Annotated in this window: 42 protein-coding genes, 1 tRNA gene and 1 riboswitch; of the genes, 6 read left to right on the top strand and 37 right to left on the bottom strand. The window is 31.1% G+C overall.

From position 1 onward, the window contains the following. The first annotated feature begins 156 nt into the window (after nt 1-156). The gene (locus K8M07_RS11505; RefSeq protein ID WP_317845499.1) at nt 157-642 is read left to right on the top strand and encodes a transposase; all 486 of its coding nucleotides are present in this window, start codon (nt 157-159) and stop codon (nt 640-642) included. 177 nt (nt 643-819) lie between these two features. Here the strand turns inward: K8M07_RS11505 and K8M07_RS11500 are convergent, their stop codons facing one another. The 6 genes from K8M07_RS11500 to K8M07_RS11475 all read right to left on the bottom strand — a co-directional run bounded on the left by K8M07_RS11500 (nt 820) and on the right by K8M07_RS11475 (nt 7159). Then, entirely contained in the window at nt 820-2487 is a 1668-nt protein-coding gene (locus K8M07_RS11500) for a putative ABC transporter permease subunit (RefSeq protein ID WP_223379036.1), read from the bottom strand. Continuing rightward, nucleotides 2480-3208: an ABC transporter ATP-binding protein gene (locus tag K8M07_RS11495; protein WP_223379034.1), complete on the bottom strand. Its 729-nt coding sequence runs from the start codon at nt 3206-3208 to the stop codon at nt 2480-2482. The genes K8M07_RS11500 and K8M07_RS11495 overlap by 8 nt, the downstream gene beginning before the upstream one ends. 156 nt (nt 3209-3364) lie before the next feature. Then, the gene (locus K8M07_RS11490) at nt 3365-4906 is read right to left on the bottom strand and encodes a Mur ligase family protein (RefSeq protein ID WP_223379032.1); all 1542 of its coding nucleotides are present in this window, start codon (nt 4904-4906) and stop codon (nt 3365-3367) included. Nucleotides 4907-4935: 29 nt separating this feature from the next. After that, complete coding sequence (locus tag K8M07_RS11485; RefSeq protein ID WP_223379030.1) at nt 4936-6126, bottom strand: carboxylate--amine ligase; 1191 nt, start codon at nt 6124-6126, stop codon at nt 4936-4938. Nucleotides 6127-6255: 129 nt separating this feature from the next. Then, nucleotides 6256-6759 carry a hypothetical protein gene (locus K8M07_RS11480; RefSeq protein WP_223379028.1) on the bottom strand — a complete coding sequence of 168 codons (504 nt, stop codon included), beginning with the start codon at nt 6757-6759 and terminating at the stop codon, nt 6256-6258. A 4-nt stretch (nt 6760-6763) separates the two neighbouring features. Further along, on the bottom strand, nt 6764-7159 hold the full coding sequence (locus tag K8M07_RS11475; RefSeq protein WP_223379026.1) for a hypothetical protein: 396 nt from the start codon (nt 7157-7159) through the stop codon (nt 6764-6766). Nucleotides 7160-7298: 139 nt separating this feature from the next. Then, a riboswitch (cobalamin riboswitch) is annotated at nt 7299-7479 on the bottom strand. 141 nt (nt 7480-7620) lie between these two features. Between K8M07_RS11475 and K8M07_RS11470 the strand changes: the two genes are divergently transcribed. Next, nucleotides 7621-7857 carry a hypothetical protein gene (locus tag K8M07_RS11470; RefSeq protein ID WP_223379024.1) on the top strand — a complete coding sequence of 79 codons (237 nt, stop codon included), beginning with the start codon at nt 7621-7623 and terminating at the stop codon, nt 7855-7857. A 111-nt stretch (nt 7858-7968) separates the two neighbouring features. Next, a complete protein-coding gene (locus K8M07_RS11465; protein WP_223379021.1) occupies nt 7969-8799 on the top strand; it encodes an RNA polymerase sigma factor RpoD/SigA in 831 nt (276 codons plus the stop codon). A 181-nt stretch (nt 8800-8980) separates the two neighbouring features. On the opposite strand, the gene K8M07_RS11460 is transcribed toward K8M07_RS11465, so the two are convergent. The 10 genes from K8M07_RS11460 to K8M07_RS11415 form a co-directional block, all read right to left on the bottom strand. Continuing rightward, nucleotides 8981-9784 (bottom strand): hypothetical protein, encoded by an 804-nt coding sequence (locus K8M07_RS11460; protein ID WP_223379020.1) that lies wholly within the window; start codon nt 9782-9784, stop codon nt 8981-8983. 11 nt (nt 9785-9795) lie between these two features. After that, nucleotides 9796-10494 (bottom strand): ABC transporter ATP-binding protein, encoded by a 699-nt coding sequence (locus K8M07_RS11455; protein WP_223379017.1) that lies wholly within the window; start codon nt 10492-10494, stop codon nt 9796-9798. Beyond that, nucleotides 10491-10856 (bottom strand): GntR family transcriptional regulator, encoded by a 366-nt coding sequence (locus K8M07_RS11450; RefSeq protein WP_223379015.1) that lies wholly within the window; start codon nt 10854-10856, stop codon nt 10491-10493. The genes K8M07_RS11455 and K8M07_RS11450 overlap by 4 nt, the downstream gene beginning before the upstream one ends. Nucleotides 10857-10979: 123 nt before the next feature. Next, on the bottom strand, nt 10980-11786 hold the full coding sequence (gene proC / locus K8M07_RS11445) for a pyrroline-5-carboxylate reductase (RefSeq protein WP_223379013.1): 807 nt from the start codon (nt 11784-11786) through the stop codon (nt 10980-10982). 35 nt (nt 11787-11821) lie between these two features. Continuing rightward, nucleotides 11822-12658 (bottom strand): aminotransferase class IV, encoded by an 837-nt coding sequence (locus K8M07_RS11440; RefSeq protein WP_223379011.1) that lies wholly within the window; start codon nt 12656-12658, stop codon nt 11822-11824. 34 nt (nt 12659-12692) lie between these two features. Next, nucleotides 12693-13598: a hypothetical protein gene (locus tag K8M07_RS11435; protein ID WP_223379009.1), complete on the bottom strand. Its 906-nt coding sequence runs from the start codon at nt 13596-13598 to the stop codon at nt 12693-12695. A 54-nt stretch (nt 13599-13652) separates the two neighbouring features. Continuing rightward, entirely contained in the window at nt 13653-15110 is a 1458-nt protein-coding gene (cls, locus tag K8M07_RS11430; protein WP_223379007.1) for a cardiolipin synthase, read from the bottom strand. 30 nt (nt 15111-15140) lie between these two features. Further along, on the bottom strand, nt 15141-16967 hold the full coding sequence (gene typA / locus K8M07_RS11425; RefSeq protein ID WP_223379005.1) for a translational GTPase TypA: 1827 nt from the start codon (nt 16965-16967) through the stop codon (nt 15141-15143). A gap of 120 nt (nt 16968-17087) precedes the next feature. After that, nucleotides 17088-19178 carry a YcdB/YcdC domain-containing protein gene (locus K8M07_RS12805; protein ID WP_223379003.1) on the bottom strand — a complete coding sequence of 697 codons (2091 nt, stop codon included), beginning with the start codon at nt 19176-19178 and terminating at the stop codon, nt 17088-17090. Nucleotides 19179-19191: 13 nt separating this feature from the next. Beyond that, nucleotides 19192-19581 (bottom strand): ATP-binding protein, encoded by a 390-nt coding sequence (locus K8M07_RS11415; protein WP_223379001.1) that lies wholly within the window; start codon nt 19579-19581, stop codon nt 19192-19194. Nucleotides 19582-19778: 197 nt separating this feature from the next. On the opposite strand from K8M07_RS11415, the gene rd reads away from it, so the two are divergent. Then, complete coding sequence (gene rd / locus K8M07_RS11410) at nt 19779-19940, top strand: rubredoxin (protein ID WP_223378999.1); 162 nt, start codon at nt 19779-19781, stop codon at nt 19938-19940. 22 nt (nt 19941-19962) lie between these two features. Here the strand turns inward: rd and yihA are convergent, their stop codons facing one another. The 12 genes from yihA to K8M07_RS11350 all read right to left on the bottom strand — a co-directional run bounded on the left by yihA (nt 19963) and on the right by K8M07_RS11350 (nt 32472). After that, nucleotides 19963-20568, bottom strand: coding sequence for a ribosome biogenesis GTP-binding protein YihA/YsxC (yihA, locus tag K8M07_RS11405; protein ID WP_223378997.1), 606 nt, complete (start codon nt 20566-20568; stop codon nt 19963-19965). Continuing rightward, nucleotides 20555-22915 (bottom strand): endopeptidase La, encoded by a 2361-nt coding sequence (gene lon, locus K8M07_RS11400; RefSeq protein WP_223378995.1) that lies wholly within the window; start codon nt 22913-22915, stop codon nt 20555-20557. Before lon ends, yihA begins: the two co-directional genes overlap by 14 nt. A 61-nt stretch (nt 22916-22976) precedes the next feature. Beyond that, nucleotides 22977-24257 (bottom strand): ATP-dependent Clp protease ATP-binding subunit ClpX, encoded by a 1281-nt coding sequence (gene clpX, locus K8M07_RS11395; RefSeq protein ID WP_223378993.1) that lies wholly within the window; start codon nt 24255-24257, stop codon nt 22977-22979. Nucleotides 24258-24276: 19 nt separating this feature from the next. After that, complete coding sequence (gene clpP / locus K8M07_RS11390) at nt 24277-24861, bottom strand: ATP-dependent Clp endopeptidase proteolytic subunit ClpP (RefSeq protein WP_223378991.1); 585 nt, start codon at nt 24859-24861, stop codon at nt 24277-24279. Nucleotides 24862-24879: 18 nt separating this feature from the next. After that, nucleotides 24880-26169, bottom strand: a complete 1290-nt coding sequence (gene tig / locus K8M07_RS11385) for a trigger factor (protein WP_223378989.1) — start codon at nt 26167-26169, stop codon at nt 24880-24882. Between the two features lie 160 nt (nt 26170-26329). After that, nucleotides 26330-26414 (bottom strand) — tRNA-Leu (locus K8M07_RS11380). Nucleotides 26415-26549: 135 nt separating this feature from the next. Then, nucleotides 26550-26798 (bottom strand): hypothetical protein, encoded by a 249-nt coding sequence (locus K8M07_RS11375; RefSeq protein WP_223378987.1) that lies wholly within the window; start codon nt 26796-26798, stop codon nt 26550-26552. Continuing rightward, nucleotides 26773-27744: an ABC transporter ATP-binding protein gene (locus K8M07_RS11370; protein ID WP_223378985.1), complete on the bottom strand. Its 972-nt coding sequence runs from the start codon at nt 27742-27744 to the stop codon at nt 26773-26775. The genes K8M07_RS11375 and K8M07_RS11370 overlap by 26 nt, the downstream gene beginning before the upstream one ends. Further along, complete coding sequence (locus K8M07_RS11365) at nt 27744-28721, bottom strand: ABC transporter ATP-binding protein (RefSeq protein WP_223378983.1); 978 nt, start codon at nt 28719-28721, stop codon at nt 27744-27746. The genes K8M07_RS11370 and K8M07_RS11365 overlap by 1 nt, the downstream gene beginning before the upstream one ends. Nucleotides 28722-28737: 16 nt before the next feature. Then, entirely contained in the window at nt 28738-29670 is a 933-nt protein-coding gene (gene opp4C, locus K8M07_RS11360; protein ID WP_223378981.1) for an oligopeptide ABC transporter permease, read from the bottom strand. A 15-nt stretch (nt 29671-29685) separates the two neighbouring features. Next, nucleotides 29686-30648, bottom strand: coding sequence for an ABC transporter permease (locus K8M07_RS11355; RefSeq protein ID WP_223378979.1), 963 nt, complete (start codon nt 30646-30648; stop codon nt 29686-29688). A 114-nt stretch (nt 30649-30762) separates the two neighbouring features. After that, nucleotides 30763-32472 (bottom strand): peptide-binding protein, encoded by a 1710-nt coding sequence (locus K8M07_RS11350; RefSeq protein ID WP_223378977.1) that lies wholly within the window; start codon nt 32470-32472, stop codon nt 30763-30765. 307 nt (nt 32473-32779) lie between these two features. Here K8M07_RS11350 and K8M07_RS11345 point away from each other — a divergent pair, with 307 nt between their 5' ends. Then, nucleotides 32780-32935 (top strand): hypothetical protein, encoded by a 156-nt coding sequence (locus tag K8M07_RS11345; RefSeq protein ID WP_223378975.1) that lies wholly within the window; start codon nt 32780-32782, stop codon nt 32933-32935. Between the two features lie 41 nt (nt 32936-32976). On the opposite strand, the gene K8M07_RS11340 is transcribed toward K8M07_RS11345, so the two are convergent. The 9 genes from K8M07_RS11340 to K8M07_RS11300 form a co-directional block, all read right to left on the bottom strand. Continuing rightward, the gene (locus K8M07_RS11340; RefSeq protein WP_223378973.1) at nt 32977-33807 is read right to left on the bottom strand and encodes a DegV family protein; all 831 of its coding nucleotides are present in this window, start codon (nt 33805-33807) and stop codon (nt 32977-32979) included. A 22-nt stretch (nt 33808-33829) separates the two neighbouring features. Further along, complete coding sequence (glmM, locus tag K8M07_RS11335; protein ID WP_223378972.1) at nt 33830-35173, bottom strand: phosphoglucosamine mutase; 1344 nt, start codon at nt 35171-35173, stop codon at nt 33830-33832. A 128-nt stretch (nt 35174-35301) separates the two neighbouring features. Next, complete coding sequence (locus K8M07_RS11330) at nt 35302-36636, bottom strand: CCA tRNA nucleotidyltransferase (RefSeq protein WP_223378970.1); 1335 nt, start codon at nt 36634-36636, stop codon at nt 35302-35304. A 123-nt stretch (nt 36637-36759) separates the two neighbouring features. After that, complete coding sequence (gene fabF / locus K8M07_RS11325) at nt 36760-37986, bottom strand: beta-ketoacyl-ACP synthase II (RefSeq protein WP_223379040.1); 1227 nt, start codon at nt 37984-37986, stop codon at nt 36760-36762. Nucleotides 37987-38024: 38 nt separating this feature from the next. Then, nucleotides 38025-38261 (bottom strand): acyl carrier protein, encoded by a 237-nt coding sequence (gene acpP / locus K8M07_RS11320; protein ID WP_223378968.1) that lies wholly within the window; start codon nt 38259-38261, stop codon nt 38025-38027. A gap of 15 nt (nt 38262-38276) precedes the next feature. Then, entirely contained in the window at nt 38277-39020 is a 744-nt protein-coding gene (fabG, locus tag K8M07_RS11315; protein ID WP_223378961.1) for a 3-oxoacyl-[acyl-carrier-protein] reductase, read from the bottom strand. After that, a complete protein-coding gene (gene fabD, locus K8M07_RS11310) occupies nt 39017-39976 on the bottom strand; it encodes an ACP S-malonyltransferase (protein WP_223378959.1) in 960 nt (319 codons plus the stop codon). Before fabD ends, fabG begins: the two co-directional genes overlap by 4 nt. Continuing rightward, nucleotides 39969-40928, bottom strand: coding sequence for an enoyl-[acyl-carrier-protein] reductase FabK (fabK, locus tag K8M07_RS11305; protein ID WP_223378957.1), 960 nt, complete (start codon nt 40926-40928; stop codon nt 39969-39971). Before fabK ends, fabD begins: the two co-directional genes overlap by 8 nt. Nucleotides 40929-40940: 12 nt before the next feature. Further along, on the bottom strand, nt 40941-41936 hold the full coding sequence (locus tag K8M07_RS11300; protein WP_263282541.1) for a beta-ketoacyl-ACP synthase III: 996 nt from the start codon (nt 41934-41936) through the stop codon (nt 40941-40943). 199 nt (nt 41937-42135) lie between these two features. On the opposite strand from K8M07_RS11300, the gene fabZ reads away from it, so the two are divergent. Then, a complete protein-coding gene (fabZ, locus tag K8M07_RS11295) occupies nt 42136-42567 on the top strand; it encodes a 3-hydroxyacyl-ACP dehydratase FabZ (protein WP_223378955.1) in 432 nt (143 codons plus the stop codon). Nucleotides 42568-42651 lie beyond the last annotated feature (84 nt).

Genomic DNA, 42651 nt, shown 5'->3' with positions numbered 1-42651 from the left:
GAACAAAAAGAAATTGACTTAAAAAGCATATACATAGATGGAACAAAAATAGAGGCAAATGCTAATAGGTATACATTTGTATGGAAAAAATTTATCCTTAAATATCAGGAAAAATTAATACAGAAAATACTAGAATATTTTAATATTAAGGAGGACATGTCTAGTAAAGAGTGCAAAAAACTTGTTCTGACTGAATTTAATAATTTAAGAAATGCCTGCAAATCAAAAAACATAATATTTGTTTACGGTAAAGGAAAAAGAAAGTCAGAAGAACAGAGAAAATATGAAATGTTGGAAGAATGGCTTAATAAGCTAAATACCTATAAGTGCATTAAGTCCAAAAATAAATCTGGGTTAAAACGTATATATGTTTCAGAAAGATTTGAAGGTTTAAGAAGAAAATCAGAAGAAAATATAACTACAGAAGAAGGAATTACAGAGAGACTTAATCGCTCAATTCAAGCAGAAGGAATTTTTTCATATATTAAGTCGGGAATGAGATATTTAAGATTCAGACATAGAAGTATGGATAAGATTATTGCAGAAATGAAGTTATTAGCCCTAGCGATAAATATAAGAAAATTAAGTAATAAAATAATAGAAAATAAATTAGGATTTATTAGATATAAGGAAGCGATTTAATTATAAAAAATTTTAGATAAAATTAACCTTAGAAAATCTCTAGGTTTATTTAGTATACCTAAAATTAGAGGTGAAAAAATCAAATTATAAATTATGGAATTCTATGTAATACAGTTGATAACAAGAACGTAAAAAAGAGGCGTTTCACAACTTCTTTAGAAGTTATGAAACAGCCCCTTACTCCAATATTAAAAATTGTCTTTCGATCATTCTTCTAAGCAGTATATAAAATCCAAATGACGAAATTATAAATATTCCTCCTATTATACAATATATGAATAACATATTCATCTTTCCTAACAGTTTATATACTAAAAACCCTACTCCTAACAAGTAAAGAGCTCCTACACTCATAGCTATTAATACATTTAAATTTTGTTTCATTGCCTTTTGAGGGTTGTCCCAATCTAGTAATGGCCTAAATATATCCACTAGCATGCCTAACTCTGCCATAGCTATACTTCCTAATAATCCTAATATGGATATCCAAAATATACTATCAATAGTTATCATGCCCATATAAGCAATGCTACCTAACAGTACTGAAATCCCTATTAGTTGTACAAATAGAGACGATAATACTCTACCAAATATTTGGTCCTTTGCTCTAATTGGAATAGTTCTTTGAATCCAAAAATTTCTTCCTTCCCTAGAAAATGTAGTACATCCTACACAATTCATTATTCCTAACAATATTATCATTCCACTACCTATAAGAGAAATTAGATTTGGATTCCCACTTATAATCATATTCAATTGCTTCATGAAATGATCTCCGCCCATATAGGTTGGCATAACAAATAAAATGGGAACTAGAACAACTACTCCAATAGAGTTTAATAGATAAACCGGTGTTCTTATAAGCACCTTTATTTCCTTTAATCCAATAGCTAAAAATACAGGGAGTTTTTTTCTAAAATCTGTAGACTTAACTTTACCACTACCATTGGATGTACCTACTTCCAGGTTGCCTATAAGTCCATCAAAAAATACCTTTTCGCTTAAATAAAGCATTATTAGAAATATTCCTATAGATACTCCTATAAACAATAATGAATGTAAGAATCCAGTCACATTAAAATAATTACTTAAGGACAATGCTCCCCACATACTAGGTGGGAAAATCATTCCTAACTTTCTTACAAATAGATTAGAATCAGTTATTAATTGTAAAAAGAGATCCTCTTCGCTCATTATGGAATTTTGGATTACTGATTGAATTTCAAATTGAACCGTTAAAGCAATAATTATCAAAAGAAAATATCCAACTATACGTAATAAATCCTTTTTTCCTTTAATATTGGTATACTTCATAAGTAACATCACTATTACTGAGGATAATGCCAATGGAATTACAGGAATAAATAGTATAGGAATAATGGAATATACCCAATAAAGTATACCTTCATTTCCTTTAACTCCGTATATAACTATAAACGGAAGTATTATTGGTAAAGAAGTCAAATATTCATTTACCATTAAAGAAATAAACTTTGCTCCAACAATTTCTCTAGACCTTATAGGTAAGGGTACTAATACATTTAAATCATTGGAAAAATAATATTTAGACATAACATATAAAATCCCAAAAAAGAAAACAATCAGTTGAGTAATTAGTACTCCGGTTAAAAGAAACATGGATTTTTGTCCAATATTAAAATAAGCTTCATACATTTCAGAAAGCCCATAAACTATCATATAATAAGATGGAAGAAGAGATAGTATTGCAATAATAAGAATAATAGTCTGCCATCTATCCTGTTTACTCCTAAATTTATATTGTATTGCTGATAACCCAAATGTTGTATTTAAATCTATTTTAACTAAAGATAATATTCTATTCATTTTCGGTCAACTCCAAAAATATATTCTCCAATGATTCTTTTTCTACTGCATGGCTTCGCAATTCTTCCATAGTTCCTAATGCAATTATCTTCCCTTTATTGATAATAGCTATTCTATCGCATAGCTTTTCAGCCACTTCCAACACATGAGTGGAAAAGAAAACAGTCTTTTCTTCATCACATCTTTGTCTCATAATCTCCTTTAATTGAAAAGATGATTTAGGATCCAATCCTACCATCGGTTCATCTAATATAAACAACTTTGGTTCGTGAATTAAAGCTGAAATAAGAGATAATTTTTGTTTCATTCCATGGGAATAGCTTCCTATAATATCTCCTACGACATTTTTGAGATTAAATATACCCAAATATTTCTCCATCCTTTCTTGTCTAACATCCTTAGGTATATCATACACATCTGCAATAAAGTTAAGATATTCTATCCCTTTTAATTTATCGTATATCTCTGGAGTATCTGGTACAAAGGATATTTGTTTCTTTGCTTGTACAGGATTCTGCCATATATCTATTCCATCAATGTATATATTTCCACTATCAGGTTTAAGCAATCCAACCATCATATTTATTGTAGTAGTTTTTCCAGCTCCATTAGGACCTAAAAATCCAAATATCTCTCCAGGGTTTATGTGCAAACTTATATCGTCTACTGCTTTAACCTTTCCTTTACTATAAGTTTTAGATATATTTTGCAATTTTAACATTAGTATCACTTCCCTTATATCTGTTATATATATAATATAATATAATACAATGATGACACAAGTTTTGCAATTAGTTTGTTTATTTTAGTAGCTTTCTCATAAAATAAAAAAGCTACTAAAATATTGGATCCAATGTTTTAGTAGCTTTATGTGACTTTATAATATTCCAGCTATTCTATTTTCCAATGTTCTAAATAAATCATTTTTATCCAAATTAGGCATTAATTCATATAGATTTTCTAATGCTATTTGTGCACCATAATCCATTCCTTGACATCCTGCTAGAAGTACAACATCATTTTGCGATACATCTGATAATGCATAAGAAATAGCATCTGACAACTCGTCATATAAATGAACTTTTATTCCTGCTTCATCCATTACTTCTATAAATGCATTCAATTCTTCATCGGTAACCATATCCTTATCTCTAACATGAGATCTACTTAAAGTTGCTGTTATCTCTTTCGTATTAAGTTTGGAAGCCCATTTCGCTATAGTTTTAGCATTTTCTCTGTTTGTCGTTACTCCACGGCTACCTCTTATGGCATATACGATGTGTAACCTATTAAAGTCCATCATGGTTAAAGTTTCCAAAGTCACATTTATATTCCCAGAGTTAGCAAAATGGTCATCTATTATTTTAAAACCGTCATCATATATTATCTGAAAACGACGTTCCACGCCTTTAAAAAAATTCATGGCTTCCTGAATTGTAGAAATTGGCACACCATTTAATAAACCAATAGATATAGCTACCATTGCATTGTAAACGGAATGGTATCCTGGCACAGATAGATCTATATTGAATTCCTGTGGCTTATATTCTACATCTCCAACTTTAATTGGCTTTCTAATTTCAACTTTAAACTTCGCTCGTCCTGTGGATAAATCAACATTCTTACAGCATAGATATCCACTTCTATCATGTACCCCATATGTTAAAACCCGAGCCTTGGTCTCTTCTATTAAGGATTTAGAATAAGGACAATCTAAGTTCAATATAGCCCAAGCCGTCGATTTAGCATTTTTTATTAAGCTTGCCTTAGCTTCAAAATATTTTTTAAAGGATCCATGTAAATCAATATGCTCTCTATCTATATTGTTAAATGTTACTATATCGAAATCAACATTTCCTACCCTATTGAGTTCTAAGGCAGAAGATGAAACCTCCATTATCGCATGTGATACCTTCTGATTTCTCATCTGTAAAAAATAGTGATGAAGGTCTAGAGATTCTGGAGTCGTTAATATAGAAGGCTCTATATAGTTTCCAAACTTAACCATAACAGTTCCTATTATCCCTGTTTCTAAATTATGTTTTTCTAAAATAGCATTAGTCATAAAGGAAGTTGAAGTCTTACCATTAGTTCCAGTAATTCCTATTACTTTCATCTTCTTAGAAGGATGATTATAGTACGCATCACTAATGGCAGCCAAAGCTTGACGAGTATCTTTTACACAAAACTGTGGAACATTATATCCCTGTTGAACATCTTCAACAATAACTGCTACTGCCCCATTTTCAATTGCCTGTGAAATAAATTTATGTCCATCAGTTTTATAACCTTTTATACAAACAAATAAGTCCCCAGGATTTACTCTTCCAGAATGATAAGCAATTCCCTTAATTTCAACATTATTTTCATGCCATGATTTAATTATATCTATAGAATCTAATAATTTATATAGTTTCATCATTAGTATCTCCTTTCATATACAAACAATTATCTATTAAGTTTAAACACTTTTCTAAATAAACGTTCTAATTTATTACCCAAAAATGCAAAAGCAGGTTTTGGATCTTTTGGATCCCAAATAGCATAAGCTTTAGGTCTATTATACGACTTCAAAACCTCTTTTAAGGTTAATTGTCCAGTTCTAATATAATCCTTTACTGCTAATAGATCCTCATATGCGTACCAAAACACTAAACCAGTATCATGAGTAACAGCATAAGACTCCATTGGTTCGCCAGTTAATTCACAATAAGCAATATATGGCATATTAACTCCTGCTTTATATAATAAACTATTAAGATTAGTAGTTCGCGCATTAATCTCTATTAAATAATATTCCCCAGTTTCTTCGTCCTTCTTGAATTCTATTTCAGCAAAGCCTTTATATCCAATATCTTCTAGGAATTTTGCTCCTATAGTATACAACTCTGGTACAAATTTCTGACCAGTATATACAGAAGCTCCAAAGTTAATAGGAAATTGACGATATTTTTGACATGTTAACCAATGTGTTACCTTAGCATCTTGATTAAGGTAAGCATCAAAGGTATACATATGATCATCAAACCCTGGAATAATTCTTTGAATTATTACTTCTAAATCTGCATCGGTAGCTTTTTTTATCGCTTGTTCTAGTTCCTCCATAGTATATACTTTAAATAACTTTTTTCTAAATTTAGATACAAAAGCTGGCGAATCAGCAGGTTTTACTAAACATGGGAATTTTATAATTTGTTCAACCTTTTCTTTAAAATTCTCTTCATCTATATGAACTGTTTCCGGTACTAATACTCCATGTTCTTTAGCTATTGAATGTAAAGATTCCTTGTCCATAACCCTAGTATATAATCCATGTTCAGTCTGCGTAACTAAATAGTAATTCTTTAAAATTGACAAATATTTATCTATGAATTCCACATATCCATCGGCGGATGGAAATAATACTGGTTTGTCATTCTGTTTTTTTGCATAATCAACCAAAAAATCCACCAACCCATCAGGATCTCTTTTACAATCAGGTCCTATTAAAGTCTCTGAACAATATTTAGAATGAAACCCATATGTACCTTTCCTAGCATAATCTACCGCAACAGTAGGTACTCCATGAATGGCCAAACATCGAATGATGCTAAGACCTATATAATAATTAGCTCCTAAAATAACCGCTTTAGTTTCCATTATTCCACCTCATATTTTATTTTATCCATCTATTAATGAATATAAACTGTAAAGTTGTCCTATTTTAATTATTTTAACACATATACTTGCATTTTTCTACACAACAAAAGCTGAAGCGATGCTTCAGCTTTATGCTCTATAATATCTTACTTTCAATCTTGAAAGTAAATTTTTTAATGGTTTAAAAAGAACTAAAATAATTATAAAATTTGAAGTTCCATGAAGTAAATCCAAAGGAATTCCTCTAATCCAATAAGCTAATCCATAAGCTGTTCCATAGAAAAAAGATTCCATTATAGCAAAGAAAAATCCAAAAGTATATCCAAATATGGCTCCAACAATTGCATAACCATATTCAGACTCTATCCTTTTCCTCATTAATTCTGTTATTATTACAAGCATAGGCCAAATTACATAATATACAAGAAACCAAGTAGAAAATCCATATATAAATATTTCAGTAGTTGTAAATACCATGGATACAAGAAAACCTTTTTTATAGCCAAAAGTAATTGTATATATAATAAATAATAAAGTTACAACCTCTACATTTGGTATAAAACTTAAAGTTAACTTCGCTGTTGTTATTGTAGCGCCTAAAATACCTATGAGAACAACATCTCTTGCTTTCATAGTCTTAATAATTCTTCAACTCAAATGTATATACGTCTTGATCGTTTAGAGGTATATCTCCGGGGCCTGTCATTGCATCTTCTTCGTTAACATAGGTATGGAAATATTCGCTATTCGGATCAGCTTGATAATCCATCATTCCTGTTATCATAACACCAAGATCATATTGTTCAAAAGTTATTCCTAACTGTTCTTGGTTTTCTTCCAACAGCTCAAGTAAGAATTCATGATCAGTATTATATGTGAAAGTTTCATCTACATTTTCTTTTTCATTGATTATATGGATAGTAATTTCCTTATCTCCTTCTACAATCTCTGGACTTAAAAAAGTTTTATATCCAGCAAACAATAACAAAGTTACCACTAAAACAGCTATAATTGTAATAGTTTTTTTATTCATATTATTCCTCCCCAACCTTAAATAAAAAACCCCTCAACTTCATGTTGAAAGGTTAAATACTTGTATTATATGCTTAGACTACTTACTTAATTGAACATAGCCTAGCCTTATATTACAACACCTCCATTCCTCGTGAAGTTACAGTTGTTCTAGTACAGGCAGGTCTTCCGGCTCGGTTTTTTAATATAATTTACCTTCCCAGTTTTCCAGTGGCACTACAAACTATATAAATACCTTACGGCGACGGGACCGCACAGGACTTTAACCTGTTTCCCTATTAATGCTAATACTTTTACGCAACCTATACTACATATTATTTAATTTTAATTCAATTTAATATTACTACATTTTATTCAACTTATCAATATAAATAGTTTCTGCTCAAAATTTAAGTTTTATAAATTTTGGCCTTTAGTACATACTATATACAAGAAAAATAATGTTAAAGGAGGATAAATTCAGTGAAAAATCAAAATTCCATGGAAAAACTATTAAATCAAACTAAAAAAATTGATGAAAACAATTGGAACAATGCACAATATTTAAATAGTATAAATATGCTCCTTACCTCTAATGATTTAGGTACAACTAAAGATGACGGATTAAGCAAAAAATTTGAAGAACTTAATAACAGGGTGGAAGATATTAACAAATTAACATCTGATTTATTAGAAGATTTATCAAGAAGGCATAATTAAAGTGATGGGAATCCATCACTTTAATTATGTAAAAGAAATTTATAATTAATAGTTTTACAAAAAGAAGGATTTTATGAATCTATATAGAATACAATATACTAGGTGATGATAATGAGTGCTAAACAATTAAAATTGAAAGATGATGGATATACGTCAAACGAAGAACTCATAACTCTTTATCAAAAAAATAGGGACTTACATATAAGAAATAAAATTATAATAAATAATATTGGGTTAATATATTCTGTTGCGAAAAAGAAAATAAGAGCTTATAGTTGTTTTACTATAGAAGATTTAGTACAAGAAGGAATCATTGGTATGATGAAGAGTATAGAAAAATTTGATTTAACAAAAAACACTAGCTTTTCAACCTATTCTTATTATTGGATCACACAACAGATGGATAGAGCATTGATGAACAACGGATATATAATACGGTTGCCTGCATACGTATATGAAAAAGTCAACACAATATCTCGCCTTGAAGATAATTACTTAACCCGAAATGAAGAAATTGATACTACGATGATATGTAATGAGGCAAATATTACAAGACAAGAATATATTTTAATAAATCTCTACAAAAAAAATTATTCAAGTTTAACTTCTTTAAACTCTCTTATGAATATAGACACTGACGAAAACTATGTTGAACTTCAGGACTATATTCCTTGTCCAAATTGTTGTATTGAAGATGTGATAATTTCCGAAGATTTAAAAGAGCAAATAATAAATATATTAAATACATTAACCCCAAAGGAAAAAGAAGTATTAAAACTTAGATTTGGGTTGAATGGAGGAGATCCTTTAACCTTAGAAACCATAGGCAATAAATATAATTTGACTAGAGAAAGAATAAGACAGATTGAAAACAAAGCATTAAAAAAGATAAAAAGATTAAACCTGAAAAATGGTCTTAAGGATTATCTTCTCGAATGTTAACACTTTCAAAAAATTTAATTCTTTCCTCGACTGGCGGATAATTATAATACTAAAATTTATATATATTACTTAGTCGAGAAATACCCATTGCCTAGAATTAAAGTTAATAACTGGATTGACTGAAAACAAGTAGAATGTATATAACCAAAATAATAGAAAATCCCCATCGTGGGGATTTTCATTATAAATCAATCTTCTTTTCTATTAAATAACCAGTACCTATGAATAAGATAACTGTTATTGCTATGCTATATATACTAGCCGCTATATTTGTACTCATCATGATTCCAGTATTAATTCCCATATTTAATTGATGTCTTAATGTATTCATGCTTTCTATATTAAATGTATTTAGATCTACATAATATGGTAATAGTTCACCAACATTATATTGTCCATAGGCTATTACTCCACTTAATATTAGAAATATTACAAACCATAGACCACCAATTCTTTTATTCCTAAAGGTAACTCTACTAAGTGCCATGGAAAAATATATGAGTACCAACATATTTACTCCATTAAATATTAAACCTAAAATAATAACGACTATTTCTTTCATTGATATTATGTGACTTACCATCGATAAAAGTTCTGATAAATTTACTTCAACTGGGTTCAAAATTAATGCCATGACAATGTTATACATTGCTATAGCAGTTCCTAATATTGCAAACCACAGTAAAGCTACTATTAATTTAGAACCAACTATTTGGTTTCCTGTCAAAGGTAATGTAAAAGTTAAGTAACCTCTATCGTCATATAGTTCCTTTCTAAAAGAACCTACTATATATAGGAATGTAGCTAATGCTGTACCGAATAAAACTAAAACTGATAATCCTATAAAAATAGTTCCTATGTGTGAACCTCTATTGGCTCTACTTATATAGGTATATATGCCTGTAATAAGTATTAGTACTAGTGCCAATATACCTAATATATATTTATAAGTTCCTTTTATTTCATATTTCATATATTTTATCATCATGTCGCCTCCTATTGACTAAATACTTCTTTATAGATATCATCTATTTGTTTACCTTTTTCTTCTCTTAATGATTCTGCATTTCCTGTTAAAACAATATTACCATCTTTTAAAAATACTACATCTTCTAACATATTTTCCATATCTCTTACTAAATGGGTGGTTATTAGCATAGAACTTTTATCATTGTAGTTGTTTATAATAGCATCTAAAATCTGATCTCTTGCTACTGGGTCTACTCCTGCTATTGGTTCATCTAATATATATAGTTTTGCATTTCTTGATAGTACCAAAGTTAAATTCAATTTTTCATGCATTCCCTTTGAAAGTGTTTCAATCTTCACGCTCTTTTCTAATTCCATAAAATTTAATATCTCTTCAAATTTATTCTCATCAAAGTCTGAATAGAAATCCTTAAATAGATTAAAAGCATCTTCTATAGTCATCCATTTATACAAAAAATTTCTATCAGGCAAGTATGAAACTATTGATTTGGTATATACTCCTACCTTTTGTTCATCTATAAACGCTTCTCCGCTTGTCTGCCTTAATAACCCAGTTAATATCTTTATTAAAGTGGTCTTACCACTACCATTTGGTCCTAATATTCCAACTACTTTTCCTTCTTCGATGTTTAAAGTTATATTATCTAAGGCTTTTTTATTGAAATATTTTTTAGTTAGATCCTTTATTTCAACAATATTTTTCATTCTTTATCCTCCTCAATTCTTTCCGATATAATTTTTTTTATTTCATCAATCTCAATCCCTAATTTTTTTATCTCCTTAAAAAATCCATCTATTAATTCATCTGCCATTTTCTTTTTTAAGTTTTTGATAGCATCTACATCTTGTGTTACAAATGTACCCATTCCTCTTTGTGTAAAAACCAATCCTTCTCGTTCCAATTCTTGATATCCTCTTTGAATGGTATTAGGATTTACCTTTAATTCTTTTGAAAATTCTCTAACTGATGGCAATTTATCACCTCCATTAAACTCTCCTAAAACCATCTTACTCTTTATTAAATTCATTATTTGAATATATATAGGAAGATTATTGTTGAATTCCATATCTTCACCTCCCCAGCCCCAATGTGATGGTGTATTAATTATATAGTACACTAATATTCAAATACTGTCAATACAAAAATTAAAAAGGCCTTATAATTTTTTATTATAAGACCTTTTTAACTCCTATTTTGTCATTTCTTTTGATTTAGCCGCACACACTCTCATAGCCTCTATTATCGATGATCTAAACCCATTCTCTTCTAATGCAGCTACTGCTTCTATTGTAGTACCACTAGGAGAACAAACTCTATCTTTTAATTCACCTGGATGCATTTCCGTATCTAGAATCATCTTAGCTGCGCCTAGTACCGTCTGAGAAGCAAATTTATATGCTGTTTTTCTACTCATGCCTTCTACTACAGCTGCATCTGCCATAGCTTCTATCATCATATATACATACGCTGGTGAAGAACCACTTACAGCTGTAACTGCATCCATTAAACTTTCTTCTATAACTTCTGATTTTCCAAAACTATTAAATATATTTATTACTTGCTGTAATTCATCTTTTCCAACTTCTTTACTTGATGATATAGCAGTCATACCCTGGCCTACCATAGCTGGTGTATTAGGCATGGCTTTTACTATCTTTACCTTTTTATTAAATCTATTTTGCATATATCCTATATTAATTCCTGCAGCTATGCCAACTACTATACTATCTTTTTTTATATATTCTTTTATCTCATCTATTACTAAATCATATTTATCTGGTTTCACAGCTAGTATCAATATATCAGCTATACTTACCACTTCTATATTACTAATGGTGGTTTTTATACTATATTTAGTACTTACTTCCTTTAATGTTGCTTCTGTTGTAGCTGAAACTATAATTTTTTTATTTTCAATTAAATTAGATTTTATTATACCATTTATCATGGCCTTAGCCATATTCCCACAGCCAATAAACCCTATTGTCTTGTCCATATTTATCACCCAATCGATCTTTATTATTTATATTTCTACTCTTCTCTTTTACTACTAATATACATTTTCATCTCGTTTACATATCTATTGTTTATCTCTCTTATTATTTTATTGTCTACAGAATTAATTTTCATATCATCTATGGTAGCTATAGGCAATACATTAACTGACGTACCTGACATAAAAACTCCATCTAGTTTTAACAAGTCATCAATGTGTATATTTTCTTCTATTACTTTTATGTTTAATTCTTCACATATCTTTAATATATATTTTCTTGTAATTCCTAATAATACTGCACCTTTGGGTGCAGTATATATTTTATCTTTTCTTACAAAAAACATGTTGGATCTACTACCTTCAGTTATATATCCATCCTTATTTACTAGCAACGCCTCAAAAGCATTTTTTTCTTCTAATTGTTTAGCTATTTCTTCTTTGAAATATGTTTTTAATACCTTTGCATTAGGGTTTTCTCTTTCATAATTGTATAATATAGTATGGATTCCTTCTTTATAATATTGTTCCGGAGGATAAAAACTTTTTATAAAGTATACTAAAAGTACCTGACCTATTCCCTTAATATCTGTATGTAATAATTTGATATTTAAATTTTTAACTTTGTTTTTTAAAACTAGTTCCTTAATATCCTTTTCTATTTGGCTATCTTCTCTGTCAATGCTAACACCTACTAAATCAGCCGACCTTCTCATCCTATTCAAATGATCTTTTAAAAACAAAGGTATTCCATCCATTATTCTTATTACTTCATATATTGGAGCTTTCTTTATCCCTTGAAATATCTCTAGATCTTCAGTTGATTGTAGATTACCATCTACCATGTAGTATTCTTCTATCGCTTCAAATCTCATAAATATACCCCCTTATCTCCTTATGTCTACTAATCTACTCCTGTAGAGATTTTATATTCTTTATTACTACATCTCTTTTTATCTTTAATAGTTCTATATTGTTGTTTTCTAATGCTAATTTCATATCGGAAATCGCCAATGATAGTTTTTCTAAATCCTTTGTCTTCTCATCATCGTCCTCTAATTTTTGTCTAACTCTAGATATATGTTCCTCTGTATTATTCAATAGGTCATTAGCTTTTTTCATATTTTCATCTTCAGCCTGTAAAAATGCTTGATATACTAAATATTTAATCCTAGATAAATCTCCTCTTATTTCATCTTTATATAGCTCAAAGAAAACTGCTAAAGAATTTATAGCCCTACTTCCTGCATCCACGATATCATCCATTTGTCTATTTTCTATTGCCACTGTAAAATCATTTAGGTTCTTTTTAAATTCACTACCCTTTTCTTGGTTAGCACCTTTTTCTATACTTTCCACTTCATAACTATTCCATCCTTCGTGAACTTCCTTTAATTTTTGATCGACTTCTTTCCATTTTAAAAAGAGTTCATCGTCCCTAGTAGTATCTTTCTGTTGTTGCTCTGAGCTCTCACTATTTTGATTTTGTCCTTGGCTTTGACCTTGTTCTTCACTTTGATTCTGGCCTTGGTCGGCTCCTCTACCTTCACCATCAGATTGTTGTTCATTTTGTTGTTGTTGGCCTTCTTTTTGAGATCTTTCTGCCTGAAATTCTGATTCACTCAATTCCATAATGTCCATTATTGAGTCTACAGAAACCAACAATTCATCTATCCCCTCTAATACCATATTCAATGTTTCAGGAGCTTTCTCTTCTTGATTTACTTGGTTTTGATTTTGATTAGCTTGATTCATGCAAGCTGCTAAAAATATTGATATTATAATTAATATAATTAAATATATTCTTTTTCCCAAAATTATCACCTCATAAAATAGTGTTTCCTCCAAATAAATTTTTATCCTATAACACTATAATATTGGAGATAACAATCTTGAAAATGATTCTTTTAACTTTATAATATTAGATCTATTTGCATATACTTCTGGAGTAATTTCTTTACAATATTTTAAATCCAAATCAAACTGTTCAACCATTTTTTTATTAACTTCTTTATCATATATAAAAGCATTTACTTCAAAGTTGAGTTTAAAACTCCTTATATCTAAATTTGCAGTGCCTATAGAAGTAACATAATCATCCATTATAAATGTTTTACTATGCAAAAAACCATTTTCATAGGTGTAAAACTTAACTCCTGCTTCTAAAAGTTCTCCTATATATGAAAGGCCTGCCCAATATACAAAAGGATGATCCGGTTTAGATGGTATCATCACCCTTATGTCCTTTCCAGCAAGTCCGGCTACTTTTAATGCATTGTATATACTATCATCAGGAATAAAATATGGTGTTTGAATATACACCCTTTCTTTTGCATTTGTTATCATATTAAAATATCCATCTTTAATACTTGCCCACTTGGAATCAGGTCCACTGCTAACTATTTGGATCCCAGCTTTCCCTTCATTTTTCATTTTCGGCAGAACAACATTGCAATGAGCAGTCTCATCATTAACAGCAAATTTCCAATCCTTAAAGAATCTCCATTGAAGTCCAGCAACTGCATTTCCTCTAATCTTTATATGAGTATCTCTCCAAAATCCAAATTTTTTAGAAAGCCCTAAATATTCATTTCCTATATTAAAACCTCCAACATAAGCCTCCTCTCCGTCAAATATACATATCTTTCTATGATTTCTATAATTGATTCTTAAACTTATGTAAGGTAAAAAAGGTGGGAAGAAAACTGAAACCTCTCCCCCAGCCTTTTCAAATTCGGTGAAGTAATCTCTAGCTAATTTTCTACCGCCCATTCCATCATATAAAAATTTGACCTCTACACCTTCTTTAACTTTTTCTGTTAGCTTATTCATTATTTTTTTACCTATTTCATCACTTCTCACAATGTAATATTCCATATATATATATCTTTTAGCATTGGATATACTTTTTAACAAAGCATCAAACTTTTCCTTCCCAGAAAAGTAAAATTCTACTTTATTACCTTCAGAAAAGTAAGCTTCACTTGTTGAAATATGCATATTTATGATGTTTTCATATTCTTTTACCTTAGGGTCTAAAAATTCATATGAATCTTCCTTTATTTTTTGTCCTTGCTTTAGTACTCTATCTCTAATAAATCTATCTTCTTCTTCTTTTAATTGAAATATCTTTTTCTTACTCATATCTTGACCCAAAAATAAATATAGTAAAAATCCAAACCCAGGCAAAAAAATTATTACCATAAACCATAGCCAAGTGGATGTAGGGTTTTTCCTTTGAAAAAATACGATTAATATAGCAAACAGCATATTCATCCAAAAATTATTTCTTAATAACCATATATATCCATCTACTATAGAATCCATAATACCACCTTTACTTTAAATCAAGATAATTTAATTTCGTTTCTTCGACTTGTATCTTTTATTAGAATTAAGAATTCTTTTTCTTATTCTAAAGTTAACAGGAGTTACTTCAATAAGTTCATCATCTTCAATAAATTCAAGTGCTTCTTCTAAAGATATTTGCCTTGGAGGAGTTAGTTTCAATGAATCATCAGAACCTGAAGCTCGAACATTCGATTGATGTTTCTTCTTACAAACATTTACTTCTATGTCTAATCCCTTAGGGTTTGAACCTACAACCATTCCCTCATAGACATTGATTCCTGGAATAACGAATAGAGTTCCTCTTTCTTGAGCTGAATATAATCCATAAGTGGTAGCCTCTCCTGTTTCAAAGGAGATCAATGAACCTTCTTTTCTTGTTGGTATATCTCCTTTATACGGTCCATATTTGTCGAATACTGAATTGAGTATTCCGTTTCCTTTAGTATCAGTCATAAACTCCTGTCTATATCCAATTAGTCCTCTTGCAGGAATGGAAAATACTAACCTAGCATAACCACCCTCAGATTCAGTCATATTTTCTAGTTCACCTTTTCTTCTTCCTAATTTTTCTATTATTGCACCAATAAACTCATCTGATACATCAATTGTTACAGTTTCCATAGGTTCTAATCTTTTTCCATTTTCATATTTAAACAATACTTTAGGTTTAGATACTTGAAACTCATAACCCTCTCTCCTCATATTTTCTATAAGAACAGATAGATGCAATTCTCCCCTCCCAGATACTTTAAACGCATCTGTAGATTCTGTTTCCTCGACTCTGAGACTAACATCTGTTTGCAATTCTTTAAATAGTCTATTTTTTATCTGTCTTGTTGTTACATATTTACCTTCTTTCCCAGCAAATGGACTATCATTTACTGAAAATGTCATGGAAATAGTAGGTTCTGAAATCTTCACAAAGGAGAGTGGATCTGGATGTTCTGAGTGGCATATAGTATCACCTATGTGAATTTCCTCTACTCCTGTTACAGCAATTATACTTCCTGCTTTTGATTCTTCTACTTCTACTCTATTTAACCCTTCAAATTCATACACATTTGTGATCTTTACTTTTTGAATATATTCACTTTTTTCATTATTTACAATTATTACATCCTGATTTTTTCTAATCTTACCTCTTTCAATTTTTCCAATACCAATTCTACCTACATAATCATTGTAATCTATAGTAGAAATTAATACCTGCAATGGCTCATCGATATATCCTCCTGGTGCTGGAATATATTTTATTATTGCTTCAAATAAATCCTCCATATTATCTTTTTCTATATTTAAATCTGTAGTTGCAGAGCCATCCTTAGCAGATGTAAATATAAATGGAGAATCCAAATATTCTTCTCCTGCTCCTAATTCTATGAATAAATCTAATACCTCATCTACTACTTCCTCTGGCCTTGCCTCTGGTCTATCTATTTTATTTATGCATACTATTACTGGCAAGTCAAGTTCAAAAGCCTTCTTTAGTACGAATTTAGTCTGAGGCATAGGTCCTTCAAAAGCATCTACTAATAGTACAACTCCATTTACCATCTTAAGCACACGCTCTACTTCTCCTCCAAAGTCAGCATGTCCTGGAGTATCCACAATATTTATCTTTTTATCCTTATAATGTATAGCAGTATTTTTAGATAAAATTGTAATACCTCTTTCCCTCTCTATTTCATTGGAATCCATAACTCTTTCCTTAATTACTTGATTTTCTCTAAAGATTCCACTTTGTTTTAACATACTATCCACTAGCGTAGTCTTTCCATGATCTACGTGAGCGATAATTGCTATGTTTCTAAGGTCGTCTCTTGTTGCTTTCATAAAAATTTATCACTTCCTGTTTTTTATATTAATATATTTGCCAAATTCAATTTTAACATAATCTACTTTAAAATAATAGTAAAATCTGATGGCAGGGAGTAGTCCCTGCCATTTGTTATTCTAAATGAATAGATAATTATATACTATTTTCGCAGCATCTTCTCGTTTAATCTCATATGTTGGATCTATATAACCATTATTACCTTCTATAATATTTAATCCATATCCTAAAGATAAATATCCTTTCATTACAGGGTCTATATTCTCTTGATCTTTGAATAGGTCCTTATAGATTCCATTTAATTCAGCTACTCTTTCATAATCCATTGCCCTTATAATGTATTTTATGGCTTCTACTTTTGTGACTATACCATTAGGATCTTTCTCTTCTTCTTTTAATATTCCTAAATCTATTAAACGATTATATCCTTCATCTTCCATTTCAGCCTCATGTATTATTCTATATGGTTCCATGGATTTTAATAACAAATATAGGAAATCTTTTTGAACAATCTTCTCACTAGGTTTAAATTCTTTAGAATTGAAGGAAACACCATGCTGAGCTAATAACTCTATCTTCTCTTTTTCATAAGAGTTGTCAATGTCTTCGTATTTTACAATTTTTCCTTCCTCAAAAGGCTTACCATTATAATCTAATATATCTCCAGTATTAGCATCTATTATCAAAGGTTTGTTAGATTCAACTGCATAGATAAGCTTCACTTCTTTTTCCGTATCTCTCTCATCTTCAAAATTTATCAAAGTCCCATATCTTAATTCAAAGCCTATATCATTGAATAATATTTCATATGCTTCATCAACAGGTATTATATTTTCAACAGATGTCAGTTCACCTTTATACCAATTCATATCATATGATATAACTTTTCCTGTAATGCCATCTACAGTTACTCTTATACCATCATTCTCTACATATGCTTCTTTAATTTTTCTCATAAATTTGAAACTGTAAGAATGAGTCATATCCTTATTCTTGGATGCAATATATTCAATTTCTTTAAACTTTTCAGAATTTATTTGCTTTATGAATTCTTCAGCCACTTTTTGGCTATGTTTTTTATTATATTTTGGTTTTAAATTATGATTAACAGATTTATTTGAATAAAATCTTAACAATTCACCTGTTTTAGCATCTATTGATACATTGTATTTTATTTCCTCTTCGTTTTCTAGATATTTAACAAAATTAAAAGACCAAAAATAATCATTTTCATTTCTAAGTTGACTATCAAAATTAGTCGATTCTAATTTAAATTCATCCTCTATATTTAATATTTCTCGTGCTTTATTTTCAGCTTCTTCCGATGTAAGAATATCAGATAATTTCTCTACTCTTTCTCTTTCTTCAGGTGATAAATTAATATCATCCTTATCCGTCAAAGAGTCAGCCATTCCTACATCTCCACCACCTAATCCCCTATATATATCATAATAATTTATATTAATTGCTTCTCCAGTTTTTGCATCTATGGCATTATTATTTTTCAAAGTTGTATACACTAAAAAGTGTTTTAATCTTCCATCTTCATAAGTATCCTTGTACATCAATTTTAATCCTATATTTTCTTTATATGATTCTCTTGCTTTTGATTCTTGAATAATTCCAACCTTACTCGGAAGTGTCATATTTTTATCCCAATCTGTATAATAGTTTGATACTTCCCCGGTATACTTATTAATATGCACTGAAATTGAGTTATCTGGATAAAATGTATCATCTTTCATCCTGATAAATTCATAAGTATATTCTGTAGTATTGGGATTTAAAGGTCTTACATCTTCCTTGTATTGAATTTCATCTTGTACTTTAGAATTCACCTTTTCTAAGAAGTCTATTGCACTTTCTAATCCTTGTTGATAGTTTATCTTTGGCAATCTAGATTCTGGTTCCTGAAAAGGTATGTATTTATGATAACTAAAAATATTTCCCTCAGAATCTACTGTTACTGAAATCCCTCCCAAAGTTTCATCTTCACTATACCAATTTAAATAAAAATATGTCATTTCATCATAGGATTGAATATTCGAATCAAATCTTTCATACTTATCGGATATTTGAAATATATCCTTAACCTTTATTATTGTTTGTTCCAACTTCTCATCATATCCATTTTCTCCATAGACAGTACTAGAAGTAAAAGCGGTAAAAAATAATATTGTTAATATTAAAAATGATACTCTACTTTTCACAAAAACATCCCCCTTATACAATGTATTTAACAGCCACTACTCTATTTTTGTCAAAATACATCTCATCTGATAATCCATCAACAATTACAAGCCCCCTTCCACAACATTTTAATTCTTCTGGTTTATATTCCGTCTTATCAAAACTAATACCTTGACCTTCATCTACTACCTCAATTCTTACAGCATCTCCTTCAACTTCTAAAAATAAACTAACGCATTTGTTTCTATTATTTTCGTTTCCGTGTATAACACTATTTACAATTAACTCATTTAATATCAATCTTATGTCAAACAATAAATCCTCATCGTATATAATATTTTCTAATTTAGATAAAATACCTCTCACAAAAATTTTTGTATCATCTAAGTCACTACACACAGATCCCTTAAATCTAAAGGTCATTAAAATCACGCCTATCTAATTTTAATTTATATTTTCTTTTTTATTATTATAATTTTACCCATAAGCATTTTATTTAATCCATTGTATGAGTCCAATGTTTATAATACGATCATATCAAAAATAATTTTAAAAAATAGTTTAAAATTTATGATAAATGGGTACTATTCCACTAATTACATATTGAAAGGAGAATTGATATGGATAGATATATTTGTGAACCATGTGGATATGTTTACGACCCTGAAATTGGCGATCCAGATAATGATGTTGAGCCAGGAACACCTTTTGAGGAATTACCAGAAGATTGGGTTTGTCCAGTATGCGGGGCTACTCAAGATATGTTTATAAAAGAAGAATAGTACTGTTAGAGCAGCTGCCTTATTAAGACGGCTGCTCTTCATCATTTATAAACATGTCTTCAAAAATCTGCCATATCTTCTCCTTATTAATCTTTTTAGATGAAGAATAGGGTATTATTAAGTTATTACTATTAATTTTTAATTTGTTTTTTATTATTTTTATATTCTGTTGATATTTACTCTTCGATATTTTATCTGCCTTTGTTGCAATAACTAATCCCGTAAAATCAAAGTGTTTTATCCAATTATACATCAATGCATCTTGGTCTGTAGGTTCATGTCTTATGTCTACTAGTAGTACTAGTTCTATTAAATTTTCTCTAGTATTTAAATATTCTTCAATTACACGCCCCCATTTATCCTTTTCCTTTTTAGAAACATTTGCGTATCCATATCCAGGTAAATCTACAAATCTGAATTTATTATTTATGTTATAAAAATTTATTGTTCTGGTCTTCCCTGGCTTTCCACTTGTCCTAGCTAATTTTGTTCTATTAACCATAGAATTTATAAAGGAGGATTTTCCTACATTTGACCTGCCAACAAAAGCTATCTCAGCTAAATTTTCACCAGGATATTGTTGTTTATTGACTGCAACTCTTTCTAATTCAGCTTTAACTATTTTCATTTTTATTTTCCTTCTCTAATAAGGTATGTTTTAAAACTTCTTCCATATTCTCAACTAGAATAAATTCTATTTTTTTCTTTATTTTCTTTGGTATTTCATCCAAATCCTTGTTATTTTCAAAAGGTATTAAAATTTTATTTATACCAATTCTATTAGCTGCTAATACTTTTTCCTTGATTCCTCCAACAGGTAAAACTCTACCTCTTAAAGTAATTTCTCCTGTCATAGCAACATCTTTACTGACTGGGGTATTAGTAAGTGCTGAAATTGCAGCCGTCGCCATAGTTATTCCTGCTGATGGCCCATCTTTTGGTATAGCTCCCTCTGGCACATGAACATGCAAATCCATTTCCTTATAAAAGTCACTATCTATTCCTAATTTTTCAGTATTAGCTCTAATATAACTAATTCCTGCCATAGCTGATTCTTTCATCACATCTCCTAACTGGCCTGTTAGTTGAACCTTACCAGTTCCCTTCATTGAATTAATTTCAATAAAAAGAGTTTCTCCTCCAAAGGCAGTCCAAGCTAAACCAGTTGTTACACCTATTTGATCTTGCCTCTCTTTTATATCAAAACGATACTTTTCTTTACCTAAATACTTATGCAGATTTCCTTTATTTATTCTAACTATTTTATCATTAAATTCTACAATTCTCTTTGCAACTTTTCTACATATACTTGATATATTCCTTTCTAATTCCCTGACTCCTGCTTCTCTAGTATAATTATTTATTATTTTTCTAATAGCTCTCTCTGAAATATTTAGGTTGTCTTCTTTCAATCCATGTTCCTTTATCTGTTTTGGTAAAAGATGATTAGTAGCAATCTTTACTTTTTCTTCTTCAGTATATCCACTTATTCTAATAAGTTCCATTCTATCTAACAGAGGTGCAGGTATAGAATTTACAGTATTCGCTGTGGTAATGAATAATACCTTAGATAAATCAAATGTCATGTCGAGATAATGATCTGTAAATGTGTTATTTTGTTCAGGATCTAATATCTCCAATAAGGCACTAGAAGGATCTCCCCTAAATCCACTACTTAATTTATCAATTTCATCAAATAAAAACACAGGATTTTTTGATCCAGATTTTTTAATCAAAGATATAATCCTACCTGGCATAGCTCCTACGTAAGTTCTTCTGTGACCTCTCATTTCTGCTTCATCTTGTACTCCTCCTAGAGACATTCTAATAAATTTTCTATTGAGAGATTCTGCAATTGATCTTGCAATTGATGTTTTCCCCACTCCTGGTGGACCTACTAAACACAGAATAGGCCCTTTAATGTTGGTAGCCAACTTTCTTATAGCAATAAATTCTAATATTCTTTCTTTTACATCATTAAGTCCATAATGATCTCTATTTAGAATATCCCTAGCTCTTTTAATATCAATCTTATCCTTTGTTTGTTTATTCCATGGAAGCTCAACAATCCAGTCTAGATATGTTCTTATAACGGCAGTTTCTGCTGAATGAGGTGGCATCTTGTTAAGTCTATTCACCTCTTTTAACGCTTTTTCTTTGGATTCTTTAGGCATTTTAATTTTAGCAATTTTAGATTTATATTCTTCTACTTCTTGGTCTATATCATCTTCCTGGCCTAATTCCTTCTGTATAGCTCTCATTTGTTCTTTTAAATAGTGTTCTCTTTGTACCTTGCTTATTTGCGTCTTTACTCTCTGATTAATCTTCTCCTCTATTTTCAACAATTCAATTTCTTCTCGTAATATTTCGTGGAGTACTTCTAATCTTTTATAAAAATCAAAAGTTTCTAATATCTTTTGATGAGTTTCTATTTTAAAGTTAATATAAGAAGCAATAACATCAGCCAATCTACTTGGATCTTCAATATCTGTTACTGTTAATAATATATCTGTTGACAATCTATTACTTAAATTTAAATACTGTTCAAAATCATCAATGACCAATCTCATAGCCGCTCGCATCTCTTTATCTACAACTATTTTTTCAGGATCATAAACATATTCCTCTACTTCTACTTCAAAATGGTCTTTTGCTTCTATTATTTCTTTTATTTTTCCTCTATTTATTCCTTCTACTAAAACCCTTATACTTCCTCCAGGTAATCTCAATACTTGCTTTACTTTCGCAATAGTTCCAACATGGTAAAAATCTTCTGAAGTCGGTTCTTCTACTCTAGAATCTTTTTGTGAACATAATAAGATTAATGAATCATCTACCATGGATTTTTCTAAAGCATTAATTGACTTCTCTCTTCCTACATCAAAATGAATAACCATGTGAGGAAATATAGACATACCTCTTAGAGGTATAAGGGACTCTGTTTTTTTTTGCACGACATATGGATCTTTATACATAGCGTCACTCCTTCCTTATCCTGACATTATCAAAAAAAGGCTCACTAAACTGTGAGCCTTTTTATGACACAGATTCTTCATTATCCTTATTGTTAGCTCTATCCTTAGCTTTTCGTTCAGAAAGTACCAAAGTTGGTTCTCCATTGGACTCTATAGTTTCTTTTGTGATTAAACATTTCTTTATATCTTCTCTTGAAGGTATATCATACATAATATCTAATAGAGTTCCCTCTATTATACCACGTAATCCTCTTGCTCCAGTTTTTCTCTCAATAGCTTTTTTAGCTACAGCCCTCAAAGCTTCTTTATCAAACTCTAATTCTACATTATCCATTCTAAACAATTCCTTATACTGCTTTACAAGAGAATTTTTTGGCTCTAACAATATTTCTACAAGAGCTTCTTCATCTAATTCTTCTAACGTAACCAATACCGGTAATCGTCCAACAAATTCTGGTATCAAACCATATTTCAATAGATCTTCTGGCTGTATCTTTTTTAATAATTCACTAATTGGAGCATTTTCTTTGCTCTTAATTTCAGCACCAAATCCCATAGCTTTAGTACCTACCCTCTTTTGAATTATCTTATCTATTCCATCAAAAGCTCCACCAACTATAAATAGGATATTGGTTGTATCTACTTGAATAAATTCTTGATGTGGATGTTTTCTACCACCTTGAGGTGGTACATTTGCAACCGTGCCTTCAAGAATTTTGAGCAATGCTTGCTGTACTCCTTCACCACTTACATCCCTTGTAATCGAAGGGTTTTCAGATTTACGAGCTATTTTATCAATCTCATCTATATAAACTATACCTTTTTCCGCTCTTTCAATATCATAATCAGCAGCTTGAATTAATTTTAAAATTATATTTTCAACATCTTCACCAACATATCCAGCTTCTGTTAAAGAAGTAGCATCTGCTATCGCAAAAGGTACATTTAATATCTTTGCTAATGTTTGAGCTAATAAGGTTTTTCCTGAACCAGTTGGCCCAATCATCACTATATTACTCTTTTGAAGCTCTACGTCACTTGTTTTTGATGGTTTCTTGTTTATTCTTTTGTAATGATTATATACTGCAACAGCTAATGATCTTTTTGCCATCTCTTGTTTGATGACATATTCATCTAAAGTTTCCTTTATCTTTGATGGGTTAGGCAATTCTCTATATTCCTCATCGAAACTTTCAACAAATTCCTCATCAATTATTTCTTGACAAAGCTCTATACACTCATCGCATATAAATACATTTGGTCCAGCTATAAGTCTTCGAACTTGGTCTTGAGGTTTCCCGCAAAAAGAACAACGAAGCTGTTTGTCGTCATATTTTGACATCATGACACCTCACTTAATCTTATTTATGTGATTCTATTACTTTATCTATTATACCATACTTTCTGGCTTCTTCGGCGGTCATAAAGAAATCTCTATCTGTATCCCTAGAAATTTTATCTAAAGGCTGCCCAGTTCTTTCACTCAATATCTTATTTATTGATTCTCTTGTTTGAATAATCTTCTCAGCATGAATCCTTATATCCTCTGCTTGACCTTTAGCACCTCCTAAGGGTTGATGAATCATAATATCAGCATTAGGTAAGGCAAATCTCTTCCCTTTTGCTCCAGCTGTAAGTAGAAAAGCACCCATACTTGCTGCCAATCCCAAACATATAGTAGATACATCAGGTTTTATATATTGCATTGTATCATATATTGCAAATCCAGCACTTACAGATCCTCCTGGGCTGTTAATATAAAGTTGTATATCCTTATCTGGATCGTCAGCTTCTAAAAATAATAATTGAGCAACTACTAGATCAGCTGTTACGTCATTAACTTCGCCCCCAAGAAAAATTATTCTTTCCTTTAAAAGTCTTGAATATATATCATAAGACCTTTCTCCTCTGTTAGTTTGTTCAACAACAACAGGTACTAATGCCATAATATACCCCTCCTAAAATTAAATTAGTTTAGTATTTTTTACTAATAAATCAATAGTCTTATCTCTCATTATACCCGCTTTTAGATATTCTAAATCTCCCTTTTTCATATTATCCTTAAACTCATCTACGTTTTCCTGATTATACTCTTTAGCTAATCTATCTAATTCTTTATCTATATCTTCATCTGTAACTTGAATATCTTCTGCTTCGGTTATGGCTTCAAGAATTAAATCTGTTTTTACTCTCTTTTCTGCTACTGGTGTTACCTGTTCCTTAAAGTCATCCAAGTTTGAACCAGTTAATTCTAAATATTGATTTATGTCCATTCCTTGCATCTTCAATCTATAACTAAATTCATTGATTTCATTTTCTATCTGATGTTCAATCATTATCTCTGGTATATCTACTTTAGAAATTTCTACTACTTTTTCAAGTATCTTGTTTTCTACATCAACTTTTTCCTTATTTTTTGCTTCCTTTTCTAATCTCTCTTTAATACTTTGTTTATATTCATCTAAAGTATCAAATTCACTAACATCTTTTGCAAATTCATCATCTAATTCTGGTAATTCTTTTTCTTTAACTTCATGAATAGTAACTTCAAATGTAGCTTCTTTAGCCTTTAAATTTTCTTGATGATAATCTTCAGGGAAAGTTACTTTAACCTCTACTTCATCTCCCTTTTTCTTGCCAATTAATTGTTCTTCAAACCCAGGAATAAAAGTATTTGAGCCAATTTCTAATTGCTGTCCTTCAGCTGTGCCACCTTCAAATTGCTCTCCATCTACAAATCCTTTAAAATCTATAGTAAGTAAATCTCCTTCTTTAGTTTCCCTATTTCCAGCATCAATTATCCTAGCATTTCTTTCTTGTATAGAAGCTAATTCCTTTTCAACATCTTCGTCTGTAACATTATATTCTATTTTTTCAATTTCTATTTTTTTATAATCTCCTAATTCAACTTCTGGTTTTATAGTTACTTCTACTTTAATAATTATTGATTTGCCTTTTTCCAATTGATCAATATCCACATCAGGGTTATCTACAGGTTTAAGTTCTAATTTGTCTATAGCCTCACCATATGCTTTCGGTAAGATGTCATTTAATGCATCTTCATAAAATATCCCTTCTCCATAATTTAACTCTATTATCTTTCGTGGAGCTTTCCCTTTTCTAAATCCTGGTATATTAAATTTATTCCTAGTTTTTAAATATACATTTTGAATTGATTTTTCAAATTCTTTTTGACTTATTTCAATATTAAAGAAAGCTTTATTGTTTTCCTTATTTTGTAGAACAAACTCCATAAAAATGCTCCTCTCTAAACATAATATTTATTCAATTATAAACTAATTCATTATACCATAAAATTATATCATATAAAATATTATTATCAAATTTATATGTATTATATCATACTTATAGCCAAACATGAAAAAACCAATGGCATAACCACTGGTTTTTTGCTGGTGCGGGAGAGAGGACTTGAACCCCCACGTCAAATGACACTAGATCCTAAGTCTAGCGCGTCTGCCAATTCCGCCACTCCCGCATATGAAAAATTATCACCTTATTATTATAACATTTTATTTTTTTATGTCAACAAAAATTTTAAAAGTTTTTTATATATAAACACAAACATGATAAGTTAAATTTAACTTATCATGTTTGATTACATCGTATTCTTTCATGAATAGATTTTTAGAAAAATTAGAACAAATGCAATCAACGCCAATACTCCTATTAAGACTATGGGCATTATGACTTGGTATCCCGCAATAATCATAGCAAGGATATCTTGTTTTGTAAATCCATAAGGTTCTTTTGTGTCTTTCTCATCAATCTCTCGTTTCACTTCTCTTTCTAACTCTTTAATCGGTTTCCTCTTTTCAACCTTTTTTTTATTTAGCTTATTTAGCAAAGTGACACGCAACAAAATGCTCTCCTCCTAAATCTCTAAATTCTGGTACACGTTCACTACAAATGTCTTGGGCATATCTACAACGAGTATGGAATTTACATCCTGATGGTGGGTTAGATGGACTTGGTATATCCCCTTCAAGTATTATCCTCTCTCGTTTATTTCTTGGATCTGGTTCAGGTATAGCTGTTAATAATGCTTGAGTATATGGATGTTGTGGATTGTCAAATAGAGCGTTTTTTTCTGCTAACTCTACTATTGAACCAAGATACATAACTCCAACTCTATGGCTTATATATCTAACAACACTTAAATCATGGGATATAAACATAAATGAAATATTTAAATCCCTTTGTAAATCATTAAATAAATTTATGATCTGAGATTGAATTGACACATCCAGAGCTGATACAGGTTCATCTGCTACTATAAAAGAAGGATTCAATGCCAATGCTCTCGCTACACCTACACGTTGTCTTTGTCCACCTGAAAATTCATGAGGATATCTGTTCATATGATATCTAGCCAATCCGCATTTTTCCATAACTTCTACTACATAATCCTCTAATCCTTTTCCTTTTTTAAATAACCCATGTTCTATTAAAGATTCACCCACTATTCGAGATATAGTCATCCTTGGATTCAATGAGCTATAAGGATCTTGAAAGACTATTTGCATTTCTCTTCTTAGTTTTTTCATTTCATCAGTAGAAGCGTTTAACACATCTACACCTCTAAATATAACATCACCTTCAGTAGGTTCATATAACCTTAATAAAGTTCGTCCTAATGTAGATTTACCACATCCTGATTCTCCTACTATACCTAAAGTTTCTCCTTCTTTGATAAAGAGAGATACGCCATCAACTGCTTTAACTTCCCCTACCTCTTTTTTCATAAGTCCTTTTGTTATAGGAAAATACTTTTTTAAATTGTTTATCTCTAATATAACTTCACTCATTATCTTGTCACCTCCTCAGCCCTAAAACAAGCTGACTTATGGCCAGGTGCTATTTCTCTTAATTCTGGTTGTAATTTTTTACATTCATCTGTGGCAAATTTGCATCTAGGATGGAAATAACATCCCTTTGGTAAATAAAGAGGATTTGGTACAACGCCTGGAATAGTTTCAAGCCTTTGCCCTTCTTTAGCTAAAGAAGGCATTGAAGCCATGAGTCCAATAGTATATGGATGTCTTGGATTTTCAAATAATTCTATAATAGGTGCATCTTCAACTACTTTACCAGAATACATTACAATTACATGGTCTGCCATTTCAGCAATAACTCCTAAATCATGGGTTATTAACATAATAGATGTATTCATTTTGTTCTTCAATTCATTCATAAGTTCCAAGATTTGGGCTTGTATTGTAACGTCTAAAGCTGTAGTCGGTTCATCAGCTATTAGCATCTTCGGTTGACATGCTAAAGCCATAGCTATCATTACCCTTTGTCTCATCCCTCCAGACAATTGATGAGGATATTCATCAACTATGCGCTCTGCATTAGGAATGCCTATTAGTTTTATCATCTCGATAGCTCTTTTTCTAGCCTGATCTTCATCTAATTTTTGATGAAGCTCTAAGATTTCTTCAATTTGATAGCCTGAAGTGAACACTGGATTTAATGAAGTCATAGGCTCTTGAAATATCATAGAAATATCATTTCCTCTAATCGATCTTATTTCTTCATCCGATAACTGTGTAAGATCTTCTCCATCAAATATAATATTACCACTAACTATCTTTCCTGGAGGGCTTTGTATTAAACGTATCAAAGACATAGCGGTTATGCTCTTACCACAGCCAGATTCTCCAACTATACCTATGGTTTCCCCAAATTTTACTTGAAATTCAACTCCATCTACAGCTTTGACAACTCCATCATCAGTATAAAAGTAAGTTCTTAAATCCTTTACTTTTAATAAATTATTCATATCCTATCCTCCTCTATTAAGATTTAGGGTCTATAGCATCACGTAAACCATCACCAATCAAATTGATACACATTACCGTAGCAAAAATACATAATCCTGGCGGTATCCACAACCATGGACGATGTTGTAGATTATATATATCCCTTGCATACTGTATTAAGTTTCCCCACGTTGGTACTGGTGGTGCTACTCCAAGGCCGAGGAAGGATAGAGCACTCTCTTGAAGTATTGCTGAAGCTACACCCAATGTAGCATTAACAACAATATATCCTACGGTATTTGGAATTAAATGTCTTACAATAATCCTTGAATTTTTTATTCCTAGAGCTTTAGCTGCAAGTACGAATTCTTGCTCCCTTAAAGACAATATTTGACCTCTTACCATTCTAGCAAGACCTGGCCAGCTTAAAAGACCTAGAATAACCATAACTAGGTACATTTTATGCTCTGCAGGTATGCTAACTCCAACAACTGCAGAAATCGTTATCACTAGGGGTAAAAAAGGAAAAGACATGAATACTTCAGTAATTCTCATCAATATATTATCTATCCATCCACCGTAATATCCTGCAATACCTCCTATAATAGAGCCTACTATTACCTGAATGATAACGGCAAAAATACCTACTTGTAATGCAACTCTCCCACCATATAATACTCTTGAAAAATTATCTCTGCCAAGTTCATCAGTTCCTAATATGTGCTCCTTAGATGGTGGCTGTTTAGTATTAGTCATATCTAATTCATTTGGATCATAAGGAGATATAATAGGAGCTAATGCAACAACTAATATTATAAAAGCAAGTATAATTAAGGCTACTACAGAAGGTTTTCTTTTTAGGAATTTACGTCTCACTAGTTTCCACGGAGTCAATATCTCCTGTTCAGCTTCACCAATTTCTTGATCAATTTTGTCATCGGGTTTTATACCAGTATTCCTCTCAGTCATTTGTCGTCCTCCCTTCTAATCCACTCTAATTCTTGGATCTACTAGAGCATATCCTATATCTGCCAATAGATTTCCTAGTAACGTTAATATGGCAAAAAACATATTTAGTGCCATCAAAAGATTATAATCTCTTAAATTAACAGCATCTACTAAAACCCTTCCAATTCCAGGCCAATTAAATACAGTCTCTAACATTACTGCTCCTGAGAATAGAGATGGAATAGTAAATCCAACAATTGTTATTATTGGAATAAGGGCATTTCTAAAAGCATGTTTATATATTACTACTTTTTCTTCCAATCCTTTAGATCTAGCTGTACGAATATAATCTTGATTAATAACTTCTAGCATTGAAGTTCTAGTATACCGCACTAAACTAGCTAAATTGGCAATAATTAAAACTATACCAGGTAGAGCTATATGATTTAGTACATCTTTAACATGTGCCAACCCTTCAATATTTTTCCCGACAGTTTCCATACCACTTATAGGGAACCATTGATTTTTGACTCCAAAAAAATAGATTAGTAACAATCCAAAGAAAAATGTTGGCATAGAAATACCTATTATTGAAAAAGCACTAAAAAAATTATCCGTTTTGGAATACTGTCTTACTGCAGTTATTATACCTATGGGTATAGATACTAAAAATGCAAAAATATAAACAAAAATATTTAAAATCATGCTATTTTTAATAAAATCAGGGATTACCTCAATAACAGGCCTTTTATAAATATAGGAATCCCCAAAATCTCCTTGAACTGAACGAGTTATCCAGTTCCAATATTGAACTGGGATTGGTTTGTCCAACCCTAACCTAGCTCTTTCTGCTTGCCTTTGTTCGGCAGTCGCTCTAGGATCTAGGTTTGATCCTACCGGGTCTCCTGGAGTTGCTTTTACTATGGTAAAAATTAAAATAGATATAAGTATGATTACAGGTATTAACTGTAATAGTCTTCGACCAATATATCTTAACATATTCTCCCTCCCTATGTTAATTCTTTAATGTTGTAAAGTATAGTTTGATATAACATAAACCCGGCGATATAGTACCGGGTTTATGTATATATAAGTCTACTACTGTAAATTGTATTATTGAGCTATTTCCCAATTTAAGTATACAGCAGGATGACTTATCTCTTGATATGGTGAAGCTTCGAATCCTTGTATGCGGTCATTAACCATATTCCATTGATCCCTTTGGTATACGAATATATATGGCAGTTCTTCGTTTATAAGAAGCGCCCACTCTTCATATATATCTTTACGTTTTTCTTGGTCAAGTTCCTTTCTTCCTGCTATTAATAATTCATCATTTCTTGGATTGTCAAATCCGCCAGCATTGTTGCCACTTTTAACTGATTGACTGCTATGGAATACGTCATAAGCATCAGGATCAATATCTAATGCCCAAGCCATATTCCACATGTCAAAATCTTGCTGTTCAAATACTGCATCTGTCATAGCATTAAAATCCATATAATTTATTTCTAATCCTACACCAATCTTACCCCAATTATCGATCAATACTGGTGCTAATTGCTCAGTCCATTCTACATCTGGATAAGTTGAATATACAAATTCAAGTCTCATACCATCTTTTTCTCTGATTCCATCATCACCCATTACCCATCCAGCTTCATCTAACAATTGATTAGCTTTATCTGGATTATATTCGTATTTATTCATCTTTTCTTCTAGTTCATCTGTATATGCCCACGATACTGGAGACAATGGAACGTGAGCAACACTTCCATGTCCTTTAAAGAAATTGTCTACAAAGCCTTGACGATCAAATCCATAAGCTAAAGCTTGACGAACATTTTTATCAGCTAACCTTGGATCCCTAAGGTTAAAACCTATGTAAGAATACCCATTGTTAGGGAATGAATTAAGATGTATAAAGCCCATTCCTTCCATTATTTCAAAGTTTTCAACAGTGTTAGTTACTCCCTCTAAAACATCTACAGCCCCTGTTTCAAGTTCAGCCATCATAGTATCAGGGGTTACAAATTTAAGTATTAAGTTTTTAATTTTAGGTTCTCCTAAGAAATAGTCTGGATTTGCTTCTAATTCTACATATTGCGCAGGTTCATATCCTACATATTTATATCCACCTGAACCTAATGGATCTAACATCTTAGATTTTAATGTTTCTATATCACCTTTTTCAAATCCATAATGATGTTCTGGCATTATAAACATAGTTAAATAATCTATGTTTGTTGCTTCCACTTCTTTGAAGGTAAAGGATATTGTATAATCATCAATTACTTGAATTCCTGACATATCTTCAGCATCGCCTTCAACATATTCTTCGTATCCTTCCATCAGTTGCGGATATAAAAAATATCTACCATCATAATTTGGATCTGCCATTGCTAAATAGGTGAATTCCACATCATGTGCTGTAAGCGGTTCTCCATCCCAGAATGTAACATCATCTCTTAAATGAAAAGTGTAAGTTTTATTATCTTCTGATATTTCCCAGCTTTCTGCTACATGTGGTATATAGTTACCTTCTTCATCATTGGTAATTAAAGCATCAAACATATATTCATTTACATATGCATCATATACAGTACTATAATAAACTGGCATAAATTCACCTTTTGCTTCTGTCATGCCAATTATAATAGTGTCTTCAGAACCCTCTCTTGCAATAGCTGGATTACTTGAGGTTTCTTCTTCACTATCTGTTGGCCCTTCGGATTCTACTGGTTCTTCTGTATCACCACATGCTACTAAAAAAAGTGATAGTACAAGAAATAAAGCCAATAACAACGACAATCTCCTTTTCATTTTATTAATCCTCCTTTTCTTTTTAATTATGAGCATATTGTATTATAGCATTGTCATAACAATTCTGTCAATTACAGGCATAACACAATATTTTAGGAAACTACTTGCTTAACATAAAAAATAAGTTAAACTAAATTAAATTAATTATTATATATATACTTCTAATTGAATCTAAGTATACCTAATTATATGAAACAGTGATACTATAATTATGAGCTTTGTTAATTTTCTGTAATAATTATTGTTTTTAAAGGATTTTAAAATTCTATATTTAATTAAATAACTATAAAATGTATGGGGTGGTATTGTGAATAAAATCGAAAAGGAATTATATGAATTATGTTCTGAATTTTTGTTATTGTTATATGAATTTAAAAAAAAGGGTAAAATATCTAAAGCTGAATATGAATCTCATGCTAAATTAAAAAGAATATTTATCAACCAAAAAAAAGCAAATTCATAAATATGGATTTGCTTTTTAAATTGCGTAATTTAAAGGATATATCAAAACGCTAATATTATTCCACCTTCATTGGCATAAGTAGTAGTCAGCCCATGGGTTTCTACAATTATTATATCTTTAAATTTATATTTCTTTTTTATTTCCTCTTTCAAATTTTCTGCCTTATTCAATGCATTACAATGAGCTATGCCTAAAATCTTATCATCAAATTTTTCTCCTCGTTCGCCTACAATATCCACTAATCGTTTAAACGCTCTTTTGCTGCCTCTGACTTTTTCAACTAATTTTATGGTTCCCTCATTAGCCCCCATTATTGGTTTTATAGATAATCTACTAGCAATGTTACCCATAATTTTTCCTATCCGTCCAGCTTTAATAAGAGTTTCCAAAGATTCTAATATAAAGAATGTTTTCATCTCTTTTATATATCTCTCTGTTTTATTTATTATTTCATCTTTATTATAATTTCTTTGAATTAATTCAAATAATTTAATGCTCACTAAGGTTTCCCCTATGGATGCACTCAAGGAATCAAATACATGAATAAATTTATCACCTCTTTCAAGAGCGATGTTTTTAGCCAATACTGCATTACTGTAAGTGCTACTTAATGCTGAAGATATAGTTATAGCGAAAATATTATCAGCACCTTCATACTCCTTCAAAAAATCTCCAGGAGCAGGACTAGATGTCTTAGGCATAGATTCACTATTTTTAATTACTGCTAACAATTCATTCACGTTTAAAGTATCATCATCTACATATGTTTTATTATCTACAATAATTTTTAATGGAACCAAACCCACATTTAATCGCTGTCTCAACTCATCATTCAAGTCGCAACTACTATCAGCAACTATTTTGTAATTCATCAGATCACCTCAATTTCTATTGTTATCCTATCCTATCTTCTATAAACTTAGCTAAATTTTTAGCTATTTTTTCTATTTTTTCACCATCCTTACCCTCAATCATGACCCTAACAAGAGGTTCGGTTCCAGAAGGCCTTATCACTACTCTACCCTCTCCATGAAACATATCTTCAATTTTTTCTATTTCTGATTTTATCTCTTCATTTTCAAGGTATGAATTCTTTAATTCATTCTTCACCTTTGCATTTACTAATACCTGAGGAAAGCTTGTAATTATATTATTTAGTTCAGATGCTTTCTTACCCACTTTCTTCATTACATCTATCAATTGTAATGCTGTTAATAATCCATCTCCTGTTGTATTATGCTCTAAAAATATGATATGTCCAGATTGCTCTCCACCTAATACATATTCGTTATTAAGCATTTCTTCTATTACATATCTATCACCAACAGCTGTTTTAACAATATTCATGTTTTTATTTTTTAGATATACATCAAGCCCCATATTGGTCATTACAGTTCCTACTATCGTATTGTTGTTAAGTTTTTGATTTTCGTTTAAGTAAGTTCCACAAATAGCTAATATATGATCCCCATCAATTATATTTCCCTTTTCATCAACAGCAATTAACCTATCTGCATCTCCATCAAACGATAATCCAATATCAGCTTTTGTTTCTAACACTAATGACTGAATCATTGAAGGATTAGTTGAACCACATTCAACATTTATATTCACTCCATTTGGGTTATTATTTATAACAATTACATCACCATTTAATTTTTTAAGTAATTGTGGTGCTATGTTGTATACAGCTCCATTTCCGCAATCTATAGCTATTTTAATACCTTTAAAATCCCCTTCTATCGTGGATTTTAAATGATTCATATAGTACTCAGATGCCTCATTGTCAATAATTGTTTTACCTATATCCCCTTTTAGGGGTCTTAATGATATCTCTTTATCTTTTAAAATTAAATTTTCAATTTTTCCTTCAATGTCGTCATTTAATTTGAATCCATTTTCATTAAAAAATTTAATTCCATTGTATTCTATCGGATTATGAGATGCCGATATAACTACACCTGCTAAAGCATCATATTTCTTAGTTAAAAATGCTACTGCTGGTGTTGGAATAATTCCTAAGGATATCACATCTAATCCAGTAGAACAAATTCCTGCTGTCAATGCAGCTTCTAACATATCCCCTGACTTTCTAGTATCTTTACCAACAATTATCTTCCCTTTTTTACCTTTAGATAATATATAAGCTCCAGCTCTTCCAACCTTATATGCTAATTCTGGAGTTAAATCCTTATTTGCTATCCCTCTTATTCCATCTGTACCGAATAATTTTCCCATACTTATCAGCCTCCTAATTCGAACTATAATATTTTTATAATAACACAATCGTTAATAATTCACAATGAGCAGTAAATAATTGACAACCAAAAAAGAATCCATGGCATTATAAAGATCTTAAAAATCTATTAATAAAATTTCTTCAATGCCATACTTTTTAATATTTCCTTATCATTAAGTTCTGAGTTTTCCATTACTTTTGTTAACAGATACTCCAATATCTCTCCAATTATAGGCCCTTGTTTAAAACCTAAATCAAGTAAATCTCTACCATTAATATCTAATTGGAAAACTTCATATACTTCTCTATTTGTTAGTATTTCTCTTATCTTATTTTCTCTTTCTATTATAAAATTAATAGTTGCTTCTTTATTCGAGCATCTAATATCCGCTTTTTGAAGTGCGATTAAATTAAATACTTCATCCTCTCCTAATTTCCTGATAAGTCTCTTAAGTCCTTTTTCTTTAAAATTAGCATGATGATTCATATGTTCCTCAATCAATTTACATACCTTTTCTCTTAGTTCGCTAGAAATTTTAAACCTTTTCAATACCTCTGTTGCTATGTCAACGCCCAACTTATTGTGACCATAAAAATGACCAATTCCATCTTCATCTACGGTTAAAGTATGAGGTTTAGCTATGTCATGAAAAAGTGCCGCTAATCTTACCTGTAAAATTGAAGGTGTACTGTCCAAAACACATAATATATGGTTATATACATCCATTTCATGATGAGGATTCCTTTGTTCAAATCCTATTGCCGGTATAATTTCTGGTAAAATTATTTTTAGTAGTCCAATTTTCTCCAACAGGCGAATACCAATAGAAGGCTCTTTGCTTAAAATGATTTTAAAAAACTCATCCGTAACCCTTTGCATACTAACTTTTGATACATTTTGACAATATTTTTTAGCAGCATTAAAAGTATTTTTTTCTATATCAAATCTAAGTTGAGTAGAAAATCTAACTGCTCTTAATATTCTAAGATAATCTTCATCAAATCTTTTATCTGGATTTCCTACGGCCTTTATTATTTTTCTGTTTAAGTCCATTTTCCCATCAAAAGGATCTATTATCCCTTTTTTACTATTATATGCCATTGCATTTATTGTAAAATCTCTACGACTTAAGTCATCTTCAATATGGGAAGAAAAAGATATCCATTCAGGCCTTCTACCATCAAAATAACTACCTTCCTTTCTGAAAGTAGTTATTTCCACATCTCCTTCTTGTTGGCATACGATTATAGTCCCAAATTTCTTACCTATGCTTACAGTTTTGAAATCACTAAAAATATCTTCTATCTTATATGGAAGAGCATCTGTTGCAATATCATAATCAGTTGGTTCCTTTCCTAAAAGCATATCTCTAACACTTCCACCTACTATATACGCCTTGTATTTTTTTTCTTCTAGCCTTTTAATTATTAGCTGTACATAATTTGGAATATTAAATGTCATAATATCACTCCATATATTTTATTATTATAAGTATAGCATAGTATAAATTTACACATAGTATTTTATACCTTTTAAATCAGCAAAAGAGCTTGAGGGATTTCCCTCAAGCTCAGATATTTAAAACTATTTCCATTGTTTAAGAAGAATTGTAGCGTTGTGACCTCCAAACCCTAAAGAATTTGACATTCCATATTTGAGTTCCTTCTTAATAAAATTGTTTGGAGTATAATTTAAATCACATTCTTCATCCGGTACTTCATAGTTTATAGTTGGTGGTACTATTCCTTCTTTAATAGCTAATGCTGTAGCTATAGTTTCTATTCCACCAGCAGCCCCAAGTAAATGGCCTGTCATAGACTTAGTTGAACTTATGGATATATTATAAGCATGTTCTTTGAATAAGCTCTTTATAGCTAAAGTCTCCAATTTATCATTGTAATAAGTGCTTGTTCCATGTGCATTAATATAATCTATTTCATTAGAACCGACTTTTCCATCTTTCAATGCTAATTCCATAGCTTTTTTAGCTCCCTTGGCTTCTGGATCTGGTGCTGTTATATGATATGCATCAGAAGTAGCTCCATATCCAATAACTTCAGCATATATTGTTGCTCCTCTTTTTAATGCATGGTTGAGCTCCTCTACTATTAAAATACCTGATCCTTCTCCGATTACAAAGCCATCTCTATTCTTATCAAAAGGTCTACTTGCTCTAGTCGGCTCTTCATTACTTGTAGATAGGGCCTTCATCGAATTAAAACCTGCTAATGAAACAGGTGTTATTGCTCCTTCACTACCTCCAGTAATTATTAGATCAGAAATACCTCTTTGTATCATCTTGAAGGATTCCCCTATAGCATGAGTTCCAGATGCGCAAGCAGTTGTAATTGCCATGCTAGGTCCTTTAAGTCCATATTTCATGGAAATCTGTCCCGGAGCCATATTTGATATCATCATAGGGATAAATAATGGACTTACCCTTTTAGGACCTTTTTGTAATAATTTAGCATGTTCCTTTTCCAGAGTCTCCATACCGCCTATGCCAGAACCTATAATCACTCCTATTCTTTCTTTGTCCATACTTTCCAAGTTTATTTTTCCATCTTCTAGTGCCAAATGTGCTCCTGCAACAGCATACTGAGCAAATCTATCCATACGTCTTGATTCTTTCTTATCCATATAGTTTTCTGGTGAAAAATTCTTCACCTCTGCTCCAATTTTTGTAGCAAATCCTTCTGTATCAAATCTAGTAATATATCCTATACCTGATTTACCTTTTAGTAGAGAATTCCAATACTCATCTTTTCCAATTCCAATGGGTGTAATAGCACCTAAACCAGTTATAACCACTCTCTTCAATTGTATACCCTCCCTACTATAATAGAATATTATTTAATTTTTGTTTCAACATATTTTACGATGTCTCCTATATTTTCAAATGTTTCTGCATCCTCATCTGGAATCTCAACGCTAAATTCATCTTCTAAAGCCATCATTATCTCTACAGCATCTAATGAATCTGCATCTAGATCATCCATTATTGAAGTTTCCATAGTAATACTTTCTACATCATCTATTTCTAATGTCTCACCTATTATATTTCTAACTTTTTCAAAATTTGTCATCTTAATTCCTCCTCTTTACATTATCATTCCACCATCTACATTTATAACTTGCCCTGTAATATAATCTGATTTTTCACTAGCTAAAAATACTACTATGTTCGCTATCTCATGGGGAGTCCCCAATCTGCCCATGGGAATATTTTTAACCAGTGAATCTTTGATATCTTCCTTTAATTTTTTAGTCATATCTGTTTCTATAAGACCAGGTGCTACTGCATTTACATTTATGCCTCTACTTGCTAATTCTTTTGCCATAGATTTTGTAAATCCAATAACGCCAGCCTTAGATGCACTATAATTTCCCTGCCCAAAATTTCCTGCAACTCCTGCTACAGATGCTATATTTATAATCTTTCCATATCTTTTTTTCATCATACCTCTAATAATGGATTTTGTGCAAAGATAAGTGCCTCTTAAATTAGTATTGATCACTTCATCCCATTCTTTAGTTTTCATTCGCATGATTAAATTATCTTTTGTTATTCCTGCATTATTGACTAATATGTCGATGTCTCCTAATTTATCCTTGGCTACTTCTAACATCTTAGCAACATCTTCTTCTTTGGAAACATCAGCTTTTATAGACATTCCTTTTACTCCATTTTTTTCAATTTCATTTACAACTTCCTGAGCTTTTTGTATATTATGGATATAGCTAATTGCTACATTTACTCCATTTTCAGAAAGTTTTATTGCAATTTCTCTACCTATACCTCTTGAACCACCAGTCACTAAAGCATTTTTATTTGTTAGACTCAATTTGCCACCTCCTCTTTAAGAGAATTTACCGTATTTTTGAAGGTTTCTATGTTATTAACATAATAAGTGTTGACACTTTTATTCATAGATTTGCTAATTTTCTTAACAAATTTTGTAAGACTTTTTCCCGGACCTATTTCTACAAATGTATCTACATCTTCATTTATTAGAAATTCTACGCTATCTTGCCACAATACTGAACGACTAACTTGATTAACTAGTTCTTCTTTTATTTCTTCTTTTTTCACTACAGGTTTTGCATCCACATTGGATACTAAATTTTTCTTTAAATCAAATAATGCTACTTTTTCTAGTTCTTCTTTTAGCTTTTCACCCGCTGGTCTTAACAAGCTGGAATGAAATGGTGCACTAACAGGTAACATTACAGCTTTTTTTGCACCAAGTTCTAATGCTCTATTACAGGTTAATTCTACTCCTTCTTTTTCTCCTGAAATAACTATTTGTCCTGGAGAGTTATAATTTGCTACTTCTACTATATTATGGTTAGTAAGCCCTTTTATAGCCTCTAACACTTTATCTCTACTTAACCCTAATATAGCTGCCATACCACCTTTCCCTTGCGGAACTGTCTCTTGCATAAGTCTTCCCCTAATTTTCACGAGCCTTAAAGCATCACTAAATTCAATTCCACCGGACTTAACTAAGGCAGTATACTCGCCTAGACTCAGGCCTGCCGTATAATCACAGTCTATGCCCTCTTTTTCTAAAACCCTCATCATTGCTATACTAGTTGCAAGTATGGCTGGCTGGGTATTTTCAGTTTTTATCAATTCCTCAGTTTCTCCTTCGAAACAAAGTTCCTTTAAATTCATGTTCAGTGAATCATTTGCCTCTTCAAATACTAATTTTGATTCAGAGAAAGTATCATAAAAATCTTTACCCATTCCAACATATTGTGCACCTTGCCCAGGAAAAATAAATGCTATTTTACTCATTGGACTCACCCCCTTTAATAGAGGTTAAATTATCCACTTGAATCTTTGCAGTTTTAATCATATCCTGAATAATATCTTCACAAGGTTTTACATCATCAATAAGACCTGCTATCTGACCAGCCATAACAGAACCTTTAGAGATATTTCCTTCTCTTACTGCAAGCCTTAGCCTCCCAGATCCTAGTTCTTCTAAAACTTCAAAAGGAGCACCTTTTTTCTCTAATTCCATATACTCTTTAGTAAATTTGTTTTTCAGTACCCTTACTGGATATCCTGTGCTTCTACCAGTAACTATAGCATCCCTATCCTTTGATTTAATGATCATTTCTTTAAAATTATCATGGACTGTACACTCTGTCGAACATACAAATCTAGTTCCCATTTGTATTCCTTCAGCTCCTAATGATATTGCAGCTATGAATCCTCTACCGTCCGCAATACCTCCTGCAGCAATTACAGGAATATTAATTGCATCAACTACCTGTGGAACCAAAGCCATAGTGGTCAATTCCCCAATATGACCGCCAGCTTCTGTTCCTTCTACTATTACAGCATCCACGCCTATCCGCTCTAATCTCTTTGCTAAAGACACAGTAGGTACTACAGGTATTACTTTTATTCCGTGTTCTTTAAACTTACTAATATATTTGCCTGGGTTTCCTGCACCTGTAGTCACGACAGGAACCTCTTCTTCACAAATCATACCTACTATATCCTCAGCAAAAGGTGACTTCAACATTATATTTACCCCAAAAGGCTTAATGCTAAGTTTCTTAAAATTACGTATTTCTTCTCTTATAACTTCTGATGGTGCATTTCCTGCTGCAATAATTCCTAGTCCACCAGCTTCAGAAACTGCAACTGCTAATTCATGAGTAGCTACCCATGCCATACCACCTTGTAGAATAGGGTATTTAATGTCCAGTAACTTACATATTCTTGTATCAAACATATTTAATCCCTCCTACTTGTTCCATTTTAATAACGTTGAACCCCAAGTTAAACCAGCACCAAAAGCTACTAATAAAATTACTTTTCCATTCTTTAATAACCCTTTTCTATAGGCTTCATCTAATGCAACCGGTATAGATGCAGATGATAAATTCCCGTATTTATCTAAATTTACATAGACCTTATCCTCTGTTAACTTAAGCTTCTTTCTTGCTGATTGAATAATTCTAATATTAGCTTGATGTGGAACAAGAAAGTCAATTTCTCCTAAGGAAAGATTAGCTTTATTCAATACTTCTATTGATGTTTTTTCCATTATTCTTACAGCAAACTTAAACACTTCTCTTCCATCCATCTTTATAGTGTGAAGGTTATTTGATACAGTCTCATAACTTGCAGGTAGTCTCGAGCCACCAGCTGGTTGAGTCAATAAATGACCATCACTTCCATCTGATCCTAAATCAAAAGAAAGAAATCCTGATCCTTCTTTACACCTTTCAAGCACACATGCTCCTGCTCCGTCTCCAAACAGGATACAAGTATTTCTGTCCTCCCAATTAACAATCTTTGAGAGCGTTTCTGCTCCAATTACTAATACTTTCTTGTAAGCTCCTGCTTTTATAAAATTTGAACCCACGGACAGTCCATATATAAATCCTGAACATCCTACAGATATGTCAAAAGCTGCTGCATTTACTGCTCCTATATTATCTTGTACAATGCATGCTGTAGAGGGAAAAGCCATATCAGGAGTTACAGTTGCTACTAATATTAAATCTAATTCTTCCGGTAAAATTTCCCCATCTTTTAAAGCATTTTTTGCTGCTATTGTAGCAATATCAGATGTGGAGGTTTGATCATCAGTAATTCTTCTTTCTTTTATTCCTGTTCTTTCAACTATCCATTTATCGGATGTATCTACTATCTTAGTTAAGTCCTTATTGGTTACAATTTTTTCTGGTATATAACTACCTATGCCAGTTATTCCTATTGAATATATATTATTCAATTTTGCACCTCCGTAAAAATTAATATTGGAGTCTTGTATTGTTTTTATCACCTCCTAAAAAATTGATAAAAATTAGTTGCCAAAAAGTTTTGGCTTCTGTATTATTATATATGAATAACAAAAACTTAAGAATAAGTATACATTATTTTTGTTAAATGGTCAACTATTTGGAATAATACGGAAAATATGAGGTGAATATATGACTAAAGGCCTAGATATTAACGATATACTAAAAATCATCCCCCATAGGTACCCATTTTTATTGGTTGATAATGTAAAAATACTTTCGTCTGGAAAAAAAGGAGTGGGATATAAAAACATTACCATTAATGAACCTTTCTTTCAGGGACATTTCCCAGAAATGCCTATAATGCCTGGGGTTTTAACCATCGAGGCTATGGCTCAAGTAGGTGCTGTAATTTTATTGTCTGAAGATAAATATAAGGGAAAAGTTCCTTATTTTGCAGGAATAAATAAGGCCCGGTTCAAGAAAAAGATAATCCCAGGTGACATATTAAGAATGGAAGTAGAAATAATAAAGATAAGAGGACCAATAGGAATAGGAGAAGGCAAAGCATTTGTAGATAATGATTTAGCAACAGAAGGAGAATTTTTGTTTGCAATAGAATAAAAATGAGGGGGCTGTTTCAAAATAAAAAGCCCAAAAAAGTAAAACAGGTCTTAGAGCGCTAGCGCTAAGACCTGTTTTTTAGTA

This window comes from Schnuerera sp. xch1 (assembly GCF_019931165.1).
Taxonomy (GTDB): Bacteria; Bacillota; Clostridia; order Tissierellales; family Tepidimicrobiaceae; genus JAIOUP01.
The sequence above is the reverse complement of the archived record's forward strand: the minus strand, read 5'-3'. Positions and strand labels throughout refer to the sequence as shown.

Bases quoted from the DNA above. Each gene is read 5' to 3' on its own strand.
- K8M07_RS11440 (WP_223379011.1), bottom strand. From the start codon at position 12,658: ATGAGATTTGAAGCGATAGAAGAATACTACATGGTAGATGGTAATCTA.
- clpP (WP_223378991.1), bottom strand. From the start codon at position 24,861: ATGGCATTAGTACCTGTTGTTGTTGAACAAACTAACAGAGGAGAAAGG.
- tig (WP_223378989.1), bottom strand. From the start codon at position 26,169: ATGGAGTTTGTTCTACAAAATAAGGAAAACAATAAAGCTTTCTTTAAT.
- K8M07_RS11365 (WP_223378983.1), bottom strand. From the start codon at position 28,721: ATGAATAATTTATTAAAAGTAAAGGATTTAAGAACTTACTTTTATACT.
- typA (WP_223379005.1), bottom strand. From the start codon at position 16,967: ATGAAAGCAACAAGAGACGACCTTAGAAACATAGCAATTATCGCTCAC.
- K8M07_RS11505 (WP_317845499.1), top strand. From the start codon at position 157: ATGTCTAGTAAAGAGTGCAAAAAACTTGTTCTGACTGAATTTAATAAT.
- rd (WP_223378999.1), top strand. From the start codon at position 19,779: ATGGATAGATATATTTGTGAACCATGTGGATATGTTTACGACCCTGAA.
- yihA (WP_223378997.1), bottom strand. From the start codon at position 20,568: ATGAAAATAGTTAAAGCTGAATTAGAAAGAGTTGCAGTCAATAAACAA.
- K8M07_RS11350 (WP_223378977.1), bottom strand. From the start codon at position 32,472: ATGAAAAGGAGATTGTCGTTGTTATTGGCTTTATTTCTTGTACTATCA.
- K8M07_RS11485 (WP_223379030.1), bottom strand. From the start codon at position 6,126: ATGGAAACTAAAGCGGTTATTTTAGGAGCTAATTATTATATAGGTCTT.
- lon (WP_223378995.1), bottom strand. From the start codon at position 22,915: ATGTATAAAGATCCATATGTCGTGCAAAAAAAAACAGAGTCCCTTATA.
- clpX (WP_223378993.1), bottom strand. From the start codon at position 24,257: ATGTCAAAATATGACGACAAACAGCTTCGTTGTTCTTTTTGCGGGAAA.
- fabD (WP_223378959.1), bottom strand. From the start codon at position 39,976: ATGAGTAAAATAGCATTTATTTTTCCTGGGCAAGGTGCACAATATGTT.
- K8M07_RS11480 (WP_223379028.1), bottom strand. From the start codon at position 6,759: ATGAAAGCAAGAGATGTTGTTCTCATAGGTATTTTAGGCGCTACAATA.
- K8M07_RS11455 (WP_223379017.1), bottom strand. From the start codon at position 10,494: ATGAAAAATATTGTTGAAATAAAGGATCTAACTAAAAAATATTTCAAT.
- K8M07_RS11370 (WP_223378985.1), bottom strand. From the start codon at position 27,744: ATGAGTGAAGTTATATTAGAGATAAACAATTTAAAAAAGTATTTTCCT.
- cls (WP_223379007.1), bottom strand. From the start codon at position 15,110: ATGGATTCTATAGTAGATGGATATATATGGTTATTAAGAAATAATTTT.
- proC (WP_223379013.1), bottom strand. From the start codon at position 11,786: ATGGACAAGACAATAGGGTTTATTGGCTGTGGGAATATGGCTAAGGCC.
- K8M07_RS11490 (WP_223379032.1), bottom strand. From the start codon at position 4,906: ATGAAACTATATAAATTATTAGATTCTATAGATATAATTAAATCATGG.
- K8M07_RS11450 (WP_223379015.1), bottom strand. From the start codon at position 10,856: ATGGAATTCAACAATAATCTTCCTATATATATTCAAATAATGAATTTA.
- fabZ (WP_223378955.1), top strand. From the start codon at position 42,136: ATGACTAAAGGCCTAGATATTAACGATATACTAAAAATCATCCCCCAT.
- K8M07_RS11460 (WP_223379020.1), bottom strand. From the start codon at position 9,784: ATGATAAAATATATGAAATATGAAATAAAAGGAACTTATAAATATATA.
- K8M07_RS11495 (WP_223379034.1), bottom strand. From the start codon at position 3,208: ATGTTAAAATTGCAAAATATATCTAAAACTTATAGTAAAGGAAAGGTT.
- fabK (WP_223378957.1), bottom strand. From the start codon at position 40,928: ATGTTTGATACAAGAATATGTAAGTTACTGGACATTAAATACCCTATT.
- acpP (WP_223378968.1), bottom strand. From the start codon at position 38,261: ATGACAAATTTTGAAAAAGTTAGAAATATAATAGGTGAGACATTAGAA.
- K8M07_RS11500 (WP_223379036.1), bottom strand. From the start codon at position 2,487: ATGAATAGAATATTATCTTTAGTTAAAATAGATTTAAATACAACATTT.
- K8M07_RS11330 (WP_223378970.1), bottom strand. From the start codon at position 36,636: ATGACATTTAATATTCCAAATTATGTACAGCTAATAATTAAAAGGCTA.
- K8M07_RS11355 (WP_223378979.1), bottom strand. From the start codon at position 30,648: ATGTTAAGATATATTGGTCGAAGACTATTACAGTTAATACCTGTAATC.
- K8M07_RS11340 (WP_223378973.1), bottom strand. From the start codon at position 33,807: ATGAATTACAAAATAGTTGCTGATAGTAGTTGCGACTTGAATGATGAG.
- opp4C (WP_223378981.1), bottom strand. From the start codon at position 29,670: ATGACTGAGAGGAATACTGGTATAAAACCCGATGACAAAATTGATCAA.
- K8M07_RS11465 (WP_223379021.1), top strand. From the start codon at position 7,969: ATGAGTGCTAAACAATTAAAATTGAAAGATGATGGATATACGTCAAAC.
- K8M07_RS11415 (WP_223379001.1), bottom strand. From the start codon at position 19,581: ATGACCTTTAGATTTAAGGGATCTGTGTGTAGTGACTTAGATGATACA.
- K8M07_RS11475 (WP_223379026.1), bottom strand. From the start codon at position 7,159: ATGAATAAAAAAACTATTACAATTATAGCTGTTTTAGTGGTAACTTTG.
- glmM (WP_223378972.1), bottom strand. From the start codon at position 35,173: ATGGGAAAATTATTCGGTACAGATGGAATAAGAGGGATAGCAAATAAG.